A 57,671-nucleotide genomic window follows, 5' to 3' on the forward strand; every position below is an offset into this window, starting at 1 on the left:
GATCATATGCAAGGGTCAGCAAAGATAGGGAGAGTTACAAAATACTAACCAGTTTTTGCTGCCCGTCAAGTAATTGATTTTCTTTTGCAAGGCAGGGGTTTAAATAAGATTTTATGGAACGGTATTTGGGCTAACATTTTATATTTTCGTTTTCACAGCAAGCAAGGAAAGAGCCAGTAGTAAATGCTACTGGCTCTTATTTTTAGGGCTTCTGTTATATAAATAATTAATCTAAGTGATTAATTCAATGTCAGTTAGCTTTTCCTCGTCAATAGGGCTTTTAAGCTCTTCAATAACTATTGCTTACCAGCTTGTCTAGAGATGGTAAACAAGCTGAGGGTATGTGGTAAAATGAATAGGTGAAAGGATGTAACGCCTTTGAATAAACGTTTCTGTTTATTCCAAGGCGTGGTGCCAAATGAATCTTATATTTTTGAAATATTGCTGTTTGATTCATGATTTCATGAGAGAAGGCAATTAAATAGGCAGCTGGATAAGCTTTTTGTATCTTTAGAACCTTCTTTAGGAGCCGTTTTTTCCTACTTATATTACACTCTTATATACTGTTTGTGGCTATTATTAGGCAGCTTGCTTAACCGGGTTATGGTGGTACGGGTGAGGTAGGGAAGGGTGGGGCCAAAGGGTCGGCCGAAGGATCGGCTGAGGTACGGGTGAGATACGGAGTTAAGTAGGCTTCCATACGGAGTAACCTAGTCTTCCATACGGAGTAACCATGTAGGGACAGAGGAGGAGTAGGCAAGGTAGAAAGGAGTAGCAAGCAAGGAAGACCGAAAGATGAGAGTTGTCTGAACCGGGATTTGGGGAGATTAAGGGATTACGAGGATAGATTAGGTTACGTTGAGTTTTTCTTTAATGCAAAATCCCCCTAAAGATGAGGTGACACACCAGCTACCTTTGATAAGATCAGGATTAAATTTAAAGTGACAGACAAAAGGCCTTATATATAGAGCAAGCTAGTTGTGAATGGAAAGATGAAACCTGGAACTATCCATCACTGGCATTTGAGAGCCCCCGACGTAGGTGGATCCCGTTTACGTACTGGCGATTTGCTGGTCTCTTGCACATTATACAACAATTACCAATAAGCCTATCAGTAACCCGCTCGAACGGTTTGGTTGGGAACTAAGGCAATGGCGGCCTTATGGAGCACTAGCTTTTCAGCAGTTTTATCCATTGACAGTTCAATCCATCCCATATAAAGTTTTCCTGCTTTGTCAATTTGCACAGGTAAGTATTGGTGGTTAGCCTCTGACCAACGCCCTTGCCAGAAGGAAGGTGGGGTCATGGTGGTGATCTTCTCGGTTAAAACAATGGCTGAAATTTCGTACCAGGTATAGCCAGGATGACTCAACATTATGGGCTCGCCCTTTTTTAAAACTGGCGACTCGTCGTTATCACTATTTAAAAGGTTGGTTTTAATTTTTGATGAAACATAAAATTGCAATCGGTCTCTTACTAAAATAGGATCACCAACCAATTGGGTTTGAAAGGAGAAGTCTACGGTGCCGTCGCCATCAAGATCCATTTGCTTTCGGGAACCAAACTTAACTTCCGCATTCTTTAAGTCGGTATATCGCATGTTGGGTTGATCCAACCCTCCATAGTCTGGGGTGCAATTAGTCAAGGTGATGGATACAAAAGCCAGAAATAAAAAGCGGGTCATTGTTTTGGTATTTATGGTTTGACTAGCAAGTAAAGAAATAGTTATGATGATGCCTATATGTGTTAAATGCTTTTAACGCAAGTATCAGATGGCGCTGCAGAAAATAGGAATGGACTGTAACTTTAGCAGCCAAGTTTTACATAAACAACCACTTCAATCCAATGGCTACGTAAGTACTTTATAAATAGGTTTGCCAAGTTTCTGTAGAGAGATTTTTATCGATGCATACTGTAGTACAATTGTTTTGTAGTGTGATTGCTCTAGCGATGCTGTTATTTACATTATCCTTTCAATAGGCACGTAAGGCTACAATGTCTACATGACGTTTTCCCAATGGGTGCTCTTTAAATTGTACTGAATCAACTAACTGGATTTTTTTATTGGTTGTATTGTTAACTGTTCAGTCGCTATATTGCCATTTTGTAAAAGCCAGTTGCGTATAGTTTCGATTCTTTGTTGTGTCAGTTGGAACTTGTCCTTATCATTATTGGAGTTATCATTGTGTTCGTAAATACGGATCAGACCATTCGTATACCGTTGTTCAATAGAGTTTGCTACTTCGTGCAGTAATTTAATAGCTTCTGAGCGCAGCGCACTTTTGTCTTTGTCAAACAGGAGCTCTTCTTTTACACTATAAATAGCGTAGTTATTTGTTTCTCTAACAATAATATCCCTATTAGTAATTTCATTATAGTTGGCCGCTGGAGCATTAAAATTTATTGTATTCCATTTGAATTTTGCCGCATGGCTAGACGCGCTTGTAATTGTAGCAGCTGCTCTATTATACTCTTCTTTATTGGGCTGGTGCGTTAGAAAAAACAGGACAGCTATTAAGCCTATACCTATTATTAGCCAGAGTATAAGGGAACTACGTTTCTTTAGCATAAAATCTAGATCTGCCAATGCACTCTTTTTAAAGCTCTGTGGTTAAAACTGTGCCACTTAAAATATTATTTTAGAATACTACTGCTATAACTAACAAAATACGGATATGGTTGCAAAATAGAAAGGCTGTAAGTCGGCAAAGGCAGAACTGGTGTTGATCTGCCTTTGTTCATCGCTGTTAGTAACAGCTGAGTAATAACTTAACCTTTGCAATAAATTGGCTTTTCTTTATCTGTTGGAGCTCACACCATCAGACCCTTCAAGCTTCACCAATTTATTATAAAGGCCCATGATCAAAATTGGTGCAGCCCAATCACTTATGTAAATGCCTGCTTTTTTTGCACGAGTTAATTGCATAATACCGCCTGCTGCTAGTAAGCCTAATCCAGCCCATAAAAAAATGTCTGAAGGGAACTTAGCAGTTTGCTGCTCAATATTACGGGCTACTTTACCCTCGCGGTGCGACACGTCGTAGTTTGTTGCCATAATGTGATTCTCCTTTTTTATTTCCAGCGTTCAACTTTCTTGCCAACTGCATGAAAATTAAATTAGAACTACGGTAATGGCGCAAGCGGTCAATTAAAATAATCCTTCAATAGAAAGGTAGCGCTCACCTGTATCATAATTAAAAGTAAGTACGCGAGAACCTTTAGGTAACTCTGGTAGCTTTTTAGCTACGGCCGCCAAGGCTGCTCCTGTAGAAATGCCAGCTAGAATCCCTTCTTCTTTTGCCAGGCGTTGTGTAAATGAAAATGCTTCGTCTTTGCCTACAGTTATGACACCATCTAAAGCTTCGCGATTTAAGATGGAAGGAATAAATCCAGCACCCAGGCCTTGCAGTGGATGGGGAGAAGGAGCGCCACCACTTAAAACTGGTGAAAGTTCAGGTTCTACGGCATATACTTTCAAGTTGGGTAACTGTTTTTTTACTATTTCTGCAATAGCGGTAATATGACCACCTGTACCTACACCTGTAATGACAGCATCTAATCGATCACCAAAATCATCAAGTACTTCTTTTGCGGTGGTTTTACGGTGGATCTCTGTATTAGCAGGATTATCAAATTGTTGAGGTATCCAGGCATTAGGTGTTGATTCAGCTAGCTCATTCGCTTTTTCTATGGCCCCTTTCATGCCTTTTTCGCGCGGGGTTAGTACAAATTCGGCACCATATAATGACATCAGTCTGCGCCGTTCTATACTCATGCTTTCAGGCATAACCAGTATTATGCGGTAACCTTTAACAGCTGCTACCAGGGCCAAGCCGATACCTGTATTGCCAGAGGTAGGTTCAATGATAACGCTCACCTTTTTGAGAATACCTTTTGCTTCCGCATCTTCTATCATAGAAAGAGCAATTCGGTCTTTAATGCTGGCACCTGGATTTTGCCGTTCCAGTTTCATCCAAACTTCGTAATCGCTATCAAACAATTTATTGATCCTAACATGTGGTGTATTGCCAATCAGTTCTAAAATGTTGTTTGCTTTCATGTTTCTATTTTTTATTAAAACCAAATCGTAAAGTGAACTTGACTTTGTTAGATCGTTGTATCAATGATTCGATAGACTACAGCATAAGCTTTCATGATGATGATACCGTTTATAAAGTCAAGCTTAGGCAATCGTTTATTAATATTGGCCAAGCCAATTGATTGGCCATGGATACAAGATATTGGCACTTGTCATACTGCCGTTAATTCATATGGAGCAATCTTATTGTCGTTTTGACTATAGGGAAGAATATAAAGATAGTTTGTTTTCAGAAAAGAAGGTATACTGTGCAAGCTAACTATCGATATCTAACGCTTTAAGCACTTGTACCAGGTAGTTGATTTCCCTTGGGGATGCCCTCTTTCAAAATGGCATTAGATAATGAAGTTGATTGGCTCTTCAAATGGCTCTTTGCCTTTTACTTTTACTTCGCTTTTATGGTATACAACGGATTTGGGTGGCGTGCTATGCGTAACCCATACATTTCCTCCAATGATGCTATCGTGGCCTATGACAGTGTCTCCGCCTAAAATAGTGGCACCCGAATAAATAACTACATTGTCTTCAACAGTTGGATGTCGCTTGGTCTGAGCGTATTCTTTTGAAACATTGATAGCACCTAAAGTAACTCCTTGGTAAATCTTTACACCGTTTCCAATAACCGATGTTTCTCCGATAACGATTCCTGTTCCATGATCGATAGCAAACGCGCTTCCTATTGTTGCACCGGGATGAATGTCAATGCCGGTTTCACTGTGAGCGATTTCCGCTAGCAGGCGTGGCAGATATGGTAGTTTTTGCATCCAAAGCTGATGAGCTACCCGGTGCACGGTGATAGCATAGAAGCCAGGATATGTGGCCATAACCTCCATAATACTTGTAGCCGCAGGGTCAAAAGTATATATGGCATCTGCATCTTCTCGCAGGCATTGATAAATTGTTGGAAGGGTTTCCATAAAGCGCCGGGTGTGACTGGTCGCCAGTTCATTGTTTTTAACTGTTGCCTGTATTAATTGTTCCAATTCTATTTTGATCTGTTCATACTGTATGAGCAACTCTTCCTTGCTACATGGGCTTGGTGTACGACAAATAAAAAGTAAGCTAAAGATCTGGTGGATGAAGTTAGCCGCTGAAACTCTCCCGGGAAAGTAGGGTAATTGTTCTCGCTCTTTTAATAGTAGGTCTATAAAAGCTTCATGTGATAAGTTGGGACTGTGCATATCGAATAGCTTATTGATGCAGATGATAGATGAAGCAAAGGTCGTTTGATTGTCTTAAAATTTTAAGATGAACTTGGTTGGGAGGGGTGCTAAACTCTGGAATTAATACTGGGGCTCATTTACGAACATAGCGTTTTGGATACCTGTCAACCAAGCATGACAGGGCCTAAATAGCTTTTAATTATGATTCTGACAGATAAGATGATTTAGCCAGTTTTCAGTTGCTGTAATATGCAATAACAATAGTTCTAAAATATCGCATTCTGGGTAGTACCTATTTTGAGAGAAAACTATATCGTTTCGGTATGGTAAGGAAGGTATCTGTTATTGTGGTAGAATTGGGCTTTAATAGCAGCCGGCGCCTCCCATGTCATAGTAATAATATCTTTAAGTGATTGTACAAGCAGAGAGAAGTTAGTTGGTTTTTTAAAGTATAATGTTGCTCCCATTCCATAGGCAGTATTGATTTCTTTGGGGTTGTCTGAACTGCTATACATTACAATGGGAATATGTGCATAATTAGCGTTCGCCTGTATATCATTCAGGCAATCAAAACCACTGATTCGAGGTAAATTAATGTCTAAAAAAATTAAGTCGGGCTGAAAGGCCGCAATTGCTGTCAGAGCAGTTTCACTTTGGTGTACATACGAAAGTTGTAAAGAACCCGATATTGATTTAAGTGCTTGTTCAAACACATCACAATCATCTTTGTCATCATCAATAAGTAAGATATTTTGAATTGCTTTGGCTGCTGGCATAAGGTAATTTTTGAGGTATACTCATCGTTTAGTCGAACTACACAGCTTTTTAATGATATAAGTGAATGTACAAACTTCTATTGGCTATGTAAAGACTTAATATTTATAGAGAATTCCCTAAGCGTATCAGGAAAGAATTGAACTCGGTTAAAGGCAGCTTTGAAATGGTTCTGAATATAGTAAAGGATAATTACAGCAAAAGCCTTAAGAAATAAGTGTAAAATAGGCCGGCCCTGTAGATACAGGGCCGGAGTAGTGCATTTATTACATGCACATGAGGAAATACAAAGTTATTTTAACAGAACGAGCTATTGTTTAAGAAAAGGTTAAGTGTGCAAAAAAAATGGATGAATGGAAAGATAATTTATATGTAAAAAAAGATGAACCAGAGTAAATTATAAGAAAAAGCCCCTGTTGAACAGCAGGGGCTAAAAGGACTTGTTTACATAGATTGTGGCTGTTCCACATCGTTTCTAAAAACAACCACGCCATCAAAAACATCAACTAAAACCGGATGGGTTTTGTCAATATCACCGGCCAGTATTTTCTTACTCAAATTATTAACGATTTCCTTTTGAATTAGCCGCTTTAACGGCCGGGCTCCAAATTGTGGGTCAAAACCATTTTCTGCCAGGAAGTCGACCAAATAGTCGGAGAATTGGAGTTGTATACCACTATGAGCCACTAAGTTCTTCAGGTTTTCTAACTGAATGCGTATAATTCCCCGGATCTCGCTCTTCATTAAAGGTTGGAATAGAATGATTTCATCTACCCGGTTTAGGAACTCTGGTCGGATCGTTTCTTTTAATCTTGTCATGACCTCTTCCTTGGTGCGATCTACGACTTGCTCTTTATTTCGTTCCGTTACATCAGCAAAGTTTTCCTGTATAATATCGCTGCCCAAATTGGATGTCATGATAATGATGGTGTTCTTGAAGTTCACCACCCGGCCTTTATTATCGGTAAGGCGGCCATCGTCAAGTACTTGCAGCATTATATTCCAAACGTCAGGGTGGGCTTTCTCAATTTCGTCTAACAGTACCACCTGATAAGGTTTGCGTCTAACGGCTTCTGTTAATTGCCCCCCTTCATCGTAACCTACATAGCCTGGAGGAGCGCCTACCAAACGAGAAACGGTATGTTTCTCCTGATATTCACTCATATCGATCCGGGTCAGCATATGCTCGTCATCAAATAGGTAATCAGCGAGCGCTTTGGCGAGTTCCGTTTTGCCAACGCCTGTTGTACCAAGAAAGATAAAGGACCCTATCGGTCTCTTGGGGTCACTCAGTCCAGCACGGCTACGACGAATAGCATCTGCAACAGCTGTAATTGCTTCGTCCTGTCCAACAACGCGGTTGTGTAATTCAGCTTCTAAATGCAAAAGCTTATCCCGCTCACTTTGCAACATCTTATTTACGGGTATGCCTGTAGCTTTAGCTACACTTTCCGCAATGTCTTCAGCATCCACTTCTTCCTTCATCAAACGGCGACTGTTCTGGCTAAGCTCGTTCAACTGTACTTGTAAGTCACCAATACTCTGTTCCTGCTCTTTGATCTTACCGTATCGGATCTCTGCTACTTTCCCGTAGTTTCCTTCACGTTCAGCCTGTTCGGCCTGTAGTTTTAGGTTCTCTATTTCTGCTTTGGCAGATTGTATCTTTTCTACTAATTCTTTTTCCTCTTGCCACTTGGACTTTAGTGTGTCACGTTCAACCGCTAAGTTGGCAATAGTTGTATTCAATTCTTTTAACTTCTCTTCATCGTTCTCGCGTTTAATGGCTTCGCGTTCTATTTCAAGTTGGCGGATCCTTCTTTCAAGTTCGTCTAGTTCCTCGGGCATGGAATTCATTTCCAAGCGAAGCTTTGCAGCGCTTTCATCGATCAGGTCAATCGCTTTGTCCGGTAAGAAACGATCAGTAATATATCGGGATGATAGCTCTACCGCTGCAATAATGGCTTCATCTTTAATACGTACATGGTGGTGTGTTTCGTAGCGGTCTTTGATACCTCGCAAAATAGAAATAGCATCTTCAACAGAAGGTTCGTCTACCATTACTTTCTGGAAACGGCGTTCTAATGCCTTATCCTTTTCAAAGTATTTTTGGTATTCATTTAGGGTAGTAGCTCCAATGGCGCGTAGTTCGCCACGGGCTAAAGCTGGCTTTAAAATATTTGCAGCATCCATTGCGCCTTCACCGCCACCAGCACCAATAAGTGTGTGTATCTCATCAATGAATAGTATGATTTCGCCTTCGCTCGTGGAGACTTCCTTTACTACTCCTTTCAAGCGCTCTTCAAATTCGCCTTTGTATTTGGCGCCTGCAATCAATTGGCCCATATCCAAAGCGAAGATGGTCTTGCTTTTTAAGTTTTCGGGTACATCGCCATTAACAATGCGCATTGCCAAGCCTTCAGCTATTGCTGTTTTACCTACGCCGGGTTCACCTACCAAAATGGGATTGTTTTTGCTACGACGAGAAAGGATATGTAAGGTTCTGCGAATTTCTTCATCACGGCCAATAACAGGGTCTAATTTGCCTTGGCGTGCCATTTCGATTAAATTCTTAGCGTACTTATTTAACGTATTGAACTGTGTTTCCTGGGTTTGGGAAGTTACGTTGCTGCCTTTGCGTAAGTCCTTTACTGCTGTTATTAACCCGTTTTCGGTTAGCCCGGCATCCTTTAGCAAGTTGGCTGTATTATCATTCCCTTGTACAATAGCTAATAAGAGATGCTCTGGCGTAACAAATTCGTCATTGAATGTTTTAATTATGGAACCGGCCCTCAATATAGTGTTGTTGGCATCCCGGCTAATAGACTGTGCTGGGTCGCCACCTTGTATTTTGCTCAGGCGATCAATTTGCGCATTTAGTTTGCTCTCCAATTGGTGAATGTTAACTGCATTCTTTTTCAATAGAAATTCTACTGGTGAGTCTTGTTGATCGAGTAATGCTTTTAGCAGGTGTTCGGTTTCTATGTTGGCATTCTGATGATTAAATGCCAGCTGCTGGGCCTGTTGAATAGCCTCAGCTGCTTTTATGGTAAAATTGGATAAGTTCATAGCTCGTCTCTTTTATATTTTTCTTTTGAATCTTTCTAGTAAGTTCACAAACAATAATCCAACCAATATTAATCAGTTACTATGACAGCTAATACCTTTTTGAACTGTCTGAAAGTCAGTCTTGTAGCGGTTTTTGTGACCATATTTCAGCTTTCTTATGGACAAAGTTCCTGGAACGATGTAGAACAAGCCATTGCTTCCCGCCAACAATTATTAGGGAAGGATATGGTTGTCTTAATTGCCAATAAAGACAGCCTACTCTTTCAAAAGACAGTAGGGGAGTTCAATACAAAAACCGCCGCTCCAATTGCTTCTGCCAGCAAATGGCTTACAGCAGCGTTGATCTTACAGGCAGTTGAGGAAGGTAAGATCTCCTTGGATGATAAGGTGGCTACCTATTTGCCCATTTTTGAAAAGTACGGCAAGAATTACATTACTATACGGCATTGTTTGTCGCACATGACGGGTATACAAACTGAGCCAATGAAGTTGTTGAAATTGTTAGAACGGAAAAAGTTTGCTTCGCTAGAAGAGGAGGTAAACAGCTTTGCTGCAAAGGAGATTCAAAATAATCCGGGTGAAGCTTTTCGCTATGGAAATATCGGTTTGAATATAGCCGGACGTGTGCTGGAAGTTGTGTATAAGAAGAAGTTTGAGCAGCTTATTCGCCAAAAACTGCTTGTGCCATTAGGTATGCGGAAAACTACCTTTCAAACGATGGATGGTTCGGCGCCTAACCCCTCTGGTGGTGCTGTATCAACAGCAGAAGATTACCTGAAGTTTTTACAAATGGTATTAAACAATGGAACCCTTAACGGTCAAAAGATCTTAAGCGAAGCGTCAATTACTGAAATGCGTAAGATTCAAACGACGCCAGCTCAAATAAAACAAACGCCAAAATCGGCTGAAGGGTTTATGTATGCATCTGGTAGTTGGGCTTTAGAAACAAATAGCGATCAAAAACAAGCGGCGGTATTAGCTAGCCCTGGGTTATTTGGTACATGGCCAATGGTGGACTTCTCTAGAGGCTATGCCTGTATCTTTTTTGTAAAGAACCTTTTGGGTGAAGAGCGGGCCGACGCTTATTTAGATATCAAAAAAGTAATTGATCCCCATTTTTCAGTTCATAAATAATGCAAGCTCTTAGCTTTAAAGAAAAAGCCCCGGTTTGCGGGGCTTTTTTTATTCTGTTTTTTTGACCAACACCAGCCGGCTGCGGTCGGCTTTGTAAATACGATCATAGAAATCGGCTAGTTCTTTAAAGTCCTTTGCTGGGTATTTCCCAGCATACTGTTCGCGTATACGGATGTATGTCAGTTTATTCTTTTCCAGCTTTAGAATGGAAGAATAGTACCCGTACTTGGTTTTTAAAGAAAGCGACTGAGGGATCGATTCTGGTTCGTAGCCATTAGGTAAATCTATGATTACACTATCAATGTCTTTGAATTCATAGTTAATACTGATGTCCGTTAGGCGTTCTGTTTCTGTATTTAGTTTGGTATTGCTTCTGTTAAGGACATTCGGAGTTATGAACAACCGTTTGCCTGTAATGGTGGCGTAGTTATTTACATCCACATCTAGCTGCTCTAATATTTCTGGGTGTTCACTTTTTTGTTCCTGGTAGGCAAAATCATTGATGTTATAGGTGGCTAGATCAAACTTCTTTTGTAATACTTCTTTAATCTTGTCTCTGGAAAGATTATTGATCATCTGATGCAAGTAGTCTTGCCGTACAGCGGCATACACACTCTTCGCATTTGCATGAAGTTTACCGGTTTCATCTATCACTCCTGTAATGGATCTTGTTTGGCGATTATCATTTAATGAGTACCTGGGTGTACTCACTAAGGTGCCTCCGTTTTCGTTAATTATCAATGCCTTGCGGTTTCCTGTGAATTCACCCATATAGCCTGCCGGTGCCGTTTGGCTTGTACACTCCAGCCATAGCGTATCATTTTGCATTGGTACACATAAAATAGCATGATTGAACTGGTTAGAAGGAAAGTCTTCCATTAGATAGGTATCGTTAGCCCCAGCTCTAATAAGTGCATAATATGAATTGATGTTAGCCTCTTTTAATAAGCTATACATATAATTGGTCAACGCCTTGCAATCGCCATACCCCTTATTGGCAACATAAGCTGCATCAAAAGGCTGCCAACCGCCAATTCCTAATTGAATGCTAATGTATCTCGTGTTTTTCTGCAAGAAATCATATAGCAGCTTCACTTTCTGTTTATTATCAGAAATACCAGCAGTTAATTGCTGTACTTTTTGTTTAATGAGGTCTGGTAAAACATCACGACCCTTCTTAAGCTCATAAAGGAACTTGCCAAAGTCCGTCCAGGAAGCCATATTGCCGCTATAGCCCTGCACCTCGAAAGCTGTTGGCGCTATCCTTACCATAGTTGTCAACTCCTGCCAGCGGGGTGAAAAGGATTCTGATTCAATGGCTGGCTTATTAGTCAACCGCCAATTGAAACTCTTTTGTCCTTTGTCTGTTTTTATACTAGGCTCACCCTTATAGTTAAGCGCTTTATATCTTATTGTATAATCAGATGGGCAGGTCACCGTAAAGCTAGTTTTTTCAACAGCTATATATTCATCATTCTGTGTCTCCCAAGTTGGAAAATGAAAGCTTTGATTTTGTTTAATGGTAACGCTATATTCTACAGTATATGGGTAAACCTTATAATAGAAGTTATGTGCCTTCACTCGGGTATCTTCCATTAAACTTATGTCACTAACGCCGCTCAAATCTTGAATATCTTTGGTTTTCAGCTTCTTTATCAGTTTGCCAGTTGCATCAAATAAACTTCCTTCTATTTCACTAACTTCTCTCATTTTATCATACCACTCTACAAACTGCGCTTGCTCATCGCCATTTTCATTCAATATAGTAACAGCATATTTATGCCGTAATGTAGATGAAGTCGTGCTTTTGATCTCAAACATCATTTCTTCAACTCGCTTTACCACGTTTGCGTTTTTCAAGAGCGAGTCAGGGATGGCCTTGACATTATAGTTGGGTTGCGCTCTTATAGTGAATGCTGTCAAAATTGAAATGCAGAATAAATAAACCGTTCTTTTCATAGGACTATTTTTTCTTCTTAAGTACAATCTGTTCATTGTGCTTTTTTACGATAAGATCAAAGAAGCCTCTGAGCCCTTCATAATCTTCAGCGAAAAAGTTGGCTTTTTTTAATTGTACACGTGAACGCATTTGAATCATATTTTCATTCTTTACCATTATGTATTCAAAATAGCCTTCTCCTTCATTCAGCGCTACTTTTGTAGACTTTGGTAATTCGTCTACTTCATAACCTTCTGGGATAAACATATTCATGACATAGGTTTCATCTATCGTATAAGGCATTTCTACAGGGTAGGCTCTTTCGGCAGACTTGAAATAGTTATCCTTATACCCTTCACCAAACATGGGGTTGATATATAGGATGTTCTCAGTTCCAATATTGTTAAGCTTAATATTGTACTTTATGGCTAAGGGCTTCTCATAAGTCGCTAATGAATCAATTTGGAAATCACTTAATTCAATATTGTCAGTAAAGGAGGATTTCATCGATTTGAAAACATTGTCTTTTCCTTTCTCAGCTAATTTCTCCCGCATAGAAAGCGATTCATAGTAACCAAGGTTTGATGTAAGGCTGCCTACGTATTTCCCTTTTTCATCTTTACCAAAGTTTACCAACGTGGTTTTCCATTCTTTTACAGAATCAGCGTCCAGAAAGACAGGTTGAGGATCTGCGCTAATGATTCTCGAGTGGCCGTTGTAACATTTAATAGGTAAGTAATTAAAGCCAAGCTTGGGCTTTGTGGCATCTAAAAAATAAGCTTGGTCGTTGTCTATTACTTTGGCAATTACATAATTGAACCGGTCTAATAAAGGATAAATCTCGTGCGTATAACCATGCTCCCGAGTGCTTAGCAAAACAGGGTCGGCTTGTATATCTTCATGCTTTAACATAGCAATAAGTAGAAGATTGATGTCTGCGGCACTACCATTCCTTGTTTTAAAGGTGTTCTTTAGAGAAGTAGTTAAATACATTCCGTTATTGGTACAAGTAAAATTATCTCGCACATAGGCATATATCTTTTGCGCTTTTTCCAGTTTCGATTTAGAAGTATTTGTTATGTTCTTTATTTCATCATCTAACCAGTTATTGTTTTTAGACAGTGTAGCACCAAAGTCTTCATGTTTCAACAATTCTTCACTCGCTTTCTCCCAATTACCCATAATATTTTGAGGTACAGTATTAGGGTACCGGACTTCTGATAATTGGAATTCAATTTTCGAAATATGGTTTTGCAGCGATGTAGTAAAGGGCTCTTCTTTTAACGCCGGTACATTCTTCATTACCCAACGAGAATCAGTAATTCTGCCGTCTAATTTGTAATAACTGTTAGCTGATGCACCTCCAGGTTCTACTACTGTAAATGAGCCACGCGTCTCCTTTCTTGTATTAATATTAAACTTATTAGAACCTTGTGATAAAAAAACGTAGTTGAAAAATTCTGGCATACTTACATTGTATTCACTCCAGAGGCGAGGATAGCGGCCTTGAAACTGCCAAGGTTGGAGATTGAATAAAAAGTCTGAGGTAATTGTATAGGCAAATTCAATGATGCAACCCTCTTTGACAGCCGGTAGCGTAAACTTTTTGACTATCAAGTTTTTGTTGATTTTATCTTTAAAAATGCCCGATTCCTCCAGCTTGGTAGCTACAACATTCCCATTTTCCAAATGGTAGGTAGCTGCTTTTATTGAGCTTAGTTTTTCTTCACTGTTTCCAGAGGTGTAAAGAGGTATTTCTACACTAGCTAGATCAAAGCCATCCTTTTTTAGAATTTTAATACGGGCGTGGCGTTTAAAAACAAGACTGAACCGACCTTTGGAGTTTCCCTCAAATTCAGAAGAGCCAATATCTGCAATATAGACACCACTGGCACTAGAATCGAAGTTTTGTTTGGAAAGATCAAAATCTGCAGCAGTGATTTTACCAAACTTTAAACTTAATTTATCCTGGGCTGCTAAGTAACTTTGCGGGAGCAAAAAAAAGAAAATAACAAGTAGCAGGACTGGTGCCGTCTTTTTCATACAGTTGTTTTGGTTTATTGTCGGAGTTTAACGGGCTAAAGAAATATAAAATATCTGAGATAAATGCTTTCCATTGAAAAAAATACCGCCTTGGTTAAAGCAAAAGCGCAGGCTTTTGGGTTTGACTATTGTGGTATTGCCCAAGCTAAGCGGTTAGATGAAGATGCCCGTCGTTTAGAGGCTTGGTTAAATAAAGGACTGCACGGAAAAATGCAGTACATGGAAAACTACTTTGACCTACGGATTGATCCAACGAAGCTTGTGCCGGGGGCAAAGTCCGTTATTACACTGTTGAAGAATTATTACCCACATGAACAAACGCCTAGCGGTCATGGTATTTCAAAATATGCCTGGGGGCAGGATTATCACACTGTTATCAAACAGCATTTAAGGAGCATGATTCAGGAATTGCAAGTTGATCTCGGTCAATTTGGTGGCAGGGGATTTGTCGATTCTGCACCTGTATTAGAACGTACCTGGGCGCAACGTAGTGGTTTAGGCTGGATTGGTAAAAACGGTAACCTGATTACAAAGGGAAGCGGATCTTTCTTTTTTATTGCCACCCTGATCGTAGATGTCGATCTTGTTTATGATGATCCTTTTGCCAAAGATTTTTGTGGCAGCTGTCAACGATGTATTGAGGCTTGTCCTACCCAAGCTATTCTACCCGATAAGACCATAAATGGTAGTCAATGTATTTCCTATTTTACCATTGAGCTAAAAGATGAACTAATTCCAACTGAAATGAAGGGCAAGTTTAACAACTGGATGTTTGGTTGTGATACATGTCAGGATGTGTGTCCATGGAACCGGTTTAGCAAGCCGAATTCAGAGCAAGGATTTACGCCTATTCCCGAAATATTAGATTTTACTACAAAGGATTGGGAAGAACTAAGCGAGGAGGCTTTCCGAAAGATATTCAAGCATTCCCCGCTTAGCCGTTCTAAATACAAGGGTATCCAACGAAATATAAAGTTCTTAAAGAGTTAGCCCCATTTTAAAGACATACCTTCTTAGGCTGTATTCAAACTTCTGAAAGTCGCTAGGAGGAGGGGGCCAGGAAGACCGCTCGGGGTGTAGGTTTATGATCTCAGATTTGTTCTTAACGCTGTATCCAAAGCTTATGGTTACTGCGTTTGATTTAAAAGCACCGAAGTTGTAGCCAACTCCCAAGTCGTAATATAATCCTCCCTTTACCTCTGTTACAAACCATTCCTGCGGCTCTACATTACTCCAAATAAAATGGAAGCCACCATCTGCATAAACAAAAGGTGTACTGCTTTTTTGGAATAGATGTTTCCTGAGCTCTAAAAATAAGGGTACAGATCGTTGCTTATAGTAATCAAGCCCTATACCTACACCAGCTACGTAGGTTTGATATTTTATCCCGTTGATGGATTGTAGCAATAGGGCTGAACCATCTTGTCCTTGCGCTAAGCCAACCTGATTAATGGAATGGAATTGTACAGCGTTTGCCTTCTTCGTTTTTTGTGCATTAGATAAAATGCAAGTGCTTAGTAGAATAGCTGTTAGTAGATTTTTCATAGTATGACTATAAGGTTATAGCTACTTTACTAAGTTGTTTGATGTTGCTTCTATCCGAATAGTCATATTGATAAAGGCCATCCTTAGCTACTACTATCGCCACATTGTTATGTAATATGACATCATATGTCTCAATACCTTCTATTCTTTTTAATACCTGCAACTGATTTACATCTTTGGCGTCATAAATCTTCAACCCATCCTTGCCATCACAGATGAATAAGAGGTCACCATCTTTAGATAAGCCGTGAGGGTTGGTTAAGCTGTATGTCTTGATCAAGTTTGGTTGTAACAGGTTACTGATGTTTAAAACTTCAAGTTGGTTGGTAAAACCATTGCATTGCGTTCCTGAGCGAAGTGTAACATAGGCATGTTGTCCATCCGTAATGACAGGGTCGCAACTGCGTACATGTGAAAACTGTGAAATATAGGTAGGAGAGGATGGTGTTGTTATATCATAGATCAACATACCATTATTAGAACCAATAAACAATTTGTCCTGAAAGGGATAGATGGTCTCAATATTCCAGTTACCTAACTGCTTTTGGTTGATCTTGCTTGGATTGGATGTTTCTGAAATGTCAAAAGTATAAAGCTCATTGGTGCTAACTGTATACAAGTAATTGTTTACAATAGAAAAGCGCGCCATGGAGCCTCCCATGCCTGTAGGTTGAGAAGCTGAAGCACGTACCGTAGCATCGGCGGAAGCATACATGCAGTTGGCGCAGTTGTTCCAAAACCGGGTAGTCTGACATTGTACTGTTGTGTCTCTTTCTGTGTAACCCACTACTACTTTCAATGAGTCCGGGTTAGAGCTGTTCCCCCAGTAGAAGCCTCCTCTGAATGGAAATACATTATTGATAAATTTTTTCGCTGTAACCTGTGTAGGCTTGCTGATATCAAACACAACCATATCCGAGTAGGAATCAGCGTACAGATAATTTCCTTTTACAGCTAAGTCTACATTGCCCGGGATCGGAATAAAACTGATATTACGAGGAGATGAGGGGTTTGTATTGTCTATGATATGAATGCCTTTGTTAAGCTCATTGAGAAAGATATAGTCATTATAGAGGTAGAGTTTCCCTGTTTGCTTTAAATCCTGCGGTACAGTGCTTTTCATGGAAGCCCTTACCTGACTTAGACTTTGGTAAATGGGTTCATAAATCTTATAGGTACTTGTGCAGGTGTCTTTCACACAGCTAGTAAGGGCCATCAACAAACAAAACGCAATGGAATTTGCTAAAAGCGTCATTTGTTTCATATGTGTCATTTTCCCTCTTGACACCTACTTTAAAAATGACGTTGCGTAATAGGGCATTTTTTTTAGAAAGAAAAGGCTGTTTTTAACCCTGTTGACAGGAGATGATGATTCTTATTCTCTTTTTCCAAACTGGTTAAGCCAAATTGTAAATAAGGACCAACCTGGATACTCAAATTTTTGTGTTGCCAAACGTTGTAGGTTACTCCACTAAAAAACTGTAACTGCATTTTTGAGAATAAGTCATTGTTTTGATAGTAGATGCGGGCATTTGGGTCATATACCAATGCATTGGTTTTAAAGAGGTAAGCGAGGCTTAAGCCCGTTTGTAAATGCAGGGGCAGGCGTCTATTTACTTTCCATTCAATGCCTAGAGGCAATTCCAAAAAATGGTATTTATTTACATATTCTTGAAGCTGGCTGTTAGTTTGTACTGGTCGATAGAATTGGCTTAAAACCATATCAACGGAAGCAGACCTAAAGATCATCGTATCTCTTACCACTGTTTGACCTACACTGTTTTTAAGCGTTAAATAGCTATATTGGAAGCCCGCTGTTGTTGAAAATCGCTTATCAATATTTCTTTTTACAGCGATACCAACATGTAATGCCGCTCCGTTCTCCATTCTTGATGGCTGAAACGCAGCAGGTGTGGGCGTTGTTGATGGAAACCCGGCATTTGATAGAGGATCACTCATGGCTAACGGTGTGCCAAAGGCTTTAGATAGAAAGTCGGTTTGTAAAGAAGCGATTCCGTAGGAGGCTTGCGCTGTCCACGACCATTTTCTCACCTTTTCCTGCCCTTTTTTGTTTTGTATTGAGTCTGAAATGATGGTTGGTTTTAGTTCTCCTTCTTTTATACTTATTAACTGGTCTAAAGGTTGGGTTTTAGTAATAGAATTACTTGCCGGATCGGCTGTAATCTCTGTAATATATCCAGTTGTTACATCTTGAGTTGGTTCGCTTATAGCGGGTAGTAATATTGCTTCACCTGGAACTACTGTAGTAGTATTCTTTTGTTTCAATGGTTGTGTCGGGCTTACTTGTTTTTTCGCCCTAGCAATGATCGCTGATTTATTACTTAGTTTTCCTATTGGCTTTGTATGATCCGTTTTTTCCTGGCTAATTAAAATAGATTTATCTGGTGTAGCGGGGGGACGCACATTGGTCTTTACTGTGGCAGAAGAACTATTTTGGGCAGCCTCATCTGAAGATAAACTTTTGGTTGTTTCGGTTGGTGCTTTTGGATTTATAGATATAGCTGTAATAGGCTGCTTCTCTGTGTTAGTGGCAGATTCCTTATTTGAAGGATTTAAAGATTGCTTATTTTCAATTTGTGTGTTTGGCGTAACTATTTTAGAAACCTGATGGTCATTTATAGTAGTTAAAAGTTTGATGCCCCAAAACATGCCAGTTCCTAAAAGCAATGGGAATAGCCAAAAGACGATCGCACGTCTCCGTTTTTTCTTTTCCCGTATTTCCTTTTCCACCTTTTGCCAAACAGGGACAGAAGGAGTAAGCGAAAGCTCCTCTAGCTTATGTTGAACCTGTTTTTCAAAATTTTGTTCTTGCATACGTCTCCTTTTTTATGTCGCCGTTTTTCTTTTCAAGCCAGTTAATTAATAACCCCCTGGCTCGAGCATATTGTGAACGTGATGTACCCTCATGTATGCCTAAAAGCTCACCGATTTCAACATGAGAATACCCTTCTACGGCATGCAGGTTAAAAATGGTTTGATAGCCGGTGGGTAATTGTCGAATGAGCTCGGCTAGCTCTTTGGCACCCAACCTGATCTCCGGATGATCACTGGTTACTGCATGCAGGTAATCATCGGTATAAATCATTTCTGTCTGGTAGCGGCTATTCTTTTTAAGGTAGTTAATGGCGGTAGTAACCATAATGCGCCGGATCCAGCCACCCAATTCGCCTTCATGTTTGTATTGGTGCAGATTACGAAACACTTTTATAAAACCTTCTTGCAACACATCTTCGGCATCGGCCATAGATTTAGTGTACCGGTAGCATATGCCCAGCATAGGACCCGCAAATAGGTCGTACAGCTCCTTTTGGGCTGCTGGCTTTTCTTTTAAGCAGTCTTTGACTAACCGGTAATAGTCCATGAAGTGATTCTTGCCCCATTGACAAGAGGTAATGGGAAAGCGTTGCAGCAAAGGAAAAGATTTTTTGCAACGCAAAAGGAGTGCGTGTAATGAACTGTAAAAAGAAAGGCTACCAGTTGGTAGCCTTTACTTAATTAGAATGTAGGATCTGCGGGGGTATTGGGGTTATTATCTCGTTCCTGGAAGGGGTAAGGGAAGAAGTTCCGTTTACGTTCCTCTAAAGGACGGGCTAAGCGACGCATATCCTCTAACCGCAAACCAGACATGAATAATTCAATACTGCGCTGGCGATAGATCTCCGTCAAGATTTGATCTTTTGTTAATGGTCCAACAATTGGAGTAAGATCGGCACCTACACCAAAAGCATCTTCTGATGGTTTTTTAGTGATGACCTTGTTCAATTCTATCAACGCTTCAGGTAACTTATCCTGTCTAGCATAGGCTTCAGCCTTGATCAACAGCATTTCACCTGGAAGGTAAATTGGAACAGCTGTTGTACCAGAAGCATAAAATCCTTTGATTCTGTAACGTGGTGCTATGCTGGTATTAATACCTACATAGAATGGGATTCTTTTATCAGCTACATTGGGTTCTAATACTTTAGGTAATCCTAATGTGGTATCTACCGGTTGAAATACGTTATTCGTTGCTGTTGCTGATTCAAATACTGGATTCTGGTTCAAGGCATCAAATGTAAGGACGGATGTCTTGGTCAGGTCCACTTGATTAGCCGCCGATAAAGCAGTGGCATAATCTCCGGCAAATAATGAATAGCGCGCTTTTAAAGCATATAGGGTATTCAAAATATCAATCGGGTAAACTTTTGTGGTAGCATCCTGTACTTGCAGTCTGTTTAAAACAGCCGTGCTAGGCGCGGCTGCCGTATAAGCTGCTATAGCATTATTCAGTACTGCAACTGCTTTTTTATAACCATCAACGCGGTTAATGAATCCTACGTTCTGTCCTGTTGTGTCAGGAACTTTTTCCCAGAACATGGCCAGGTTTCCAATTGAAAGGGCCTTAAAGATGGAAGCATAGGAGATCAATCCACTGGCATAAGATTTATCACCCAGACCATTGGCAAAACGGATAACATTGTCAGCATCAAAAATGATCTTGCTGCTTTTTGTCCATACGTTGTTTAAAACGGTATTGGTTCCATCAACAGCGCTACCTCCGGTAGATAACTGCAATTCAGGAATATTACCGGCATTTCTTAAAATCAACTCTTTGGTAACAAAACCATTCGCATTTACCAGTGCGTAAAGTGAGCTGGCAGCTGAAACGGAATAAACCTTTTGTAAACCTACGGCTACTGCTGTTGCGCCTCTGTCAGAAGCAAAGATCTGGTCGGTAGTAGCCTGGTTAGGGTTTTTGTAGTCTTTCTTGCATCCTGTAGCTGTAACAGCAATCAGGGATGATGTTAAAACAAATATGTTTAAATAATTCTTTTTCATAAAAGGATGTTTCTGTAATTAAAATTTAGCAGCAATACCGAAGCTGTATGTTCTTGGAATAGGAATAGCACCAAAGTCAATAGCTCTTAATACAGTACTTTGACCAGCAGCATTTACTTCAGGATCATATCCTTTATAGTTATCCCAAGAGATCAGGTTTCTTCCGCTTAAGCTAAAGGTGATGTCATTAAAGCGTTTAAATTGGCCTAAACGATAGCTTAAGGCTACTTCACGCAGCTTAACAAAAGAACCATCATCTACACGCCATTCTTCAATTGCGTAAACGCTATTGATATAACCGCGAGGTAAAACGCCATTGTGCTCCATTTCGGCCACTTCACCATTACCTACACCTTGACGCGTACGCCAGTCAGCATTCCATACATCTACACCTTGAACAGCGTCCAATTGTACACGCAGGTCAAACTTCTTGTAGCTTAACTCATTGGTCAATGTGGCTGTATAATCAGGGTTAGGATCACCAACAACTTTACGCAATGTAGTTCCAGAAGGTAAGCCAGAAGCATCTCTTCCTGGAGTATAGGTTAATGTACTGTTTTGTGTTCCTTTTTCAATTTGAGGGAATCCTGATGCGCTTTTTACATCGTTTCCATTACCATCTTTGGCAAAGAAAGTTCCGTAGAACACACCAATTGGCTGCCCTTCAATAATAGCTACTGGGGCACCTGGGTTTGTGCTGAATAAAATGAGCGACTGGCCAATGTGTACAGCTTCATTGCGGTTGCGGTTAAAGATACCGGTAACATTCCATCTGAAGTCTTTGTTAGCAACAGGTGCTGCATTCACTACTACTTCAAAACCTTTGTTGCGCAATGAACCAATGTTGTCTAACAAACTGGAGTATCCAGTAGTAGGAGCTACAAAACGGTTGATCAGCAGGTCTTTTACATTTTTAATATAATAGTTGAACGAAATGCCTAAACGGTCTTTAAAGAAGCCCATGTCCGTACCAAATTCCCATTCTTGCTGGCGCTCAGGTTTTACATTCTCATTGGCCAAGGTAGTTCCTGAGGTTGAAGATGTTCTTCCAACCAGAGGGGTTGTTGAGTAGGTATTAAAGCGGGAGTAAGCGCCAATACCTGTAAGGTTTCCTGACTCACCATAGGCTGCACGTAGCTTGAACAGGTTCATAAAGTCCAGGTTCCAATAATCTGCTCCAGAAAGAACATAGCTGGCACTGGCTTTTGTGTAAAGCTGATTGCGCTCTTCTTTACCAAATACAGAAGAACCATCCAAGCGCAGTGCTCCGGTTAAGAATAACTGGTTTTTAAACTTAAGGCCTTCTTGTAAATAGGCACCAGAGATTGACATTTCTGAACGATCATCGGCTGGTTGTAAAATAGTAGTAGCACCAGGTACTGTTTCAACTATTGGGGCTAGACCGCGACCCTGTGCCAGAAGGTAGTTGTTACGCTCGTATTGCAATGAATAACCAAGCTGTGTAGAAGAAGAAAGGTTATTATTGATATCAACCTGGTAGTTACCGCTTAGGTCGTGGTTGATCTGGAAGAACGTATTAGTTGCCGCACTGGCATAACCGTTTTGTGTTTCATTGATCGGGAAGCCACCACCATAAAACGCAGGGTTTACGTTGTAGGCAAAAGGTGGAATGAAGGTAGTACCGCTCTGCGTATAATTATCAATACCTAATGTATAGTTGAAGTTCAGGTTCTTGATTGGATTAAACTTCAAACCAGCATTGGCTAATATGCGGTTGGTAATTTGCTTTTGCTTGACGTCTTCAATGACTGACACTGGGTTTACGCGACCTCTTTCACCAACTGCTTTCAAGTTACCATTGGCATCTCTTTGCCAAATGTTGTGGAAGTTACCAATGATGTTGATAGAGTTCAGCGGTGAAAAGAATGATTGTCCATCAGGCTTTTCATTGGAGGTGCTGTTGATATAATTGAAGCCACCTGTAAATGATAAAGTTGATGACAGTGTTTGATCCAGGTTCATACGGAATGTATAACGCTGGAAGTCTGTGTTCTTTACAATACCCTCATTGAATAAATAAGATGCAGAAGCAAAGTATTTTGTTTTGTCTGTACCACCTCTAACAGAAACACTATTGTCGGTACCCATACCTGGATCAAAAATGTAGTCCTGGTAGTCGTAACGTGTTACAGGAGTAGTGTTAGTAGGCAATGCTGCCGGAGTACCTACCGCACTAATGATATCTTGCGTAAGCACATCAGGAGAACCACCAAATTTTACTGGAGAGTGGTTGAAAGGTACTTTTTTGCGCAACTCGTTTCTCATAACTGTAGTAGAGAAACTTACCTGGGGGGCACCACTGCGTCCTCTTTTAGTAAAGATCTGTACCACACCAGCATTTGCTCTGGAACCATAGATAGCTGCTGCGGCTGCACCATTCAGCACCTCTATACGGTCGATATCATTTGGATTAATATCTACCATACGGTTCTGGCCAATCTGTCCTACAAAGTTTCCGCCATCATAGTTCGATGAGGTATTGGTAACGCGTGTAGTAGCATTGTTTACAATTACGCCATCCACAATGTATAAAGGCTCTGAGGAGCTGTTAATAGAACTGATACCACGCAGGCGTACACTCATACCGCCGGCAGGATCTCCCGAGTTTTGAATGATCTGGGCACCGGCCGTTTTACCTTGCAATGCTTGCAGTGCGTTTGTTGAGGCGCCTTTTGTCAGATCTTCCGCCTTCACGGTGCTAATGTAGCTACCCAACTGGCGACGGGTAGTACCTTGTGTAGTACCGGTAACGATCACCTCTTCTAAACCCAATGCATCCGGAGCTAATTGTGCATTCAGGTTATAGGTGGTTGCGTTTCCAAGTTGCAAGAGCTTTTCTTGCATTTTAAAGCCAACACCAGAAAAAATAATTGTTTGGTTTCCTGATTTAATGTTGGCTGCTAAGGAATAGTTTCCGTTGACATCTGTAGACGTCCCAAATGTGGTGTTCTTAACCGTTACTGTAATGGCAGGTACACCCTTACCCTCAGCATCGGTAACTTTTCCCTGAATCTGTACCTGTGCCCAGAGGCTGGAACAGATCAGGATAGATACAAGTGTGGTCATTAATTTTCGCTTGTTGCGAAGAGCATGCAGATAAATTTTTAGCATAACACAGTTTTAAAAATAGAATTAGTGCAATCGTAAGCAACTGAGAATTGCATATCTAAATTCATTAAACTTTTCCATTATTGAAGAGTTTTGAGTATAAATGTGGAAAAGTCGGTTGTCTAACGGTGTTATAACTTGATCAATGCATACTAAAATAGAAAGCCCATAAAAAATAAGGCTACCGTTTGGTAGCCTTTAACGATGTTTAAATGGTGGGGTCTTGCGGCGTATTGGTATTGCCATCTCGCTCTTGCTGCGGGTAGGGGTAAAAGTTACGTGTTCTTTCCGCTCCGGGTGCACCGGGTGCAGGTCGGTTAAAGCGACGGCTATCTTCCAGGCGCATACCAAACAAGTATAATTCTATCTGCCGGTTTTTATAGATCTCTTGCAGTATAGCCTCTTGTGTCATAGGTCCGCTATAAGGGGGCAAGTCGGCACCTAGTAAATAAGGGTCATCTGCTGGTTTTTTGGCCAACACCTTGTTTAAGAATTCAACAGCCTTGGCTAAGTCATTTTTTCTGGCATAAGCTTCCGCCTGTATTAATAGCATTTCCCCGGGAACATAGATAGGGATAGGTGAAGCGTCGCCCTGAAAAAAGCTCGATCCGTTCTGCGCATTTTTAGTCGTATCAAATGGTAGTCTTTTGTCACCCGCCTGGGGAGCCAAACTGCTCGGTAAGCCTAAATCTTTTCTAATGCCTACCACATTACTTGATACCAATCCTGACCGAAAAACCGGATTGGGATTTATAAGGTTATAAAAGAAGACAGATTTCCTGGCAAGGTCAACTGCCGACGCTTTCGCTATTGCCTGGTCATTATTTAAGAGCATCATATTGTAGCGGGCTGATAAGGCCAGCAGGGTATTTTTTACATCAATTTCAGCACCAACCGCTTTTATAAAGTCGGCTGGTAATGTAGTGCCTTGCAATAACGTGGAGGCCTCATCCAAAAGTTGAATGGCACGTTGCAGGGCATCCTTGCGTGGACTAAATTGAGCGTTAGGGCCTGTATTAATGGGAACTTGTTCCCAAAACATGGATAGTGTGCCTATTGCTAACGCTTTATACAAATTACCATAGATCTTAATCGCGTTTTTCGTGCTTACATCTGTAAACTTCTCTGCGTTATTAATGAGTTTTTGCGCCTCGCTATTGACAATATTGGTGGTTATCCAAAGACTACCCAACACGCCATTGGCCGGAGACACGTTATTACCACCATTTAATAACTGTGCTAGATCTGCATTACCGGCATTAAGGACGGTTAGTTCTCCAGTTGTCAGGCCACTGGCGCTGATGGCCTGGTATACTGTGGCCGGGCCTAAATTGTTGACGGCATACCGGTTCTTTATGCCTACAATAACCCCTGTAATACCCTGTACGGTGCTGTAGACTTCCTCTTCCACCGGTTCATTAGGGTTGTCGTATTCTTTTTTGCACCCTATGGTAGCTGAAATGAAAGTGCAGATTGTTATTATATAAAGTAATTGTTTCATGATAGCTACATTTTAGAAGTTGGCAATAACGGATAGTTGAACGGTTCTAGGTATTGGGAAAGAACCAAAGTCGTTTCCGCGAACCACTGACTGACCAGAGGAGTTCACTTCCGGATCAAACCCACGGTAATCGTCAATTGACCAAAGGTTTCTACCGATCAACGATACTTTTACATTTTCGGCGAACTTGAATTTTCTAAACGTATAACTCAATGCCAACTCACGCAGTTTGGTATAGTCGCCGCTTTCCACATGGTCTTCCTGAATGCGCGGACCTATAAAGCCACCTATAGCCGCTACCCAGCCACGGGTCAGTTCGCCTTTTAGTTCTTTTTCAGCTGTTGGTCCATTACCTACGTTGTTGCGGGTAATCCAGTCCCAGTTATACACTTCGTATCCATACGCGCCATCCCATTGCATGCGAAGGGAGAAGTTTTTAAAATTAAACTCGTTGGTAAAGGATCCCGTATAATCTGGATTAGGATCTCCCAGCACTTTCCGTAATGGTGTACCAACCGGTTGTCCATTAGCGTCTCTTCCAATAGTGCCCTTGCTTTCATCGCCGCGCTCTACCTGGGGCAGTTGAAATCCATCAACAGTACGCAGGAGTAGGCTACCATCCGGATTGCGGGCAAAGTAGTTGACATAGTAAATACCTACAGGGTAGCCTACCAGTATACCGGTAGTGTTACCCGCATTAAAACCAATAAAGGTGGCTCCCCGATACACTTCAGTGACTTCGTTCTTATTATGGTTGACTAATAAAGAGAGGTCCCAAGAGAAGTTGCTAGTTCTAATTGGTGTAGCTGTCAACATAGCTTCAAAACCCTTATTGGTCATTGTACCCAGGTTATCGATCAGTGAAGCCGCTCCGTTTGAAGGCGCAATATTGAAAGGAAGTATCAGGTCTTTGATTTCCTGGTCGTAGTAGCTAAACTGCAAACCTAATCGGTTTTTAAGGAAAGACATATCGGCGCCAAATTCGTACTCGGTCTTTATCTCTGGCTTTATGTCTTTATTACCCACCCTGTTACGTGGCGCAAATCCACCTCCCGTGTAATTGATAGGCTGATAGGTAATAAAGCGGTCATAGGGGCCTACACCAGTGAGGTTACCCGCCTTACCGTAAGAAGCGCGCAGCTTCAAGGTATTAAACCACGTGCTGGATGACATATCACCCCAGAAGTTTTCATCTGAAATGGTATAGCTGATGCTGGCTTTCGGATAAAAGATGTCCTGATTGTCTTTGCCAAAAGCAGATGATCCATCGAAACGTCCGGCCAGTGTTAAAAAGAGTTTGTTATTGTACCCAAATGTTTGCTGAAGAAAGTATCCGTAAATGGACTGCTCTGTTCTTCTATCGACCGGGGTGGTAAAAAGGTTTTGGGCAGCCGAAATCGTCTTTACTAAGGGAATCAGATCCCGTCCTTCCTGCGAGTTAAAGGTGGTTTTAATATACTGGGCAGTAAAACCGCCACTGGTAGTGGATTGCAGGTTTTTGGTCAGATCAAATTTATAGGAAGCAACAGCATCAGTGGTCCATTGGAAGTAATTGTATTTGCCATAGCTCACATAGCCATCAGGGAAGAAGTCGGCAGATACGTTTTCATAAGGCAAGCGGGCTTGATAGGTTTGTCCTTCCTGTGCATAGGTGTCGAAGCCATTTGTAACATCTACACTCAAGCCCTGTATAGGTGTTAAGGTAAGTTTGATATCTGATAAGGCCCTGTTTGTTTCCTGGCGTATATCATATGTTTCAATGACTGATAAAGGATTCACGCGGACCCTTTCCACATGCAACAGGTTGCCATTAGCGTCTCTTTCATTGATATTCCAAACATTATCAATGATGGTCATAGTGCTAACCGGCGAGAAGAAGTTGTTACCGTTAGGCATATCCTTTGACTTAGCGTTAGTATAAGAAATACCGCCGGACAGCTTAGCCCATCTGTTCAAGGTAAGGTCTGTTCGGGCACGCAAGCCATAACGCTGAAAATTGGTATTCTTAATAATGCCATCATTCTTTAAATAAGAGCCTGAGAAATAATAACTGGCATTTTCACTACCGCCAGTAACCGATAAATGGTTGTCGGTTCCCAATGAGCTTTCAAAAATATCGTCCTGGTAGTCGTAGCGCGTTACAGGGTATTTGACTTGATCTAAGCGTCCGCCAAGTGCTGTGGGGCCTGTTCCAGGAGTAGTGGCCTGGTCGGGACGAAGGTTGGCAATAGTTGTTAAGCGGTCTCCAACCGCAAACAACCGCGGATCGCCAGGTATACCAAAACGGAAGGGATAGTCATTCATTTCCCAACGTTTGCGTAAGGAGTTGTGTTGAATACTGGTGGTGAGAGAAACGCGTGGCTTACCACTCCGACCTCTTTTAGTGAAGATCTGTACCACACCATTAGAGGCACGAGAACCGTAGATTGCTGCTGCAGCGGCTCCATTGATCACTTCTATACGTTCAATGTCATTGGGGTTGATATCTACCAGTCGGTTGGCACCTGTGCGGATCTGTGCGCCTTGTGCATCGGCATTTTGGTTGATCACATTCACGGAGCTGTTATCAATGATAATACCATCTACCATATAGAGCGGCTCAGAAGAACCAAATATGGAACCTACACCCCGTAGCTTCACGGAAACACCGCCTGCAGGATCGCCTGAGTTTTGGGTGATCTGCGCACCCATCACCCGGCCACTGAGCATAGCACTCAGGTTTTGCGCACCGGTATTTTGTAGTTGCTCTGCAGATACGGTAGAGATCGCATTTCCCAATTGTCGCTTAGAACTTCTTCCTAATGTTCCCGTCACCACCACTTCATCTAGCCCCAGCGCATCTTGCATAAGGCTGTCATTCACTATATAAGAAGTGGCATCACCAATGGTTAAAGGGGCTATTCTTGTTTTGTATCCAATGCCAGAGAACTCAAGATTATAACTTCCCTTTTTCAAGTTGGCATCAAGGGCATAATTACCAGTCGGATCTGTAGTGGTACCAATAGTAGTGTTTCGCACACTAACTGAAATACCGGGAACGCCTTTGCCTTCAACGTCGGATACTCTACCCTGAATGCGTATTTGAGCAAATAATGTAAGTGTAAAAAAGAGCAGTGCTGCGGTGATGAACAAACGTTTCCGCATGCGGCAATAGAATGCATAAAAATGTTGCATAAAGCAGGTTTTAAATTACAAATGACACAAAAGGGTACTGCTTTACGCGTGAGTGGGGTACTACCGTACGCGTAGGTGGAAAGAGCTTACATGTGAGTACTATTTGCTTTACGTGTGAGTACTACTAATTTCTAAAATATTTTTTGTTAATGCTAGTATCAAATGATAAAAGGGGAAAACAATTTTTAGGATTAATCAAACCAGCTTTAAGGAAGTGGTCTTTGGCGTAAGTTTTCCAGGCCTTGCTGCATAATAGCTCCATAGGTTTTTTCATAAAACAAACTGCCAAACTTTTGCCATGGATACCATTTTAGGTGAAAGTCCATATACCACTGTAAGGTTAAAGAATCGGCTGAAGGAAACTGGTATACCTGCCAGCCATTGGTAATAGGCGTTTGGTCGTTGTACTGGATTTGAAAGACAACGGTGGAATCTGTTTTAGCTAATGGAGTAGCTTTTAAGTATTGCTGACGCCCTTGCGCTTTCAGCTGTTGCACCAAGGGATGCCATTGGCTCCAGGTAGTAGTGTCACCAACATAGGTAAGCATCTGCGATGAGCTGCTTCCAATATTCACCGCCTTGGATATACGAATATGAGAAGGAATAAATAAGGAAATAGCTGTGAGCAACACAAAGAAAAACAAGAAGCTGATTACGGCCAGTTTAATGATGCGCAAGGTGGTTGAAGGTTTTGATTGGGGGCAAAGATACCAACTGAACCATGATTATTGGGCTAGAACTAAGATTATTAGGAGGGAGACAGAACCAGGATTATTAGGATGAGAGGGATTAGGAGGAAAAGAAAAGCAAAACCCGGGCTTTTACTTCATAAGTGTGCGCTCTCTCAACATGTAAGGCAGTAAGGTAGCATGGCCCGGGCTTTGTATAAGTAGGAGGTGTGAGGTATTGCTGATGCATGTTATTGCAGGCGCGAAGTCCTAGTTGTAGAGCTGGTATTTTGGATGTGTTGATTCTCTTTGTGGAAGGCGTCGGATAGGGACCCGCGTTAGGTTAGCCTTGGCAAAAACCTTTTTACATTTAAATAAATTTCAAGCTATGACATTGGTAGGCTTTCTTGTTCTTTTGGTTATTGCTGCAATTTGCGGTGCTGTTGGACAATCTTTGGCGGGTTATGATCTGGGCGGGTGCCTGGTGTCGATAGTGGTGGGTTTTATAGGCGCCTATATTGGTTTGTGGATTGCAGGCAAGTTTGGCCTGCCGCGTATGTTTGAAATTTCTATTGAAGGCAAACCTTTCCCGATAATATGGGCTGTTATCGGCTCCGCTATTTTTACGGTGCTCGTTGCGCTGATCCGAAGGGCTACAGCAGGACCCAGGTATTAAGCAGGCTCCTGTTTCTTGAATTGTCAATAGCCATTGCCGGTATTTACTTCCCTGTTCTATTTCTTTACCCAAGGAGTGGTGGGCATAGCTCACTTGCTATGTTTAAACGAAACACCAGAATTTGCTTTAGCTTTAAGGAAATCTTTTTCAATGAGAAAGACGCTTAGTTTCATCTGTGTTTTGGTAGCTACCATTAACTGCTCTGCGCAAACCCAAGTGCCCTCAGCAGCAGAAGTACTCAAGCCTGTATATGCAAAAGCAGCCAAGGAAAACAAGAATGTGCTATTGATCTTTCACGCCTCCTGGTGTGTGTGGTGTCGTAAAATGGATTCTTCCCTACATGATAATGCGGTGAAACCGTTAATTGATAAAAACTATGTAACTACGCACCTCTCTGTTTACGAGTCAGATAATAAAAAAGAGCTGGAGAATGCCGGTGCATTGGAAATGCTGACAAAGCTCGGCGGTGCTGATCTGGGAATACCCTATTGGGTGGTACTGGATAAGAATGGAAAACTATTAGCCGATGCGCAAAACAAGCCTGGTGAAAACAGCGGCTGTCCAGCTACAGAAGAAGAAGTTGCCCATTTTATAAGTGTACTAAAGAAAACATCTTCACTAACCGAACCGCAGCTAAAGGTCATTGAAAAGCGGTTCCGAGTAAATGATCAGTAGGTTCACAAGTTCACAAGTTCACAAGTTCACAAGTTCACAAGTTCACAAGTTCACAAGTTCACAAGTTCACAAGTTCACAAGTTCACAAGTTCACAAGTTCACAAGTTCACAAGTTCACAAGTTCACAAGTTCACAAGTTCACAAGTTCACAAGTTCACAAGTTCACAAGTTCACAAGTTCACAAGTTCACAAGTTCACAAGTTCACAAGTTCACAAGTTCACAAGTTCACAAGTTCACAAGTTAGTTTTCATTAACAGGTGAACTTGTAAACAGGTGAACTCGTAAACATATTTAAAAGCCCTGAACGGTATTGAAGCATTATAAATGTAAGAGTCCCGCCTTATACAGCGTATTTATGGGTTTGTTGTCCCAGAATAGTTCAAAGTCTTCCAGTCCAGCGTATTCATAATCAGCTTTTACCTGCTGAAGGGTAAGCGGAGTGGGGTTACTCACACTGATCTTAGGTAATAAATTGATGAACCATGCTCCCTTTTCTGGTTCTACATTAATCGTATGTACTGCTTTCTTGGTTTGAAAGGTGAGTGACATTACTTCCCACTGGGCGCCTTTCTTTGATTTTGTAAATGTTTCTGTTTTAGGCGTCTTACCTAACCATACCAATTTACTGTTAGGTAGTGAAGTGAACTCGGGCTCTTCAATGGCTTTGCGGATATAATCGGGTGCTACGCTGGTCTTTGGAATTTTAAAATCAAACCATTTTTGTAATGGGTAATCCAGACAAGCAGCATGCATATAGTTCAACAGTGCTTTTTTCAATCCATAGCCAAAGCTTTCATGGTCAGCGCCTGTAGGATCAATATGCTCAACATCGTTGTTGGCAAAACTGCCTACCATTTCGGTAACTTTCTTTACCGAATACTTAGCAGGCTCTAAACCTACCGGGCTATGGGCTGTCATGGTAAACAAATGCCAAAAAGCTGATTGTAAAACACCGGCTTCAAAAAGCTGACGCACCATTTCCAGCGAGTCGATCGTTTCCTGGGCTGTTTGAGTAGGGAAGCCATACATCAGGTAGGCGTGTACCATGATGCCTGCTTCTGTAAAATGCTTGTTCACGCGCGCCACTTGGGCCACCGTGATACCTTTATTGATCAGCTTCAACAACCGATCGGAAGCTACTTCCAGTCCGCCGCTTACCGCAATACAGCCCGATGCTTTTAACAGCAGGCAGAGATCGCGGGTAAAGCTTTTTTCAAAACGTATATTGGCCCACCAGCTTACCACCAGGTTGCGTCGGATGATCTCTTGTGCCAGCGCTTTCATCAGGGCAGGTGGCGCAGCTTCATCTACAAAGTGAAACCCATTCTGTCCTGTTTGTGTCATCATCTCTTCCATGCGATCTACCAGCAAGGAAGCAGTAATGGGCTCATAGTTTTTGATATAATCGAGGGATATATCACAGAAGGTGCATTTACCCCAATAGCAACCATGTGCCATGGTCAGTTTGTTCCACCGGCCATCGCTCCAGAGACTGTGCATCGGGTTGGCCACTTCAATGGCAGAAATGTATTGATTTAGGTAGAAGTCGCTATAATCAGGAGTGCCTACCTGTCCTTGCTTATAATCAGAGCAGGCCGAATTGTTGAGGTAGGTAACAGCGCCATCAATAAGCGTGAACGTGCGTTTTAATTCAGCCTGTGATTTCTCGCCATTAATGTGTCCAATCAATTGCTCTATAGGCGCTTCACCATCATCGAGCGTGATGAAATCGTAAAACTCAAACACTCGAGGATCACTGAGAGAGCGTAATTCCGTATTAGCAAACCCGCCACCCATGGCCACCTTGATATCCGGGTAATGTTTACGGATCCACTGTCCACATCGCAGCGACGTGTACAGGTTGCCAGGAAAAGGGACTGACAGACAAACCAACTTCGGTTGTACCTCAGCCATCCTTTTTTGAAGCACATCAATAAGGATATGATCCATGTAGGTATAATCCTGCTGGAGAGAAGTGTACAGCTCATCAAATGTATTGGCGGAACGGCCCAATCGCTCTGCATACCGACTAAAGCCAAAATGCTCATCCACTGTTTCCTTAATCAGGTCGCTTAAGTCCTCCAGGTACAGCGTAGCCAGGTGCTTGGCTCTGTCTTGTATACCCATGCTGCCAAAGGCCCAATGCAGATCATCCAGCTGGGCAAAGCGACTGGCTTCAGGCAGAAAGTCACGCTTACAGATGAGGTGAGCAAGAGTAGGGCGTTTGCCTTGCAGGAAGAGTATTACATCATCAATGGTGTTGATATAGTCTTCTTTAAGCGTAATAATGCGCTCAATATTTTCAGAATGGGCCTCGTGGCCGCTTTCTATATGTGCAAAAAGCTGTTGCAGGCCTGCTTTATTGAAGAGAGCCAGCGTTACTTCAATACCCAGATCGGCCTGGTAGGAAGGGATATTCTTGGTATTTAAGAACCCTTTCAGATAGGCAGTGGCCGGGTAGGGCGTATTCAATTGTGTAAACGGAGGAGTAATTAAAAAAACAGGTGCTTGCAAAACGGCTATTTAAGTCGCAAAAGTATCATTAAGAAGCGGCATTAATGTGGAGGGTTTCTTAAAGTTGGGGAGGGTGAGAGGCAGAGGCTAACGACGTGGATGGTATTGCTGGCAGCACAGGAAGTCCGTGTTGCGGCCGTTTAACACCTATTCTACCGTTGATTAATGATTAAATAGCTGAATGTTAGTCTTTAGCTTGTGTTGCAGCTATAAGTGTTGTACACAGACTGCCAAACATCGGGAGGCTTTTAGAAAAAGAACCATTTTTCTTAATCGTTGTCAGTATAGGCTCTACTTCCACTGTTTCCTCATTTCGTCTGCCGGTAACCGCTGCTGATTGAAAATTTACTGTTGAAGTTATGTACAAGAGCTACTATTTATTCTTTGCCTGAACAAAAGCTTGCATTTACAATCAGATGATGTTACAAGGTCAAGCCAACTTGCCTAAAACCAAATGTTGGTGGCAGTTGTGGTAATAAACCGAATTTCCATTCCTGTTTTCTCCACCATTATATTTCGTCTTTTTACATCAAAAAGTAGTCTCGGAAATTATATTTTCATCGAAGCCATATAGAGTCCACACATCATACTTATTATTTAACAGTTGATTACAAAAGAAATGATCGCCTCTTAGCTGCAATATAATTTCGAAAAAAAAGGACAATGAATTTAATAAAAGAGCAAAGGTCGATCGGTATCATAACGATATTATCCGGCCTAATTGCGCTTGCGTGTATTATTTTGACCCTTATTGCTGTAAATTTTAATATTGATGCACTATCAGATCCTGTTCTGGTGTTATCAACAGTAGGCACAAATTCAGTTGCGGCTCGTTGGTCAATGATTTCTGACATGTTTGGCTATTATCTTTTATTGCTCCCCATAATTTACCTTTTTCATGATTGGATGAAAGAAAAGTCGGCATGGAATAATTTGGTGACTTTTAGCGGCGTTGCTTATGTTTTGATCGGAAGTATAGGTGCCTCTATACTGGCTGTTGTATGGCCTAATATAATGGATGCCTTTCACTCTGCTAATGTTACTGAGCAGCAAATATTGACGGCCAACTTCAAATTAATAAATGACGCGGTTTATAGCGGCTTGTGGAACTTGCTGGAGATGAGTTTTGCTGCAGTTTGGTGGATATTTATTGGTTATCAACTTCAGAAAAATGAGTTCAAATATATAGGTTGGTTAACCATTAGTACTGGCATTTCGTGCCTGGGAGATACTGTAGCAGGAATACTTCAATTTGACACGCTGCACGAGGTTTCCTTAAATATATACCTCTCATTAGCTATTGTTTGGGCGATAGTAATTGGAATATTCATAATGAGAAAAAAATTAAAATAGATTTAGCCGTATTTCCGGTCAGTTCCTACAATGGGTTATGCTTCTAAAGCATTGCCACCAACGTTCGGGGCTTTGCGAAGTACGGGCATTAGCATTCCTGTCGTTCGCTTGGCCGTAACTTTTGATTTACTACGGCCAAAGTACAACAGTTGATTAGAATTACAAATGTTGCTAAGGCGGTATTCTATCGCCCGTATTTTGCAAAACCCTTGTGCTTGTTGCACAACTCAGCCTCCTAAAGCCACTGTAAAAGTGGTAAATTAAACCATGCAAGGAAAGAAACCTTTTCAAGACAAGCGCCTTGCTTCCTTCCGCCTCTCGGAGCGGGTGCCGCGTGACAACTTCTACCGCCGCTTAAAAGCAATCATGGATGTGGAGTGGCTCTATGAAGCCACCCAAAAGTACTATGGCCGTGAGGGCCACAAATCGCTGGACCCGGTGGTGTTCTTCAAACTCATTTTAATTGGTTATCTCGAGAACCTCTTAAGCGATCGAAGAATCATCCAGACCGTCAGCCTGCGCCTGGATCTTTTGTACTTTATCGGTTACTCCCTGGACGAACCGCTGCCCTGGCATTCTACCATCAGCCGCACGCGTCAACTTCTGGGTGAAGAGGTCTTTAAAGAACTCTTCAAACGGGTCTTACGCCAGTGTGTGCAACAAGGCATGGTGAAGGGCAAACGCCAGGCCCTGGACTCGGTGCATGTCAAAGCCAATGCGTCGATGGACTCCTTAAAAGAAAAAGAAATTGTGCAGGACGGGGAAGCCTATGCAGGTGAACTCGGTGAAGATGCAGAGGACGAAGAGCAAACAGAAAAGCAAACCGTCTCCGTCTTCAAACACCAGCAAGTGCAGTGGCATCACGGCTGGAAGCGGAAGGCCTACCAAGGGCGGCCCAGTGGTGGATGGCGGGCTCGCTTTGTCTCCAACCACACCCACTACAGCACTACCGATGGGGATGCCCGTGTGGCCGTCAAACCCGGCAAGCCCCGCCAGTTAAACTATTTGGGGCAACTCAGTGTCGATACCGCCCATCACGTTATTACTTGTATACAGGCCGACTATGCCAGTAAAAAAGACTCGCAGTGTTTGCCCTCATTACTCCGGCATACCATTGACAATGTAAAGGCGGTAGGCTTAAAAGTAAAAGAAGTACTCTGCGATGCGGGCTACTCCTCTTCGGAGGCCCTAAAAGCACTGAAGCAGTACCGTGTCACCGGCTATATCCCCAACTTTGGGCAATATAAACCCACCCGGGAAGGCTTCCGCTATTTTGCCGGCGGGGATTATTACCAATGCTCCCGGGGAGTAAGGCTTCCTTTTAAACGCATCAAGGACTCTCATGATGGCACGTACCAGATGCGGGTCTACAGAAGCAGTTCTTTGGATTGCAGGAACTGCCCTTTGAGAAAAACCTGTATTGGTAAAAGTGATTTTAAAAAGATTGAAGACACTGTAGACAAACCCCTCTATGATGAGATGCATCTCCGGCTACAAACCCGCAAAGCCAAACGTATGAAACGGCTTAGGCAAGCCACCGTCGAACCGGTGATTGGTACCCTGGTGAACTTTTTAGGGATGCGACGAGTGAACACAAGAGGCATCCAGCTGGCCAACAAGTGTTTGCTGATGGCCGCCGTGTGTTATAATTTGAAAAGACTCCTAAAATGGATGGGGGAAGCCGAAGGCAAAGGCGAAAAAACGCTTGGCCAGCTACTGGTTATGCTGTACTGGCTACCGGTTCTCTACAGCCGAAGAGGAGAGCAAATACAAACCAGCTTAAGCTACGCTTGCTAAAATCAAAAAACCACATACAAATACTGTTTTAGTTCCGAGTTGTGCAACAGCCACCCTTGTTGTGCGCGAGTGCTTATACCAGACTACATATTATTTTAATTTTATAAACTCTTCTGGGTTTTGTCGGGCGTATTTTTCTAGTAAGTTCATCATTTTGTCATGTGTCGCATAGTAAATACTGTCCAACTTGTCAAATGATGTTAGATTTTCATAAAGTGGTGTCCAATCATCTTTTTGTCTTTGAATAGCGAATTTATCTTTGTTAGCCAAATACTCCTTGTCGGCTTTGTCAATTAGATTAATCATGGAATTGTCGCCAATTAACTTTAGTCCATCATTTATTGCGGGTAAATATTTTCTGTAGCCATTCCAATAGAACTGAATAAACCCTCCGTTCGTTACTTCTGCATCTAAGTACCAGATGAAATATAATGCCTTTTGTCCAGGTGAAAACCGTTTGGAAAGCTCTTTGTCATCGTCTTGCGTTTTAGCAATATTGATCGGCTCTAAAAGCGCCCAGCCCAAATCCCAGCCATGAAGAGTGTCAAATTTTGATTTTTCAAAGTCAGGTTGCAAGTGATTAGATGTATCAAAAACGGTGAATTCGTTAGTCAAAGTATTTTCGTTTTTGTTTGATTTGTTCTTTGTCTGATCACAGCTGATTAAAGATGTAAATAGGATAAATGTCAATAGTTGTCTCATAATTGTTAGGGTGTGTCCGGTAGCATTGCGCACAACACCTAAATCCTATGTAATAGGGATAGCTGGTTGCTGATAAAGATACGTTGGTTTTCAAAGTGTAGTATAAGCGGTAAGTTGGTAGGGCCGCCGCCGCTGTATTCTAAAGCACAATAGGGGCCCTGCCAGCTGACTAAATCCTTTAATCCGTTTCCCTTTTGATTACTAAAAAAAGCCTTACGCCAGCTGCGCGGTCGGGTTGTCTTTTTTCACCTTATTACCTTTGTCTTGGCATCCTATCAGCAGTCGGAGTCCTTGTGTCCGCTGCAAGCATTTATTACAGGCAAAGGAAGTGGCGCTGTATGCTATACGACAGCAGTCTTCGGCCTATACTAAGCACAGGGAGCTGCATAGCGTGTTTTACAGTCGCCACTTTTTATTTTTAAATGCCTTTTCTGCATTGTGTTAAAAGATCAGAACGGTAATAAGATACAGGCCTCTGTTAGGCCAGGGCTTTTACTTTTTCCAATTGGTAGGGTTCTCCTGTTTTGATCACATGGTACATCCGGCTGAGGGTCTTGGCAGCCAGCTTGACGATCAGCTTTTTATGATCACCACCTTTGCGCTCCTGGTAGTACTGCATTAAGACCGGATCTTTTTTGCATGCCACCCAGGCCGCCTCTACCAAATAGCTTCTCAACAGGGCTTTACTACGCCGGGTTAGTCCCTTGGTATAGGTGCGTCCACCGGAGCTGTGTACGGCAGGTACTAACCCCACATAGGCACTTAAGCGGTCGATGCCTTTAAAGCGGCGGATGTCGCCCACTTCAGCCAAGACCCCGATGGCGGTTAGGGGGCCCACACCCGGTAGCGAGCGCAACAGGTAATAATCCTGGCGGTGGTTTTTGCGGGTATAGATGCGCAACTCCTTGGAGACCTGTAGGAACTGGGTTTTCAAAAATTCCAGTTCTGCTAATCGGCTGTGCATGGCTGTGGTAGCTGGTGTGTAAGACCAATGCTGCTGCCCCAGCCACTGGAGCATCTCTTTACTCCAGGTGATGGTGTCGTATTTTTTAGGCAGTACAATGCCATAGTACAAGAGCATGCTTTTAATGCTGCACTTAATACGCCGGATATTTTTAACCAGGTCATTACGCCGGCGAAAAAGGCTACGGAACTGTTCTTGTTCGTGCGATGGAATATAAATGCCGGTGAGTCGTCCCGCCGCCAGTTCCTGGGCCAGGTGGGTGCTGTCAATCTTATCGGTTTTACAAACGGCAAGTTTATGGCCACGGGCAATATCACCGGGGTTGACCACCAGCACCTGCCAACCCGCAGCCGTCAGGGAGTGGTAGATGTGGTAGCCGCAGCAGCAGCTCTCATAACAGCACTGTACCTGGTGATGGGGAAAATGCTTTTGAATATAGTTCACTAAGATGGCTGCATTGGCTTCCATAGTGAAGCGTTTGACAACAAGGTGTTCTTCCTGGATAGTAACCGCCCACGTTTTTTTGTGGACATCTAAACCAATAAAAAGCTGTTGCATAACTTACCTCCTTTAGTGTTTAGGACCGGTAAGCTATCCCATTTACATGAATGCTATACGCATGTTCTTGCAGGTAGGTAAGAGTTGTGGTTGAGTTGCAAACCATTTATTATTAGCCCCTTTCATTTGCGTTTCTTTGTTAGCGTTAACATGAAAAGCGCATGTTTTTATTTTAGCTGTTAACCCTAAAAGCGCAAGTGTTTTATACCGTTGGTGTTGAGGCGAATACAGTATATCAGGAGTGTGATCAACTATTGAAAACTTTTTAAATAGGATAAAGTGTCCTGTGTTTCGGTTGTTGCAATCTCCATATATAGGCTACGCAGAGCAACCGCACCAGCTTAGGATTGCAGTTGTTATTTTTTCTTTGCTTTCCGTGAAGGCTTTGCATTCTGGTTGTAATCCAGGCAAATGTCTAGCCAATACGCAAAGTCCTTTTTTGTTGCAAAGCCGTCTGGTGTAACATAGCAAAACCCTTCAAGTTGCCTTCCCCTCATGATTATATTTTGATAACCTTTTCTTCCTTCTATAATTGGTAGTAAAGCTGGGTCGTAGCGACACATTAAGTTGTTGCCACTTACATTCACACACATTTTGTTATTCACTAAAAATGCAAGTCCGCCAAACATTTTCTTTTCCGTTATTGCTAAGTTTGAAAAGTTGTTAAAGTATTCTCTTACAGTGTCGGCAAGTTTTGTGTCGTATGCCATAGGGATTATTTTGAAGGTTACATCGTTGTTGGGATTGATGTGGCGGCTTACGTTTTGGCTACCAATAGTAATGAAAGATAGCTAACTTATTGACAACCTCCCTGCACTTAGATTGGTGGTGCAGCCACCGCGCATAGTTAGGATGATCGTCAACAAAGGCGTAAGAAAGCAGGTAACCTAACCGTTACGATTGCCGCCGTGTCTCTTTCCACACGCAAGGCTATATAAAGGAGACACGGCGGGAACCGAGAATGACATATTTAGTTGACAGATGACAGTTGACAGTTGACAGATGGCAGATAATCGCCTCTAGTTGCAGACTGTCAACTATCAACTACCAGCAGTCATCTGCTATACGCACTGCTTAACTTAAATGAGTATAAATTATAAGAATGATTATTGATTTATTTTACATAAACACAAGCGAGGGCTTCCTAAACACAAAGTTTGGCATGGAAGCCCCGCTTGGACACAAACACAACTAAAGAATATCATTCAGCAAGAGACGTCGGCTCTTGTTCCAATTGTTGTTGCATTCCCTGGAAGTCGTACTGGTTCCAGGCTTCTGCAATTTGATTATTTTCAATTCTAACCATACATAGGCCAGTGAAACTTATTCTTTTGCCTGATTCTTTGTGTGTAGCCATAACCTCTGTGAGAGCACATTCCATATCGTCCTGGCTCACTACTTCTTTAACATCAATATGTATATCATCGAACTGGTCTTTAAAGCCGTGATAGAATGTTTTAAATCCGGCAGGGCCTTGCAATTGCTCCTCTGATTTTATACCATGAGCAAATGAATTAGTGGCCATTAATTGTTCAATAGAATCCTCCAGGCCTTGGTTCCAAACTTCATTGAACCATTGGTAAAGCAGTGTTTTTGTTTTGTCCCGCATATGTTTGATTTTTTGAAGAAAATGCTAAGCAGCCTTCCAGAGTAGCGGGGTAAAACAGTAGTATAATCGTCAACTAAAAATGCACCTGTTTTTTTAGGGTCACAGGATCGATGGCCTTATTCTGGTTTGTCTACCCGCAGTCGATTTACCACCTGCCATCCTTGTTTTCTTTTCATCCACGTATCTACCAATATGGATGCTGAGTCTGCAAACGGTTGGCCATAAAAAGAGCCCGCCCAATAAAATTTTGATTGTACAATTGCAGTGTTATCAATAACATCCACTTTCATCGTATAATAGTGAACAGAATCAATCTTTAAATGTTGTATTGCGTTTGTCATCCATGTTTCTCTTGTCGCCGGTGCTTTGTCAAAAGGGTAGATATCATATAGCTTATACTCAGGAGCCATGATTTTATTCAGTGTGGTTACATCTTTTTTCATTGTGGCTACCATCCAGTCGTTCATCAGCATTCTAATTTCCGGCTTTGTATTCCCTTTATTGTTTACTGTTTGCGCCCGACCTAATAATGATACTAAAACAGCATTGATAAAAAGAAGTCTTTTCATAAACGGTCTGTATTTGGAGCGTGAAGTTTTCAAAGTTGTATGGCAATCGTACCATTTACCTGCAGCACTAAAACACGCATCATTGCCTGTTTCATGTTCAGTTGGTCTTCAATAAGGAAGTGATTAGTTGTATCAACCTAGCTGTCGGGTTTAGAGTTGAGCCCTTTTGATCGAGAAGTTAAAAAAAGGCGTTTGAAACTTGCTGTACAAACGCAGCCACAAGGGAAGGATCATTTCTGTGCCTCGGGCAGTTGTGATATCACCTAAGTCCAGAATGTTCCTTTCTTCCCAACCAAAGCTTTTTAAAAGATCAGTGACTTTTGCTTTTGCCGCTGTATCATTTCCACTAACAAATACACTGTGGTCACCTTCAATCAGTTTAGGATTAACCATAACAGGGTTGCTCATGGTATTGAGTGTTTTCACCACTTTGAGTGTAGGGTATTGGTTTTGAATCTGCTCGCTTAAGCTTTCGGTATTGGAAACAAAAAGTGTTGGGGGAAAGCCTTTACTGAAATCGAGTGGATTGGAAATGTCGATCAATATTTTGCCATTCAGCAGTTGTTCACCTACAGCGTGTAGACATTCTTTAGCCACCTGGCCATTCATGGCAAATACAATTAGCTTACCTCCCTTATCTACCGCTTCTTTAAAGGTTACCAGTTGTACTTTGGGATGTTCTTTGAGCCAAGTGCCGATAGGGGGATTGCCCATTCGGTCAGCTTCCGTTTTGGCTAAGCTGTCAGCAACATTACGGGTACCCATAAATACCTGGTGGCCAAGACCGGAAAGACGGTCGGCAAGGGCTTGTCCTACTACGCCTGTGCCTAAAACAGCGATGTTCATTGTAGTCGGTTTTAGTGAATCATCCTATTTACGACTACAAACCTACTCATCGTAAAGCAGCAATGCAATAACTGAAAAGTTGTATTCTGAAGGAAAGTAATAATAGCAGAGCCCCTTCCAGCTCCCCAAAGAGGAGGGACGGCCCTCCTAAATCTTCCCGAAGAGAGGACTTAGCCATCGCACAAACCGCAACCATAAACAGTACTGCATAATAAAAGCACTCCTTCAAGTGGAGTGCTTTTAAGTTTATTGATCTCTTTATGAAAGTAATATCTCGTTGCCAAGCGAGCCGTTGTGTGGTAGTATTCACCCCTCACCACCTCATTCCCACTTAAACACTTTAATAGCCACACCATAAGCAATAACACCCCAGCCTATCAGAACAGCTATTTGTAACCAGCAATCGGAGAGGTGCGCACCTTCAAAAGAGATCTTGCGCATGGCATCGTTGAAGTAGGTAAGTGGCATAGCGCGACTGATGGGTTGCAGCCACTTAGGAAATACATCAATAGAGAAGAAGGTACCGGCCAACAAGAACTGCGGCAAGGTGATAATATTGGCAAGGGGAGGAATAACACTCTCACTGTTGGCTATCCCACTGATGATAAAGCCAAAGCCCATGAACACTAGTAGCGCAATGAAACTTAGTATCATGATCTCCAGAAAGGTTTCCCATCCATGAATAAGGGTAAAGTTGAAGAGGTAGTGTCCAATAGCAATGATAATTACCGCTGTCAGCAATTGAAAGATCACACGGCTAAGACCTTCACCCAATACAATATAACCGCGGCGGATAGGAGTGGCATAAAAACGCTTAAGCACTAACTGCTGGCGTAAACTGAAAAACAGAAAGGCAACACCAAAGATGGATGCGCTCATGAGCGAAAAGCCCAATTGGCCGGGCAGGATAAAATCAATGGTGCGGTATTCGCGTACCTGTTGGATGTTGGGTACAATCTGTGCAATGCTCTGTTGGCCCTTAAACGTAGCGCGGTCTATATGGTCCACCGTGTTTTCCAAAAGCGGCAGAAAGGTTGCTACTTTATCTGCACTGGCAGTGGTAGACCGGAAGTCAATTCGATAATGTGCTGATGTATCGGCAGCTGACTTCTTATGAATTGTCAGTACACCAGTGATGCGTCCCTTGTTTAAATCAGTATTCAGATCGTCTGCGTTGTCATAGTTCACAAATCGCACACCTTTGGTGGCTTGTAAGCTGTGCCAGATCACGTTGTTGGTATCACTGTTGGCTCCTAAAACCACCCGGTAGGAAGGGCCTCCACTGTTTCCAATAAACCCAAAGACCAGAATAAAGATCAAAGGGAAAAAGATACTAAATACGATAGCCGAGGGGCTACGCAGAATGGCACGAAAGCTGGCCTTGGTAATGGCCAGCATGGCCTTGAACTGATTATATTTTGGAGGCATTTTAGAAAAACTGCAAAGCTAGTGGTTAATGAATAATAAACTGGTACGGTAGTTTAGCCTGCGCACCATTACTAATGCGTTTGATCTCCAGCATTTGTTGGTAAATGCGAAAATTCTCTTCTCCCAGGTGTTGCTTCAACATAGCAGCTGGCTGGTCTTCATTTTTATTCAGCAGCTCGTTGATCCAGCTTCTGGATTCAGGAAACTCACGCAGGCGATAATCCGTCACCTTAGCCATTCGAGCCGCACAAGCAACAGCCTCTTCCAATCCTCCCATTTTATCTACCAGGCCTATGCGTAGTGCGTCTTCGCCACTCCATACGCGGCCTTGTGCAATGCTATCGATATAGGCAATATCTCTTTTGCGTCCTTGTGCTACACGCTGTTTGAACTGCAGGTAAATACGGTCTACCCCTTCCTGCATAAAGTTTTGCTCTGCAGGTGTTAGCGGGCGGTCTACTCCCATATCGGCATAAGTACCTGTTTTTACACCGTCAAACGTTACACCCAGTTTTTCGTTGAAGAAGCCCTTCATGTTAGGTATAACGGTAAACACACCGATTGAGCCGGTAATGGTATTGGGCTGTGCAAAGATGCTATCGGCGCCAGCGGCAATATAATAACCGCCAGAAGCGGCTACATCCCCAAAGGACATTACCACTGGTTTATCGGCTTTGGCTAAGGCTAGCTCTCTCCAGATGTTTTCACTGGCCAGGGCGCTACCGCCACCAGAGTTAACACGGAAGACTATGGCTTTGATCGACTTATCCAAACGTGCTTTGCGCACCAATTTTACAAAGGCATCGCCGCCAATATTCTCCTTGTCACCATCGCCATCTACTATATTTCCTTCTGCATAGATCAAGGCAATGCGATTACTACCACTTTGTTTATAGCTAATGGCCTCAGCATATGTAGAAATTGGCACCAGGTGCAGCTTGTCGTATTTGCCAATACCAATATTCTTTTTGATCTCGTCTTTTACCTCATCATCATACTTTAATCCATCTACCAGTTTGTTGGCCAGTGCGTCTTTGCTGTCTTGTATGGCGCCCGTGTTGGCCAACTGGTGTAACGTGGCGGTATCGATCTTGCGCGCTTGCGAAGCTTTTACTAAAAAGTGGTTATACAGATCGCCCAGCCATTCTACCGTTTGCAGTTTGTTTTCGGGCGTCATTTGTGTAGCACGCAGCGGCTCTGTGGCACTTTTAAATTTGCCAGCGTAAAAGATCTGCGGCTGGATGTTTAGCTTTTCCAGGGTGCCTTTTAAAAACAATAAGTTCACACTGAAACCATTCCATTCAACGGAACCAACGGGGTTGGCGTATAAACGGTCGGCAACGTTTGATACATAGTAAGCGCTTTCCGACATCATATCGCCGTGGGCAATGACAAACTTTTTACTGGTTTTAAAGTCCTGCAGGGCATTGCGCAGTTCTTCGCTGGAAGCGAATGCGTTATTGTTGGAGTTGGCTATAATATAAATGCCTTTAATTTTTTCATCCTCCTTAGCATGGCGGATAATACGAACGACGTCATACAGTCCGGGAATAGCATTGTCGTCGTTAGATAACACTGCCAAGGGGTTGTTTTGTCTTCGCTCCATGAAATGCTGCGATAGGTCGAGTGTTAAAACCGACTTGTCAGCAATTTCGGGTTTTTCATCCGAGGCTAGGGCGCCTACAAAACCAACGATCAAGAACGCGGCAATTAAGGCAAAAACGATCATTGCCAGCAGAGAGGCAAAAAACATCTTGAAAAAGCTTCCCATGGTTGAATTCACTTTATCCTGCAAAATAAAAGATATTTGCCCCCGTTTGGTTACCGCTTATGCAGAATGCTATTTTATTGACAGGAGGGAACATGGGGGATCGTCGCCATTTCTTGGCCAGTGCGCTACATGCCCTGGCGGCACAGTGTGGAAAAATTATTGCTGTTTCAGCATTGTTTGAGACAGAAGCATGGGGATTAAATGATCAGCCACACTACCTAAACCAGGCTGTTGAATTGCAAACGGAACTATCGCCCCAGGCACTGTTAGAGCGCGTACTGGCTATTGAAATAGAGTTAGGACGTGTAAGGGAGCAGAAGTATGGCCCACGTACTATTGACATCGATATTATCTTCTACGGGCAGGAAATCATCCATGAGCACGGTTTAGTTATTCCGCATCCTCATTTACAAGACCGGCGTTTTGTGTTAGAGTGTCTCAATGACATTGCGCCCGGGTTTATGCATCCTGTGTTGCATAAGACGGTACGTACCTTATTGGAAGAAAGCACAGACAGTTTGACGGTGCATAAATTGGTGTAAAAAATTCTTTAAACATCCCTTACTTTGCCGCTCTTTTGAAGAAGGCAGTTTAACGGTGAAGTACAATTTTGTAACTATAGAAGGTAATATTGGGGCGGGTAAGACCACCTTGGCACATTTACTGGCCAAGCATTATAATGCGCGTTTGATTTTAGAGCAGTTTGCTGACAATCCTTTCCTACCTAAGTTTTACGAAAGCCCTAAACAGTATGCTTTCCCGTTGGAGCTGTTCTTCATGGCGGAACGCTTCAAGCAGCTGAAAGAGATCATTCAGCAAAACGAGCTTTTTCAAAGTGTCACTATTTCCGATTACCTCTTTATCAAGAGCCTGCTGTTTGCAAAGGTGACACTGCCGGAAGACGAGTTTCGTTTGTACCAACGCCTGTTTGATATTATTCACCAACAGTTAGTACAGCCAGATATTCTTATTTACCTGCATGCCCCGGTTACAAAGCTGCAGTCCAATATCCGCAAACGCAACCGGCCTTATGAGCAACGGATCCCAGATGAGTACTTATTCAACATCCAGGAAACGTATACCCATTACATTAAGCAGCACAATACGAAAACCTTATTTGTAGATGCGTCGGAAGCCGACTTTCTGAACAATGAAAAGCATTTGCAGGCGATTATTGAAGCCTTGGATAAGGAATACCCTGAAGGGCAGCATTATATTTCACTACCGTAGAACTAGGATTCTTAGGATTGAGAAGGATTAGGAGGAAAGAAGAAAGGAAGGGAATAACGAACAAGGAACAAGGAATGATGAAGGAAGAAGGGAGGAAATGTTCGATTTTCAACGCTCAATAATCAATGATTAGTAATGAATAATTAATGATTATTGAAGAAGATCGGTGCTATGGGAGGAATTGGGAGTAGAGGGGTGTTTAGTTGGTTCCTTATAGTATTCGCCAGGACTTTTACTGATGATATCTTTTCCTTGCCTATCACATACTTATCGCCAATTATTACTTCTGTATTTTTGCACCGGCGAAAGACAATATTAGTCTGGAGTTGCACCACTTCCCTGTATTGAAATTCTAAATAGTATGGCAGATCTGTTAGAGTCGCGTGAGCGTAAGCAACGATTTGAGAGTCTAAGTCCCTTGAAAATTAAGGAATACCAGTATTTTATTATTGCCCGCTTCTTCTACATTATGGGTTTGCGCATGGTAGCCACCGTGGTGGCGTACCAGCTCTTTCAGTTAACCAAATCATCGTTTTCTATAGGCTTAGTAGGATTATCAGAGTTTTTACCGGTGTTTAGTTTAGCCTTGTATGCCGGCTATCTGATTGATAAGTCGGATAAGCGCAAGACATTGTTGCGCAGCACCATGGCTTATGCGCTCTGTGTGATCGGATTTATTTTGATTACGTCGCCCTATTTTCATAAGCATTGGTCGGTAAACGCATTGGCCATCGGCTTTTATGTGATCGTATTCTTTACAGGAGTTATCCGTGCATTTGCGGGACCTACCTTTAGTGCCATCATTGCACAACTAGTGCCACGAGATATCCTGCACTATGCAGCAAATCTCAGTTCTACTTCTTGGCTTACCGCCTCTATATTAGGCCACGCTTCTGCCGGGTTTTTTATTGCCGGATTTGGTGTGCATATAACATTTTATATTATCCTGGCCTATATTCTGATTGGGGTGTTTCTGATTTCCCGAATTTCAAGTAAGCCGGTTTTAGTAAGCAATACAAAGACGAAAGCCTGGGCCAGCGTAAAAGAAGGGTTGATGTATGTATTCCAGCATAAAGTGATGTTGGGTGCTATGATGCTGGACCTGTTTGCTGTGCTATTTGGTGGTGCGGTTGCACTTATTCCTGAGTTTGCCGATAAGATACTTCAAGTAGGACCTAAAGGGTTTGGCTTTTTAAATGCGGCTATTGATATCGGGTCCGCCATCGTTATGATATTTGCCACCTTTTATCCATTACGTAGAAGGCAAGGCACTATATTGTTCTTTGCGGTATTTGGCTTTGGCTTGTGCATCATCACCTTTGGGATGTCAGAGATTTATTGGATGTCGTTTGCTGCGTTGCTGTTAGCGGGTATGCTAGACGCCATCAGTGTTACGGTGCGCAATACTATTTTACAACTGACCACGCCCGACGAAATGAGGGGCCGCGTGGGTTCTGTGAACTCTATGTTTATCAACTCCTCTAACGAGTTAGGTCAGTTTGAAAGTGGGTTTACCTCCCGCATTTTCGGTGGGGCGCAACCGGCGGTGATATTTGGAGGTGTAATGACTACGTTGGTGGTTGTTATTACCTGGTTTAAATCGCCGGGGTTGCGGAAGTTTGAGTATTAGGGCCCCCTGTCCCCCGAAGGGGGCACTTAGGTCATAGTCTTTGTTTTTATAAGACCACTCATTTAAGTATAACATTATATATAAGAGAGCGCCGATAATGGGCGCTCTCTTATTATGGTTCATGTCTAAAGATGTTTATGCAAGAAAAGTTTATTGAACCTAAGTGCCCCCTTCGGGGGACAGGGGGCTTTTTTCGTATCTTCATCTAAACCTTTTCAACTATGCATCGTCGTTCCTTTTTACGCAATACAGTACTTACGGCTGGAGTGCTTACATTGGCTCAACAAAAGTTATTAGCTGCCTTTGTAGATGATCCCTGGAAAGTAAATATGCTGCGTGGCAATGTGGGCATCTTCACTGAACGTGGGGGCACCATTGGCTTTCACTTAAGTAATGACGGTATTGTAGTTATTGACTCGCAGTTTCCCGATCAATCAAAACACCTGATAGATGAACTAAAGAAGCGGTCCGATAAGGCCATTCGTTATTTGTTCAACACGCACCATCATGGTGATCATACTTCTGGGAATATTTCATTTAAAGGATTAGCGGAACATGTGGTAGCGCATCAAAACTGTTTGCAAAACCAGCAAGCTGTAGCCCAGAAAAATAAGACAGAGGATAAGCAGTTATATCCAGATACCACGTTTACTGACGACTGGAAAACCAAGGTAGGAAAGGAGAAGATCAAATTGCAATACTTTGGTGCTGGGCATACGAATGGCGATACCATCATCTACTTTGAAGAAGCCAATATTGCTCATATGGGCGACCTGGTATTTAATCGCAGGCATCCGTTTGTAGATAGAACGGCAGGAGCGAATATACAAAGCTGGATACAGGTGTTGGATAAGGCCGCTAAGAAGTACGAAAAAGATACCCTTTATATTTTCGGTCATGCGGCAGATGGCTATGAAGTAACAGGCACAAAAGATGATCTAGGCAAGTTCAAAGACTACTTAAATCGTGTACTTGACTTTGCTCGTCAGGAGCAAAAGGCTGGCCGTTCTAAAGAAGATTTTCTAAAGAACAAAGAAATCCCAGGCGTTGTTGAATGGAAGGGCGACGGTATCGAACGTCCATTAACAGCCGCTTGGGAGGAGGTGGCAGCTGGATAGTTATAAAGGCTGATAGGCGGTAGCAGGGCTGATCATCGTTGCTACTTCTTCTACCCGGTTAGCAGGGAAACCGCCTTTTTGTGCGTGTTCTAAAATCAATTCTTTATTGGCTGCATTATAAATGCAATAGATCTTGTCGTTGGTAACAAAGCTTTCCACCCATTCTATATCCGGACCCATTTCGTCCAGTACGGAACAGGACTTCTGCGAGATAGCACGTAACTGATCCTGGCTAAACTGTCCTGCGCCAGGAATTTCTCTTTCGATGACATAGCGTGGCATAATGTAAAGTTTTGTATAAGGTACAAAACTTTATTTGGCGTTGTTAGCCAAACGATCTAAAACATAAAAAGTTATGGGACAGAACGATGCATTCTTTAAAGTGAGGGCCTGTCTCTTGATCAGAACATCCTCATCGGTGTAAGGGAAGCGGGCGCAATCGGAAGGGCGCACATCATAAATGCTACAGAAGTTATCGTCTCCTAAAAAAGGACAAGGGGAAGCTTTTACTACAAAATCGCCTTCATTATCTACATTAAGGTACGTTTCAATAAACGCGCTTTCCTTCATGCCCAGGTGTTTGCTGATGCGCTTGACGTCGGGTGTTTTAAAGCGGGGCGAGTAGTTTTTGCAGCAGGCCGCACATTGCAGGCAGTCAATTTTTTCAAACGCTTCTTCGTGAAGGTCGGGTAGCTGCTTCAGTACCTTGTTCTTATCGGCACGTTGCAAGAACTGTTTGAACTTTTTCTGACTTTCTTTTATTTTTTGCTGGGTCAACTGCATAGAAAACGCTTCCGGAAGGAGGTTGGCAAAGGTAAGCCAGTTCTGAAGCTCTTAGGGCTTCTAAACGTTAATATTCTACTTCTGAAAGCAGTTTGGAGTAAGGGATTACTATCTTAAGGTTATCTGTCAAACGCAATAATAGTATCGTTCTTATTTTGAATAAACGCAGTGCTCTTTGCTAAATACCTGTGCTTCGGCATAATAGTAGCTGCTTATTTTATAAACTACGATTATGAGCACATTTTTCTTCAAAGCCACCGAACTCAAAACTGACAGCACCCGCATACAGGAATGCCTTGATTCTTTGAAGCGGGAAGGAGCCATTGAAAAATGGGAGATTGATCCGCATAGCGGCGATCCGATTGTGGCTGTAGATACCTTAAAAATAAGTTCTGAAGAGCTGAAACATAGAATACGCGAAGGTGGTATTGACGCGGACTTTTCAGAACCGCCACAGCGTCGTACAAAAGATCGCCCGCAAGGTCGCCCATAATATGGGGTTATGCCATTTCATGGCATACTTTTTTAGCCCTTCCAGGACAATCTTCAAATTCAACTAAGAAACATGGAGCAAGGAACACCAACAATATTGGAAGGGTATAGTGACATGGAAAAAGGTGCCTACCTGGGCGCCATTGCTTCACTTGCAACAGCCGATAGGAGTGCAACGGAAGAGGAGTTGGCCTATATAGAGGCGTTATGTGAAGGAGCAGAACTTTCAGAAGAACAGAAAGGCCTTATACAGAAAGCAGCTATGGAGCCTATGGCTGATGATGATTTGAAACGGTGTTTGGATGTTCTAAAAAACAGTGATCTGCGCTTTTCATTGGTCAGCGACCTGATTGCTTTTGCTGGAGCCGATCAAAACTACTCAGAGGAAGAAAAGCAGAATGTAGAAAAAGTAGCCAATTATTTAGGAGTTAATCAGCAGCAATTTTCTTTATTAGACCAGTTTACTAAAAAGGCTGTACAGGAAGCTCCGGCGCAAGCACAAGCCTTGCAAGATGGTGCTACACAGCCCCAAAACTTTTTGGGTGGCCTTGGATTTGGAGATAAGCTGAAAAACGCCGGTATTAATACCAATGGATTGCTGAAAGGTGCACTTGCTGTTATGGGGCCTATTATACTGGCACAGCTATTTCGCGGTGGCCGTAGAGGAGGAGGTATGATGGGAGGTGGCTCCACAGGTGGTGGACTTGGTGGCATGATGGGCGGCGGTTTATTAGGAGGATTATTAGCAGGTGGAGGTCGCGGTATGGGCGGCGGTTTATTTGATATGTTAGGCGGCGGCCGAGGCTTTGGAAATGCCGGCGGCATGCTTGGAAGAATACTCGGTGGCGGGCGCTTCTAGTTTTTCATTGTACAGTATTAAGTTTTAGTTTTCTAGAAACCCCACCAAGGGCCCTGCGTACAGCGCGGGGCTTCTTTTTTGCTATAGGTTTCTTATGCAGTACGATCAGGTGGCTTTGAAAGAAATGAAACAGTGGCAGCGAAACATGACGCGCCGACCCAGCATCATGAACCGGCTGTCAAAGGGAATGCAAACAAAGCTCAACAGTTATATTCCGGAAAAAGTTCATAACGTAATTACGACCACCATCAAGCAAATGATCCGAGGGGTATTGTTTGGCGCCCAACACATAACCCGACAACCAACACAGTACAGTTCTTTATTAGAGGCCGATGAAACGGCCCAGCGGGCCATTAATGGTTATAAACATGCAGCAGCCGCTGAAGGTGGTATAACAGGAGCGGGCGGTATTTTACTAGGATTGGCAGACTTCCCTATTTTCCTCAGTATTAAATTAAAGATGCTTTTTGACCTGGCCAGTATTTATGGTTATTCTGTTAAAGACTACAAAGAGCGTGTATTTCTCTTGCATATTTTTCAGTTGACCTTTAGTAGCCAGCAGCACCGGCGTACTGTATATGCGCAAATGGTTAACTGGCAGGAACAAAAATTAAAGTTGCCGGAAGACATCCACGAATTTGACTGGCGAAATTTTCAACAGGAGTACCGCGATTATATTGACTTAGCCAAGATGGCGCAACTCATTCCTGGCATTGGTGCCGTGGTGGGGTTTGTGGTGAATTACCGGCTTACGCAAAAACTGGGCTATATGGCTATGAATGCTTATCGTCAACGCTGGATGGAGGAAGGAAGGTGGGGGAATTAGCTGATGAGGGTTGACAGGTTTACAAGTTGATAAGTTGAAAAGGAGAGGAATATTGAACAAGGAACAAGGAATGATGAATAATGAGTGATGAGTGATGAGTGATGAGTGATGAGTGATGAGTGATGAGTAATAAGAGCAGGAATGTTCAATGGAGAGAAGGAATTGGTAAACGAAAAAGCACTCCTTCAAGTGGAGTGTTTTGTTGTTTATTGGTCTAATTGTAAAAGTTAAGTATCGTGGCAAAGCTGGCCTCTGTGCGACAGTATTCTCCCCCCCTCGGGAGAGTTAGAGGGGGCCTTGCAAGTCCTTCAACATCTTATACAATTGCTGAGTTACTGGACCGGGCTTGCCATTAGCAATGGGTTCACCATCAATGGTGGTTACTGGCAAAACTTGTTTGGTAGTGCTGGTGATAAAAACTTCCTGGCTATTCTTTAATTCCTGTAAGGTGACAGGCCTTTCTTCAACCTGGAATTTATGCCTGGCCGTAGCAATTAATTTTTGCCTGGTGATGCCTAATAAAATATTTGAGTCGGGGGTTACAACGACACCATCTTTCACGATAAAGATGTTAGCTCTTGGACATTCGCTGACAATGCCGTTCAAATGATACACTACATCATCGGCTCCTTGCTTACGCAGGTGTGGTTGCAGCCACACTGCCATAGCATAGTTGATACTTTTTACATGCGGCAGTGTGCGCAGGTGTTCATAGATGGCTAAATGGATACCTTTTTCAAAAGCTTCAACCGATGGCAGGCTTAATGGTAATTGGGTTATGAGCAAGTTGGGCGTGGCTATCGTATAACCGTCAGGCGAGTAGCCACCTGTTAGGGTTAAACGAATACCCGAAGTGCCCATATTGTTATGTTGAATCAGTTCATGGATAATGTTACTTAAGCGTGCTGGCGGCTGTTGTATCGGTAGGTGCATTTGTTCCGCTGAATAATAAAAGCGTTGCAAATGTTCCTCTAAAAAAACAGGTTGATTATCTATTGTTTTCAGGTAGTCAAATACACCATAGCCACGCTGAATAGCCAGATCGCTGATATGAAGATTTGCGTTGGCTTCTGTAACAAAACTGTCGTTGATATAGGTCCACCGGTTCATAAGCAGATGATTGAATTAAAGATACAGCTTCAATCAAAACAAAGCGGAAACCTTTTATTCATTCAAATGGAGCAAATACTTCCGTATTTATACTGGCTTACTTGACCTGTTGTTTTCTAAAGGTTACATTTGTTATGGACTCGTGCCCTTTTTAACATTAGCTCGTTTTTGTATTCAATAAACCTTAAAAATGGCTGTTATGTTTATTGTTCGCGAGATATTCCACCTGCAATTTGGGCGTTATAAAGAAGTCAAAACGCTTTTAAATGAAGGCCTTCAAAAGCATCTTTTGTTGCAACCTAATGGTAGCCGTGTATTGACAGATTTTACAGGCGAGGGGTACCGCCTGATCATTGAATTACCTTATGCTACGTTGGCAGATTATGAGGCCGATTTAAAAAGGGAGCTAGGTACTTCAGATTTTCAAGGTTGGTATGAAAAGTTTAAGCCTCTAGTGCGTTACTCCGAGCGAGAAGTGCTGCGACAAGTAAATTAGGCCAGGTGCAAGTTGTCATAAAGATTAAACAACGGAATTGATGTTTGCTGACAGCACTGCCATACTGTTTGAAAGTACAAGTTTGTAACTTTTAATAACCAAAATAGGTTTTCATGAAAAGCTTCATCCTTCTGTTGCTGGCATCCTTTTGCTGTGCAGCTTTCATCCATCTCAAAACGACCAACTCACTTATTCGTATAAAAGCGACAAATCAAAGCTTGCAGAAAGCGCCTGTCAAGACTGTTGTTGGTTGCAGTCCAAACTTAGCTGCTATCAATTTCAGTGATAGTGCTAACCTGATACCGCTATTGAAAGGATGGGGCAACCACCGTATGCCCATTACGGTACAAAACGACAGTGCTAGTATCTACTTCCAGCAAGGTATTAACATGTATTATGGTTTTCATATCATTGAGTCGCTTTCTTCTTTTGAAAAAACCATAAGCTTTGATAGCAGTTTTGCTATGGGCTATTGGGGTAAAGCGTTGGCTTATGGGCCTAATATAAATGATCTGGGATATACCGCTTCTCCGGAAGCGCTTCTGGCCGTACAGAAAGCAAAGGCCCTTTGCACCAATTGTACGCCGGTAGAAAAAGCTTTGATTGCAGCCATGGATGTTAGGTATAGTGCTGATCCTGCACAAACCAGAGAACAACTGAACCAGGCTTATGCCGATGCAATGAAGCAGACCTATAGTACTTACTCAACTAATTCTGATGTAGCTGCTTTGTATGCTGATGCCTTAATGGTGCAACACCCCTGGAATCTTTATGACCGGAATTACGATCCTAAACCCTGGACACCTCAGATTGTGCAGGTGCTGGAAAAAATTATAAAACAGTTTCCTGACCACCCGGGTGCCAGCCATTATTATATTCATGCAGTAGAGGGATCTAAGCAACCGGAGAAAGCTTTAGCTGTGGCTGATCGACTAGGAGGAATGATGCCAGGCCTGGCACATTTGGTCCATATGCCATCTCATATTTATATCCGTTCGGGTTATTATAATAAGGGTGTAGAAGTAAATGACGCCGCTATAAATGGCTATTACAACTATCTTTCTCACTATCCTGCTACTGTTAATAGTTCGTTTCTATACCTTATGCATAACCGCCATATGCAGGCAGCCTGCGCCAGTATGGATGGTCAATATGCTACTGCAATGAAATATGCTAAACTAACAAAGGAAAGTGTAGATAGCGGCTTCCTGAATTCAGGTGGTTATTTCGGGATGTATGGACAATATATGTACTCCACACCCTTGATCACCCAAATTCGTTTTGGAAAGTGGGATGATATTTTAAAAGCTCCAGCAGTTCCTGATGCCTGGGCATATGCCAGTAGTATGCAACACTTTGCTAAAGGTTTAGCCTATGCAAGGCGTAAGCAGTTTGATCAAGCCTATGCAGAACGATTGAAAATGATGGATAGCATTCAGAGTGCATTGTTGCAAGAGCATCCAAAAGCGTTCAATGCCGGTAAAGAAGCTATACAGGTTGCAGAAAAAGTATTGCAGGGAGTAATGGCGGAAGAGCGTGGTATGTTAACACAATCCATTAGTTTTCTGAAAGAAGCTGTTCAGGAAGAGGAAGGTATGTTATACAATGAGCCTAAGGATTGGCAGTTACCTGTTCGGCACTATTTAGGTAGAGTGTTACTAAAAGCAAAGTTGTATGCAGAAGCAGAAAAAGTTTATAAAGAAGACCTGAAGATCAATCCGAATAATGCGTGGGCGCTGACTGGTTTAAAAGAAGCCTTTGAAAAACAAGGTAAGCGGCAAGAAGCGTTGGCAGAAGAGAAAAAAGCTATAAAAGCGTTGGAGCGAAGTGATATCAAGATGACAGCTTCTGCTTTTTAAATAGTATAACAAAAAAGCGCTACGATCGTAGCGCTTTTTTGTTTTTTTATTAGCTGTGTATTAAAGTAAAGAATCCCAATCTCACGTGTCATTTTTCACGTCTCACGTTCTGTATTACTTAGCCGCTTTTTGAACATCATCCAATTGGGCAACGTAAATGCTACGGCCGTGCGTACCTAGAACAATCTCATTATCTCTTGGTTGTATGGCAATGTCATGAATAGGAATAGACTTTGGTAAGCCCGCATTCCACATCATAAAGCTCTTGCCTTTGTTGAAGCTTACATACAAGCCACCATCAGTACCCACATAGAGAATGTTTTCATTTTTAGGGTCCTCGCGTACAACGTTGATCGACTCCATTGGCAGATCTTGTCCCAGGCGCGTCCAGGTAGTGCCGTAGTCGTCACTCATATACAGGTAAGGATTAAAGTCATCGTTGCGGTAGCCATTAAAGGAAACATACACGCGTGGTTCCTTATGTTGAGAAGCAAGGACGCGGCTTACCCATAAATCCTGTGGTAAAGCTGTTCCTTTCTTAGGCGCATTAATAGGTGTAAAGCTATAACCTGCATCTTTAGATACATGGATGTTGCCATCGTCGGTACCTGTGTAAATCAAACCAAAACGTAATGGAGATTCAGCAATAGTGGTTATCGTTCCAAAAGGTACATCGCCATTCTTGCTGCCTTTGGTCAGGTCGCCTGTTAATGCGATCATGGTATCGCCCTGATTGAAAGAGCGGTAAAGCTTGTTAGAACCAAAGTACAATACATCCTGATTGTGTTGGCTGATTTGAATAGGTGCTTGCCAGTTAAAACGTAAAGGCAATTCTCCTAATTCATGACGAGGCGTAATGCGCCTTGTTCCTTCGCGATTCAGGCGATTGGAACGGGAATAGTTACCAAATTGAGAGCCATAATAAACGGTCGAATTGTCTCTTGTGTCTACCTGTACCTGCATGCCATCGCCTCCACCTATATTACGAACAACACCGTCTTCCTGACCCATGCCTGAACCGGCGAAGGAATTACGTGGCGTAGACGATGGGAGGTACCATGTACCGTTATCTTGTAAACCACCGTATACATTGTAAGGTTTAGCGTTGTCAAGTGCTATAGCATAATACTGCCCAACCGGAGGTGTATTGGCTTTAAACCATACTTCACCATTATCATACGTAATGTTTACGCCACCGTCGTTTCCATTGATCAAATGTGAGTCGCGGTTAGGGTTGATCCATAATGCATGATGGTCGGCATGTACATTGTTTTTGTCCATACTCTTCCAGGTTTTACCACCATCGGTAGACACCTGTGAAGAAAAGCCTAAAGCATATAATTTTTCAGGATTGTAGGGCGATACATAGATCTTAGCAAAATAGTATCCATAAGTAAAGAAGATGGGTATCTCTTTATCATGGGTTTTGCGCCAGGTTTGTCCGCCGTTATCACTACGGTATACTTCTGCTCCCACAGGTGTGCTTTCAAAGCCAGTATTTACATATAAGTAATCATACAAAGAAGTGGGTTTCAGCTTTTGCGTAGCTACCATTTCTTTGACCTGTTTAGCCGAATATTTAGGAGCTAAACGGTTACGCTTTAAAAACGTATCCAGCTTGGCTTCATTGAGTTGAGCAAATTCCTGGATGTTTAAGTTCTTTAATTGATCCAATAAAAAGGTGGTAGTGTCTTTCTTAGCTGTATCGGGGCGGGCCGCTTGATTGTCTACAATAGCATAAACGATCTGTGGGTTTTTAGGATATACGGTTAAACCTATGCGTCCTACTATATTACCCGTTGGAAAACCAGAACCTTGCTTGGTGATCAATGACCAGGTTTCACCACCATCTGTACTTTTATAAATACCGCTGGTAGCGCCACTTTCTTCAAAATTCCACGCACTACGTGTGCGATACCAGGCTGCTGCATAGAGCTCATTTGGGTTTTGCGGATTGATATCCATTTCTACTACACCTGTATTGGCATCAATAGCTAAGGTCTGCTTCCAGGTTTTACCACCATCCGTAGTTTTATAAACCCCTCTTTCTTTATTAGGAGAGTATAGGTGGCCAAGCACGCCTACCCAGGCAATATTATCATCGGTAGGGTGTAGTTGGATCTTGCCGATATGGTGCGATTCTGGTAAACCCAGGTACTCCCAGGTTTTACCGTTGTCTTTGCTTTTGTAAACCCCTACGCCTGCATATGATGAGCGGCTGCTGTTTACTTCACCAGTACCTACCCAAATGGTGTGGGTTTTCCAGTTTACAGCTATGTCTCCAATACCAATAACATCAGCGCTATCAAAGATGGGCGTAAATGATAGTCCATTATTGGTTGTGTGCCATAAACCACCAGTAGCATAGGCTACATAAAATTCAGTTGGGTCGTTAGGGTTGGCTTCAATGTCATCTACGCGTCCGCTCATGACAGAAGGGCCTATATTCCGAAACTTTACATGGTTAATTACCGAGTTGCGTTCCAGCGTCTTACGCTGCTGCAGACCTTTCATACGGTCGTCTGCAGTAGTAGGTTTCACTTGCGCCTTTGACAAAAATGTAACGAAGAGCAGACAAAGGGCTAGGGAGGATTGCGTTAACTTTGATACCATACAGATAACTTTTACGTTCTAAGTGTATCGTTCAAACTTACTAAACTATGCGTTACCTATTCATTTTGTTTGTATTTGTGAGTTTCAGTGCAGCAGCACAGTGTAAGGATTATATTAT

The 57,671-nt window shown here is 42.4% G+C and carries 48 protein-coding genes (1 of these 48 running past the window's edge); 16 read left to right on the forward strand and 32 right to left on the reverse strand.

Translation table 11 applies throughout. From position 1 onward, the window contains the following. Positions 1-1,111: 1,111 nt before the first annotated feature. The 7 genes from SY85_RS21970 to clpB all read right to left on the reverse strand — a co-directional run bounded on the left by SY85_RS21970 (position 1,112) and on the right by clpB (position 9,102). Positions 1,112-1,684 (reverse strand): hypothetical protein, encoded by a 573-nt coding sequence (locus SY85_RS21970; protein ID WP_066407765.1) that lies wholly within the window; start codon positions 1,682-1,684, stop codon positions 1,112-1,114. Positions 1,685-2,047: 363 nt separating this feature from the next. After that, on the reverse strand, positions 2,048-2,587 hold the full coding sequence (locus tag SY85_RS21975; protein ID WP_148661260.1) for an OmpA family protein: 540 nt from the start codon (positions 2,585-2,587) through the stop codon (positions 2,048-2,050). A gap of 210 nt (positions 2,588-2,797) precedes the next feature. After that, the gene (locus SY85_RS21980; RefSeq protein ID WP_066407770.1) at positions 2,798-3,055 is read right to left on the reverse strand and encodes a hypothetical protein; all 258 of its coding nucleotides are present in this window, start codon (positions 3,053-3,055) and stop codon (positions 2,798-2,800) included. Between the two features lie 93 nt (positions 3,056-3,148). Beyond that, a complete protein-coding gene (gene cysK, locus SY85_RS21985; protein WP_066407772.1) occupies positions 3,149-4,060 on the reverse strand; it encodes a cysteine synthase A in 912 nt (303 codons plus the stop codon). 374 nt (positions 4,061-4,434) lie between these two features. Beyond that, a complete protein-coding gene (gene epsC / locus SY85_RS21990) occupies positions 4,435-5,280 on the reverse strand; it encodes a serine O-acetyltransferase EpsC (protein WP_066407774.1) in 846 nt (281 codons plus the stop codon). Positions 5,281-5,570: 290 nt separating this feature from the next. After that, on the reverse strand, positions 5,571-6,038 hold the full coding sequence (locus tag SY85_RS21995; RefSeq protein ID WP_066407775.1) for a response regulator: 468 nt from the start codon (positions 6,036-6,038) through the stop codon (positions 5,571-5,573). A 442-nt stretch (positions 6,039-6,480) separates the two neighbouring features. After that, entirely contained in the window at positions 6,481-9,102 is a 2,622-nt protein-coding gene (gene clpB / locus SY85_RS22000; RefSeq protein WP_066407777.1) for an ATP-dependent chaperone ClpB, read from the reverse strand. 81 nt (positions 9,103-9,183) lie between these two features. Between clpB and SY85_RS22005 the strand changes: the two genes are divergently transcribed. Continuing rightward, positions 9,184-10,236 carry a serine hydrolase domain-containing protein gene (locus SY85_RS22005; RefSeq protein WP_066407778.1) on the forward strand — a complete coding sequence of 351 codons (1,053 nt, stop codon included), beginning with the start codon at positions 9,184-9,186 and terminating at the stop codon, positions 10,234-10,236. A gap of 48 nt (positions 10,237-10,284) precedes the next feature. Here the strand turns inward: SY85_RS22005 and SY85_RS22010 are convergent, their stop codons facing one another. Further along, positions 10,285-12,195: a DUF3857 domain-containing protein gene (locus SY85_RS22010; RefSeq protein WP_066410069.1), complete on the reverse strand. Its 1,911-nt coding sequence runs from the start codon at positions 12,193-12,195 to the stop codon at positions 10,285-10,287. A gap of 4 nt (positions 12,196-12,199) precedes the next feature. After that, positions 12,200-14,218 carry a transglutaminase domain-containing protein gene (locus tag SY85_RS22015; protein ID WP_066407779.1) on the reverse strand — a complete coding sequence of 673 codons (2,019 nt, stop codon included), beginning with the start codon at positions 14,216-14,218 and terminating at the stop codon, positions 12,200-12,202. A 63-nt stretch (positions 14,219-14,281) separates the two neighbouring features. Here SY85_RS22015 and queG point away from each other — a divergent pair, with 63 nt between their 5' ends. Further along, positions 14,282-15,208: a tRNA epoxyqueuosine(34) reductase QueG gene (queG, locus tag SY85_RS22020; protein ID WP_066407781.1), complete on the forward strand. Its 927-nt coding sequence runs from the start codon at positions 14,282-14,284 to the stop codon at positions 15,206-15,208. On the opposite strand, the gene SY85_RS22025 is transcribed toward queG, so the two are convergent. From SY85_RS22025 to SY85_RS22065, 9 genes are all read right to left on the reverse strand, one after another. After that, entirely contained in the window at positions 15,197-15,763 is a 567-nt protein-coding gene (locus tag SY85_RS22025; protein ID WP_066407783.1) for a hypothetical protein, read from the reverse strand. The genes queG and SY85_RS22025 overlap by 12 nt on opposite strands. 7 nt (positions 15,764-15,770) lie before the next feature. Further along, positions 15,771-17,027, reverse strand: a complete 1,257-nt coding sequence (locus SY85_RS22030) for an LVIVD repeat-containing protein (RefSeq protein WP_066407784.1) — start codon at positions 17,025-17,027, stop codon at positions 15,771-15,773. 62 nt (positions 17,028-17,089) lie between these two features. Continuing rightward, positions 17,090-18,598 (reverse strand): outer membrane beta-barrel protein, encoded by a 1,509-nt coding sequence (locus SY85_RS22035; RefSeq protein ID WP_066407786.1) that lies wholly within the window; start codon positions 18,596-18,598, stop codon positions 17,090-17,092. Then, positions 18,579-19,196: an RNA polymerase sigma factor gene (locus SY85_RS22040; RefSeq protein ID WP_226998939.1), complete on the reverse strand. Its 618-nt coding sequence runs from the start codon at positions 19,194-19,196 to the stop codon at positions 18,579-18,581. The genes SY85_RS22035 and SY85_RS22040 overlap by 20 nt, the downstream gene beginning before the upstream one ends. Before the next feature lie 83 nt (positions 19,197-19,279). Continuing rightward, complete coding sequence (locus SY85_RS22045; RefSeq protein ID WP_066407796.1) at positions 19,280-20,602, reverse strand: RagB/SusD family nutrient uptake outer membrane protein; 1,323 nt, start codon at positions 20,600-20,602, stop codon at positions 19,280-19,282. A gap of 18 nt (positions 20,603-20,620) precedes the next feature. Beyond that, entirely contained in the window at positions 20,621-23,734 is a 3,114-nt protein-coding gene (locus SY85_RS22050; RefSeq protein WP_082886652.1) for a SusC/RagA family TonB-linked outer membrane protein, read from the reverse strand. 205 nt (positions 23,735-23,939) lie between these two features. Then, positions 23,940-25,232 (reverse strand): RagB/SusD family nutrient uptake outer membrane protein, encoded by a 1,293-nt coding sequence (locus tag SY85_RS22055; protein WP_066407798.1) that lies wholly within the window; start codon positions 25,230-25,232, stop codon positions 23,940-23,942. Between the two features lie 12 nt (positions 25,233-25,244). Then, positions 25,245-28,406 carry a SusC/RagA family TonB-linked outer membrane protein gene (locus SY85_RS22060; RefSeq protein ID WP_082886653.1) on the reverse strand — a complete coding sequence of 1,054 codons (3,162 nt, stop codon included), beginning with the start codon at positions 28,404-28,406 and terminating at the stop codon, positions 25,245-25,247. 206 nt (positions 28,407-28,612) lie between these two features. Next, on the reverse strand, positions 28,613-29,083 hold the full coding sequence (locus SY85_RS22065; protein ID WP_066407801.1) for an SRPBCC family protein: 471 nt from the start codon (positions 29,081-29,083) through the stop codon (positions 28,613-28,615). 379 nt (positions 29,084-29,462) lie between these two features. Here SY85_RS22065 and SY85_RS22070 point away from each other — a divergent pair, with 379 nt between their 5' ends. After that, on the forward strand, positions 29,463-29,750 hold the full coding sequence (locus tag SY85_RS22070) for a GlsB/YeaQ/YmgE family stress response membrane protein (RefSeq protein WP_066407803.1): 288 nt from the start codon (positions 29,463-29,465) through the stop codon (positions 29,748-29,750). Positions 29,751-29,900: 150 nt separating this feature from the next. Beyond that, entirely contained in the window at positions 29,901-30,425 is a 525-nt protein-coding gene (locus SY85_RS22075; protein WP_066407805.1) for a thioredoxin family protein, read from the forward strand. 319 nt (positions 30,426-30,744) lie between these two features. On the opposite strand, the gene SY85_RS22080 is transcribed toward SY85_RS22075, so the two are convergent. Both SY85_RS22080 and SY85_RS22085 read right to left on the reverse strand, forming a co-directional pair. Then, positions 30,745-32,940 (reverse strand): B12-binding domain-containing radical SAM protein, encoded by a 2,196-nt coding sequence (locus SY85_RS22080; protein WP_066407806.1) that lies wholly within the window; start codon positions 32,938-32,940, stop codon positions 30,745-30,747. Between the two features lie 184 nt (positions 32,941-33,124). Next, positions 33,125-33,307, reverse strand: coding sequence for a hypothetical protein (locus SY85_RS22085; RefSeq protein ID WP_066407808.1), 183 nt, complete (start codon positions 33,305-33,307; stop codon positions 33,125-33,127). A gap of 296 nt (positions 33,308-33,603) precedes the next feature. Here SY85_RS22085 and SY85_RS22090 point away from each other — a divergent pair, with 296 nt between their 5' ends. Next, positions 33,604-34,293: a hypothetical protein gene (locus SY85_RS22090; RefSeq protein ID WP_066407811.1), complete on the forward strand. Its 690-nt coding sequence runs from the start codon at positions 33,604-33,606 to the stop codon at positions 34,291-34,293. 267 nt (positions 34,294-34,560) lie between these two features. Beyond that, positions 34,561-36,090: an IS1182 family transposase gene (locus SY85_RS22095; protein WP_066407813.1), complete on the forward strand. Its 1,530-nt coding sequence runs from the start codon at positions 34,561-34,563 to the stop codon at positions 36,088-36,090. Between the two features lie 90 nt (positions 36,091-36,180). Here the strand turns inward: SY85_RS22095 and SY85_RS22100 are convergent, their stop codons facing one another. The 8 genes from SY85_RS22100 to sppA all read right to left on the reverse strand — a co-directional run bounded on the left by SY85_RS22100 (position 36,181) and on the right by sppA (position 44,537). Continuing rightward, a complete protein-coding gene (locus tag SY85_RS22100) occupies positions 36,181-36,792 on the reverse strand; it encodes a DMP19 family protein (protein ID WP_066407815.1) in 612 nt (203 codons plus the stop codon). A gap of 478 nt (positions 36,793-37,270) precedes the next feature. Then, a complete protein-coding gene (locus tag SY85_RS22105) occupies positions 37,271-38,314 on the reverse strand; it encodes an IS110 family RNA-guided transposase (RefSeq protein ID WP_066404799.1) in 1,044 nt (347 codons plus the stop codon). A 356-nt stretch (positions 38,315-38,670) separates the two neighbouring features. Further along, positions 38,671-39,024, reverse strand: coding sequence for a TfoX/Sxy family protein (locus SY85_RS22110; protein ID WP_066407818.1), 354 nt, complete (start codon positions 39,022-39,024; stop codon positions 38,671-38,673). Positions 39,025-39,515: 491 nt separating this feature from the next. After that, a complete protein-coding gene (locus tag SY85_RS22115; RefSeq protein ID WP_066407820.1) occupies positions 39,516-39,923 on the reverse strand; it encodes an ester cyclase in 408 nt (135 codons plus the stop codon). Between the two features lie 116 nt (positions 39,924-40,039). Continuing rightward, positions 40,040-40,492, reverse strand: coding sequence for a nuclear transport factor 2 family protein (locus tag SY85_RS22120; protein WP_066407821.1), 453 nt, complete (start codon positions 40,490-40,492; stop codon positions 40,040-40,042). Between the two features lie 150 nt (positions 40,493-40,642). Next, a complete protein-coding gene (locus SY85_RS22125; RefSeq protein WP_066407822.1) occupies positions 40,643-41,338 on the reverse strand; it encodes an NADPH-dependent F420 reductase in 696 nt (231 codons plus the stop codon). Positions 41,339-41,659: 321 nt separating this feature from the next. Continuing rightward, positions 41,660-42,766: an ABC transporter permease gene (locus tag SY85_RS22130; RefSeq protein ID WP_066407824.1), complete on the reverse strand. Its 1,107-nt coding sequence runs from the start codon at positions 42,764-42,766 to the stop codon at positions 41,660-41,662. Positions 42,767-42,791: 25 nt separating this feature from the next. After that, positions 42,792-44,537 (reverse strand): signal peptide peptidase SppA, encoded by a 1,746-nt coding sequence (gene sppA, locus SY85_RS22135; protein ID WP_066407827.1) that lies wholly within the window; start codon positions 44,535-44,537, stop codon positions 42,792-42,794. 59 nt (positions 44,538-44,596) lie between these two features. Here sppA and folK point away from each other — a divergent pair, with 59 nt between their 5' ends. The 4 genes from folK to SY85_RS22155 all read left to right on the forward strand — a co-directional run bounded on the left by folK (position 44,597) and on the right by SY85_RS22155 (position 48,515). Continuing rightward, positions 44,597-45,079: a 2-amino-4-hydroxy-6-hydroxymethyldihydropteridine diphosphokinase gene (gene folK / locus SY85_RS22140; RefSeq protein WP_066407828.1), complete on the forward strand. Its 483-nt coding sequence runs from the start codon at positions 44,597-44,599 to the stop codon at positions 45,077-45,079. 55 nt (positions 45,080-45,134) lie between these two features. Continuing rightward, positions 45,135-45,767 (forward strand): deoxynucleoside kinase, encoded by a 633-nt coding sequence (locus tag SY85_RS22145; RefSeq protein ID WP_066407831.1) that lies wholly within the window; start codon positions 45,135-45,137, stop codon positions 45,765-45,767. 361 nt (positions 45,768-46,128) lie between these two features. Further along, positions 46,129-47,397, forward strand: a complete 1,269-nt coding sequence (locus SY85_RS22150; protein WP_066407832.1) for an MFS transporter — start codon at positions 46,129-46,131, stop codon at positions 47,395-47,397. A 221-nt stretch (positions 47,398-47,618) separates the two neighbouring features. Continuing rightward, complete coding sequence (locus SY85_RS22155; RefSeq protein WP_066407835.1) at positions 47,619-48,515, forward strand: MBL fold metallo-hydrolase; 897 nt, start codon at positions 47,619-47,621, stop codon at positions 48,513-48,515. Here the strand turns inward: SY85_RS22155 and SY85_RS22160 are convergent, their stop codons facing one another. Together SY85_RS22160 and SY85_RS22165 are read right to left on the reverse strand one after the other, a co-directional pair. Next, entirely contained in the window at positions 48,516-48,797 is a 282-nt protein-coding gene (locus SY85_RS22160) for a DUF4242 domain-containing protein (protein ID WP_066407837.1), read from the reverse strand. Between the two features lie 30 nt (positions 48,798-48,827). Then, positions 48,828-49,298: a YkgJ family cysteine cluster protein gene (locus tag SY85_RS22165; protein ID WP_066407839.1), complete on the reverse strand. Its 471-nt coding sequence runs from the start codon at positions 49,296-49,298 to the stop codon at positions 48,828-48,830. A gap of 232 nt (positions 49,299-49,530) precedes the next feature. Here SY85_RS22165 and SY85_RS22170 point away from each other — a divergent pair, with 232 nt between their 5' ends. From SY85_RS22170 to SY85_RS22180, 3 genes are all read left to right on the forward strand, one after another. Further along, a complete protein-coding gene (locus SY85_RS22170) occupies positions 49,531-49,791 on the forward strand; it encodes a hypothetical protein (RefSeq protein WP_066407841.1) in 261 nt (86 codons plus the stop codon). Positions 49,792-49,863: 72 nt separating this feature from the next. Continuing rightward, positions 49,864-50,649, forward strand: coding sequence for a TerB family tellurite resistance protein (locus SY85_RS22175; RefSeq protein ID WP_066407842.1), 786 nt, complete (start codon positions 49,864-49,866; stop codon positions 50,647-50,649). Between the two features lie 94 nt (positions 50,650-50,743). Then, a complete protein-coding gene (locus SY85_RS22180) occupies positions 50,744-51,475 on the forward strand; it encodes an EcsC family protein (protein ID WP_066407845.1) in 732 nt (243 codons plus the stop codon). Positions 51,476-51,760: 285 nt separating this feature from the next. Here the strand turns inward: SY85_RS22180 and SY85_RS22185 are convergent, their stop codons facing one another. After that, positions 51,761-52,585, reverse strand: a complete 825-nt coding sequence (locus SY85_RS22185) for an aminotransferase class IV (protein WP_066407849.1) — start codon at positions 52,583-52,585, stop codon at positions 51,761-51,763. A 190-nt stretch (positions 52,586-52,775) separates the two neighbouring features. Between SY85_RS22185 and SY85_RS22190 the strand changes: the two genes are divergently transcribed. Further along, positions 52,776-53,081, forward strand: coding sequence for a hypothetical protein (locus SY85_RS22190; RefSeq protein ID WP_066407851.1), 306 nt, complete (start codon positions 52,776-52,778; stop codon positions 53,079-53,081). A 113-nt stretch (positions 53,082-53,194) separates the two neighbouring features. Then, a complete protein-coding gene (locus SY85_RS22195) occupies positions 53,195-54,940 on the forward strand; it encodes a tetratricopeptide repeat protein (protein ID WP_066407853.1) in 1,746 nt (581 codons plus the stop codon). Positions 54,941-55,054: 114 nt separating this feature from the next. Here SY85_RS22195 and SY85_RS22200 read toward each other — a convergent pair whose 3' ends face one another. Then, positions 55,055-57,553, reverse strand: coding sequence for a WD40/YVTN/BNR-like repeat-containing protein (locus SY85_RS22200; RefSeq protein ID WP_066407855.1), 2,499 nt, complete (start codon positions 57,551-57,553; stop codon positions 55,055-55,057). 47 nt (positions 57,554-57,600) lie between these two features. Here SY85_RS22200 and SY85_RS22205 point away from each other — a divergent pair, with 47 nt between their 5' ends. Further along, positions 57,601-57,671: the beginning of a toxin-antitoxin system YwqK family antitoxin gene (locus tag SY85_RS22205; protein ID WP_066407857.1), read on the forward strand. Its footprint extends 646 nt past the window's final position; only the first 71 of its 717 coding nucleotides appear in the window; it begins with the start codon at positions 57,601-57,603; the stop codon falls past the right edge of the window.

Source organism: Flavisolibacter tropicus, assembly GCF_001644645.1.
Taxonomy (GTDB): domain Bacteria; phylum Bacteroidota; class Bacteroidia; order Chitinophagales; family Chitinophagaceae; genus Flavisolibacter; species Flavisolibacter tropicus.

What these genes read in the sequence shown, in the direction of transcription:
- SY85_RS22195 (WP_066407853.1), top strand. Translation starts at nt 53,195, where the DNA reads ATGAAAAGCTTCATCCTTCTGTTGCTGGCATCCTTTTGCTGTGCAGCT.
- clpB (WP_066407777.1), bottom strand. Translation starts at nt 9,102, where the DNA reads ATGAACTTATCCAATTTTACCATAAAAGCAGCTGAGGCTATTCAACAG.
- SY85_RS22055 (WP_066407798.1), bottom strand. Translation starts at nt 25,232, where the DNA reads ATGAAACAATTACTTTATATAATAACAATCTGCACTTTCATTTCAGCT.
- SY85_RS22050 (WP_082886652.1), bottom strand. Translation starts at nt 23,734, where the DNA reads ATGCTAAAAATTTATCTGCATGCTCTTCGCAACAAGCGAAAATTAATG.
- SY85_RS22125 (WP_066407822.1), bottom strand. Translation starts at nt 41,338, where the DNA reads ATGAACATCGCTGTTTTAGGCACAGGCGTAGTAGGACAAGCCCTTGCC.
- sppA (WP_066407827.1), bottom strand. Translation starts at nt 44,537, where the DNA reads ATGGGAAGCTTTTTCAAGATGTTTTTTGCCTCTCTGCTGGCAATGATC.
- SY85_RS22155 (WP_066407835.1), top strand. Translation starts at nt 47,619, where the DNA reads ATGCATCGTCGTTCCTTTTTACGCAATACAGTACTTACGGCTGGAGTG.
- SY85_RS22005 (WP_066407778.1), top strand. Translation starts at nt 9,184, where the DNA reads ATGACAGCTAATACCTTTTTGAACTGTCTGAAAGTCAGTCTTGTAGCG.
- SY85_RS22030 (WP_066407784.1), bottom strand. Translation starts at nt 17,027, where the DNA reads ATGAAACAAATGACGCTTTTAGCAAATTCCATTGCGTTTTGTTTGTTG.
- SY85_RS22060 (WP_082886653.1), bottom strand. Translation starts at nt 28,406, where the DNA reads ATGCAACATTTTTATGCATTCTATTGCCGCATGCGGAAACGTTTGTTC.
- SY85_RS22090 (WP_066407811.1), top strand. Translation starts at nt 33,604, where the DNA reads ATGAATTTAATAAAAGAGCAAAGGTCGATCGGTATCATAACGATATTA.
- SY85_RS22115 (WP_066407820.1), bottom strand. Translation starts at nt 39,923, where the DNA reads ATGCGGGACAAAACAAAAACACTGCTTTACCAATGGTTCAATGAAGTT.
- SY85_RS22150 (WP_066407832.1), top strand. Translation starts at nt 46,129, where the DNA reads ATGGCAGATCTGTTAGAGTCGCGTGAGCGTAAGCAACGATTTGAGAGT.
- SY85_RS22035 (WP_066407786.1), bottom strand. Translation starts at nt 18,598, where the DNA reads ATGCAAGAACAAAATTTTGAAAAACAGGTTCAACATAAGCTAGAGGAG.
- SY85_RS22165 (WP_066407839.1), bottom strand. Translation starts at nt 49,298, where the DNA reads ATGCAGTTGACCCAGCAAAAAATAAAAGAAAGTCAGAAAAAGTTCAAA.
- SY85_RS22010 (WP_066410069.1), bottom strand. Translation starts at nt 12,195, where the DNA reads ATGAAAAGAACGGTTTATTTATTCTGCATTTCAATTTTGACAGCATTC.
- SY85_RS22110 (WP_066407818.1), bottom strand. Translation starts at nt 39,024, where the DNA reads ATGGCATACGACACAAAACTTGCCGACACTGTAAGAGAATACTTTAAC.
- epsC (WP_066407774.1), bottom strand. Translation starts at nt 5,280, where the DNA reads ATGCACAGTCCCAACTTATCACATGAAGCTTTTATAGACCTACTATTA.
- SY85_RS22160 (WP_066407837.1), bottom strand. Translation starts at nt 48,797, where the DNA reads ATGCCACGCTATGTCATCGAAAGAGAAATTCCTGGCGCAGGACAGTTT.
- SY85_RS22200 (WP_066407855.1), bottom strand. Translation starts at nt 57,553, where the DNA reads ATGGTATCAAAGTTAACGCAATCCTCCCTAGCCCTTTGTCTGCTCTTC.
- SY85_RS22075 (WP_066407805.1), top strand. Translation starts at nt 29,901, where the DNA reads ATGAGAAAGACGCTTAGTTTCATCTGTGTTTTGGTAGCTACCATTAAC.
- SY85_RS22180 (WP_066407845.1), top strand. Translation starts at nt 50,744, where the DNA reads ATGCAGTACGATCAGGTGGCTTTGAAAGAAATGAAACAGTGGCAGCGA.
- SY85_RS22120 (WP_066407821.1), bottom strand. Translation starts at nt 40,492, where the DNA reads ATGAAAAGACTTCTTTTTATCAATGCTGTTTTAGTATCATTATTAGGT.
- SY85_RS22130 (WP_066407824.1), bottom strand. Translation starts at nt 42,766, where the DNA reads ATGCCTCCAAAATATAATCAGTTCAAGGCCATGCTGGCCATTACCAAG.
- SY85_RS22170 (WP_066407841.1), top strand. Translation starts at nt 49,531, where the DNA reads ATGAGCACATTTTTCTTCAAAGCCACCGAACTCAAAACTGACAGCACC.
- SY85_RS22025 (WP_066407783.1), bottom strand. Translation starts at nt 15,763, where the DNA reads ATGAAAAATCTACTAACAGCTATTCTACTAAGCACTTGCATTTTATCT.
- SY85_RS22100 (WP_066407815.1), bottom strand. Translation starts at nt 36,792, where the DNA reads ATGAGACAACTATTGACATTTATCCTATTTACATCTTTAATCAGCTGT.
- folK (WP_066407828.1), top strand. Translation starts at nt 44,597, where the DNA reads ATGCAGAATGCTATTTTATTGACAGGAGGGAACATGGGGGATCGTCGC.
- cysK (WP_066407772.1), bottom strand. Translation starts at nt 4,060, where the DNA reads ATGAAAGCAAACAACATTTTAGAACTGATTGGCAATACACCACATGTT.
- SY85_RS21995 (WP_066407775.1), bottom strand. Translation starts at nt 6,038, where the DNA reads ATGCCAGCAGCCAAAGCAATTCAAAATATCTTACTTATTGATGATGAC.
- SY85_RS22190 (WP_066407851.1), top strand. Translation starts at nt 52,776, where the DNA reads ATGGCTGTTATGTTTATTGTTCGCGAGATATTCCACCTGCAATTTGGG.
- SY85_RS22105 (WP_066404799.1), bottom strand. Translation starts at nt 38,314, where the DNA reads ATGCAACAGCTTTTTATTGGTTTAGATGTCCACAAAAAAACGTGGGCG.
- SY85_RS22095 (WP_066407813.1), top strand. Translation starts at nt 34,561, where the DNA reads ATGCAAGGAAAGAAACCTTTTCAAGACAAGCGCCTTGCTTCCTTCCGC.
- SY85_RS21970 (WP_066407765.1), bottom strand. Translation starts at nt 1,684, where the DNA reads ATGACCCGCTTTTTATTTCTGGCTTTTGTATCCATCACCTTGACTAAT.
- SY85_RS22015 (WP_066407779.1), bottom strand. Translation starts at nt 14,218, where the DNA reads ATGAAAAAGACGGCACCAGTCCTGCTACTTGTTATTTTCTTTTTTTTG.
- SY85_RS22185 (WP_066407849.1), bottom strand. Translation starts at nt 52,585, where the DNA reads ATGAACCGGTGGACCTATATCAACGACAGTTTTGTTACAGAAGCCAAC.
- SY85_RS22175 (WP_066407842.1), top strand. Translation starts at nt 49,864, where the DNA reads ATGGAGCAAGGAACACCAACAATATTGGAAGGGTATAGTGACATGGAA.
- SY85_RS21980 (WP_066407770.1), bottom strand. Translation starts at nt 3,055, where the DNA reads ATGGCAACAAACTACGACGTGTCGCACCGCGAGGGTAAAGTAGCCCGT.
- SY85_RS22070 (WP_066407803.1), top strand. Translation starts at nt 29,463, where the DNA reads ATGACATTGGTAGGCTTTCTTGTTCTTTTGGTTATTGCTGCAATTTGC.
- SY85_RS22045 (WP_066407796.1), bottom strand. Translation starts at nt 20,602, where the DNA reads ATGAAAAAGAATTATTTAAACATATTTGTTTTAACATCATCCCTGATT.
- queG (WP_066407781.1), top strand. Translation starts at nt 14,282, where the DNA reads ATGCTTTCCATTGAAAAAAATACCGCCTTGGTTAAAGCAAAAGCGCAG.